The organism is Nocardioides maradonensis (assembly GCF_054777115.1).
Genome location: NZ_BAAHAZ010000008.1, coordinates 1 through 55,928, shown reverse-complemented (window position 1 = coordinate 55,928; position 55,928 = coordinate 1). Strand labels below are relative to the sequence as shown.

Annotated in this window: 48 protein-coding genes and 1 pseudogene (1 of these 49 running past the window's edge); 24 read left to right on the top strand and 25 right to left on the bottom strand. The window is 70.9% G+C overall.

What is annotated here, in order from left to right; genetic code table 11:
* The 5 genes in view from ACYVAQ_RS11035 to ACYVAQ_RS11015 are tightly spaced (at most 57 nt apart) and all read right to left on the bottom strand, a layout consistent with a single transcriptional unit that may run on beyond the window.
* Positions 1 to 818 carry the 5' portion of a transglutaminase family protein gene (locus ACYVAQ_RS11035; protein WP_460789305.1) on the bottom strand. 61 nt of this gene lie to the left of the window's left edge, so the window shows 818 of its 879 coding nt (coding positions 1–818); its start codon is at positions 816 to 818; its stop codon lies beyond the left edge, outside the window.
* Positions 815 to 3,310, bottom strand: a complete 2,496-nt coding sequence (locus ACYVAQ_RS11030; RefSeq protein WP_460789741.1) for a circularly permuted type 2 ATP-grasp protein — start codon at positions 3,308 to 3,310, stop codon at positions 815 to 817. Before ACYVAQ_RS11030 ends, ACYVAQ_RS11035 begins: the two co-directional genes overlap by 4 nt.
* A gap of 2 nt (positions 3,311 to 3,312) precedes the next feature.
* Positions 3,313 to 6,648, bottom strand: a complete 3,336-nt coding sequence (locus tag ACYVAQ_RS11025; RefSeq protein ID WP_460789302.1) for a transglutaminase family protein — start codon at positions 6,646 to 6,648, stop codon at positions 3,313 to 3,315.
* 57 nt (positions 6,649 to 6,705) lie between these two features.
* Complete coding sequence (locus tag ACYVAQ_RS11020) at positions 6,706 to 8,136, bottom strand: NAD(P)/FAD-dependent oxidoreductase (RefSeq protein ID WP_460789299.1); 1,431 nt, start codon at positions 8,134 to 8,136, stop codon at positions 6,706 to 6,708.
* Between the two features lie 45 nt (positions 8,137 to 8,181).
* Entirely contained in the window at positions 8,182 to 9,300 is a 1,119-nt protein-coding gene (locus tag ACYVAQ_RS11015; protein ID WP_460789297.1) for a steroid 3-ketoacyl-CoA thiolase, read from the bottom strand.
* Positions 9,301 to 9,481: 181 nt separating this feature from the next.
* On the opposite strand from ACYVAQ_RS11015, the gene ACYVAQ_RS11010 reads away from it, so the two are divergent.
* Positions 9,482 to 10,717, top strand: coding sequence for a cytochrome P450 (locus ACYVAQ_RS11010; RefSeq protein WP_460789294.1), 1,236 nt, complete (start codon positions 9,482 to 9,484; stop codon positions 10,715 to 10,717).
* A gap of 10 nt (positions 10,718 to 10,727) precedes the next feature.
* Positions 10,728 to 11,963 (top strand): cytochrome P450, encoded by a 1,236-nt coding sequence (locus tag ACYVAQ_RS11005; RefSeq protein WP_460789292.1) that lies wholly within the window; start codon positions 10,728 to 10,730, stop codon positions 11,961 to 11,963.
* A 155-nt stretch (positions 11,964 to 12,118) separates the two neighbouring features.
* On the opposite strand, the gene ACYVAQ_RS11000 is transcribed toward ACYVAQ_RS11005, so the two are convergent.
* The 3 genes and pseudogenes from ACYVAQ_RS11000 to ACYVAQ_RS10990 form a co-directional block, all read right to left on the bottom strand.
* The gene (locus tag ACYVAQ_RS11000) at positions 12,119 to 12,655 is read right to left on the bottom strand and encodes an MOSC domain-containing protein (RefSeq protein ID WP_460789288.1); all 537 of its coding nucleotides are present in this window, start codon (positions 12,653 to 12,655) and stop codon (positions 12,119 to 12,121) included.
* Between the two features lie 4 nt (positions 12,656 to 12,659).
* Positions 12,660 to 13,427, bottom strand: a complete 768-nt coding sequence (map, locus tag ACYVAQ_RS10995) for a type I methionyl aminopeptidase (protein ID WP_460789286.1) — start codon at positions 13,425 to 13,427, stop codon at positions 12,660 to 12,662.
* A gap of 220 nt (positions 13,428 to 13,647) precedes the next feature.
* Positions 13,648 to 13,887: pseudogene (locus ACYVAQ_RS10990) on the bottom strand (DedA family protein); the annotation flags it as partial.
* Between ACYVAQ_RS10990 and ACYVAQ_RS10985 the strand changes: the two are divergent.
* From ACYVAQ_RS10985 to ACYVAQ_RS10950, 8 genes are all read left to right on the top strand, one after another.
* Positions 13,775 to 14,056: a hypothetical protein gene (locus tag ACYVAQ_RS10985; RefSeq protein WP_460789284.1), complete on the top strand. Its 282-nt coding sequence runs from the start codon at positions 13,775 to 13,777 to the stop codon at positions 14,054 to 14,056. The pseudogene ACYVAQ_RS10990 and the gene ACYVAQ_RS10985 overlap by 113 nt on opposite strands.
* Before the next feature lie 185 nt (positions 14,057 to 14,241).
* A complete protein-coding gene (locus ACYVAQ_RS10980; RefSeq protein WP_460789282.1) occupies positions 14,242 to 14,433 on the top strand; it encodes a hypothetical protein in 192 nt (63 codons plus the stop codon).
* Positions 14,408 to 15,112, top strand: a complete 705-nt coding sequence (locus tag ACYVAQ_RS10975; RefSeq protein WP_460789280.1) for a molybdopterin-dependent oxidoreductase — start codon at positions 14,408 to 14,410, stop codon at positions 15,110 to 15,112. The genes ACYVAQ_RS10980 and ACYVAQ_RS10975 overlap by 26 nt, the downstream gene beginning before the upstream one ends.
* A gap of 13 nt (positions 15,113 to 15,125) precedes the next feature.
* Positions 15,126 to 15,743 carry a cytochrome b/b6 domain-containing protein gene (locus ACYVAQ_RS10970; RefSeq protein ID WP_460789278.1) on the top strand — a complete coding sequence of 206 codons (618 nt, stop codon included), beginning with the start codon at positions 15,126 to 15,128 and terminating at the stop codon, positions 15,741 to 15,743.
* A 151-nt stretch (positions 15,744 to 15,894) separates the two neighbouring features.
* Positions 15,895 to 17,469 (top strand): amino acid permease, encoded by a 1,575-nt coding sequence (locus tag ACYVAQ_RS10965; RefSeq protein WP_460789275.1) that lies wholly within the window; start codon positions 15,895 to 15,897, stop codon positions 17,467 to 17,469.
* 5 nt (positions 17,470 to 17,474) lie between these two features.
* Positions 17,475 to 18,323, top strand: coding sequence for a glutamate ABC transporter substrate-binding protein (locus tag ACYVAQ_RS10960; protein WP_460789274.1), 849 nt, complete (start codon positions 17,475 to 17,477; stop codon positions 18,321 to 18,323).
* A gap of 24 nt (positions 18,324 to 18,347) precedes the next feature.
* Positions 18,348 to 19,829: a putative nucleotidyltransferase substrate binding domain-containing protein gene (locus ACYVAQ_RS10955; protein ID WP_460789272.1), complete on the top strand. Its 1,482-nt coding sequence runs from the start codon at positions 18,348 to 18,350 to the stop codon at positions 19,827 to 19,829.
* Positions 19,826 to 20,638 (top strand): metallophosphoesterase, encoded by an 813-nt coding sequence (locus ACYVAQ_RS10950; protein ID WP_460789270.1) that lies wholly within the window; start codon positions 19,826 to 19,828, stop codon positions 20,636 to 20,638. The genes ACYVAQ_RS10955 and ACYVAQ_RS10950 overlap by 4 nt, the downstream gene beginning before the upstream one ends.
* 7 nt (positions 20,639 to 20,645) lie before the next feature.
* On the opposite strand, the gene ACYVAQ_RS10945 is transcribed toward ACYVAQ_RS10950, so the two are convergent.
* The 4 genes from ACYVAQ_RS10945 to ACYVAQ_RS10930 form a co-directional block, all read right to left on the bottom strand.
* On the bottom strand, positions 20,646 to 21,473 hold the full coding sequence (locus tag ACYVAQ_RS10945) for an enoyl-CoA hydratase (RefSeq protein ID WP_460789268.1): 828 nt from the start codon (positions 21,471 to 21,473) through the stop codon (positions 20,646 to 20,648).
* Positions 21,473 to 22,633 (bottom strand): thiolase domain-containing protein, encoded by a 1,161-nt coding sequence (locus ACYVAQ_RS10940; RefSeq protein ID WP_460789266.1) that lies wholly within the window; start codon positions 22,631 to 22,633, stop codon positions 21,473 to 21,475. Before ACYVAQ_RS10940 ends, ACYVAQ_RS10945 begins: the two co-directional genes overlap by 1 nt.
* A complete protein-coding gene (locus ACYVAQ_RS10935) occupies positions 22,630 to 23,685 on the bottom strand; it encodes a thiolase domain-containing protein (protein ID WP_460789264.1) in 1,056 nt (351 codons plus the stop codon). The genes ACYVAQ_RS10940 and ACYVAQ_RS10935 overlap by 4 nt, the downstream gene beginning before the upstream one ends.
* Positions 23,686 to 23,746: 61 nt before the next feature.
* Positions 23,747 to 24,703, bottom strand: a complete 957-nt coding sequence (locus ACYVAQ_RS10930; protein WP_460789262.1) for a Zn-ribbon domain-containing OB-fold protein — start codon at positions 24,701 to 24,703, stop codon at positions 23,747 to 23,749.
* A gap of 60 nt (positions 24,704 to 24,763) precedes the next feature.
* On the opposite strand from ACYVAQ_RS10930, the gene ACYVAQ_RS10925 reads away from it, so the two are divergent.
* Positions 24,764 to 25,807 carry an LLM class F420-dependent oxidoreductase gene (locus ACYVAQ_RS10925; protein ID WP_460789260.1) on the top strand — a complete coding sequence of 348 codons (1,044 nt, stop codon included), beginning with the start codon at positions 24,764 to 24,766 and terminating at the stop codon, positions 25,805 to 25,807.
* Positions 25,808 to 25,811: 4 nt separating this feature from the next.
* Here ACYVAQ_RS10925 and ACYVAQ_RS10920 read toward each other — a convergent pair whose 3' ends face one another.
* On the bottom strand, positions 25,812 to 26,543 hold the full coding sequence (locus ACYVAQ_RS10920) for a TetR/AcrR family transcriptional regulator (protein ID WP_460789259.1): 732 nt from the start codon (positions 26,541 to 26,543) through the stop codon (positions 25,812 to 25,814).
* A 106-nt stretch (positions 26,544 to 26,649) separates the two neighbouring features.
* Between ACYVAQ_RS10920 and ACYVAQ_RS10915 the strand changes: the two genes are divergently transcribed.
* On the top strand, positions 26,650 to 27,051 hold the full coding sequence (locus tag ACYVAQ_RS10915; RefSeq protein WP_460789257.1) for a hypothetical protein: 402 nt from the start codon (positions 26,650 to 26,652) through the stop codon (positions 27,049 to 27,051).
* Here the strand turns inward: ACYVAQ_RS10915 and ACYVAQ_RS10910 are convergent, their stop codons facing one another.
* The gene (locus ACYVAQ_RS10910; protein ID WP_460789255.1) at positions 27,052 to 28,578 is read right to left on the bottom strand and encodes an FAD-dependent oxidoreductase; all 1,527 of its coding nucleotides are present in this window, start codon (positions 28,576 to 28,578) and stop codon (positions 27,052 to 27,054) included.
* Positions 28,579 to 28,794: 216 nt separating this feature from the next.
* Here ACYVAQ_RS10910 and ACYVAQ_RS10905 point away from each other — a divergent pair, with 216 nt between their 5' ends.
* Genes ACYVAQ_RS10905 through fadD8 form a run of 4 tightly spaced genes read left to right on the top strand, consistent with a single transcriptional unit; the run spans position 28,795 to position 33,774 of the window.
* Entirely contained in the window at positions 28,795 to 29,778 is a 984-nt protein-coding gene (locus tag ACYVAQ_RS10905; RefSeq protein ID WP_460789253.1) for an AurF N-oxygenase family protein, read from the top strand.
* Between the two features lie 19 nt (positions 29,779 to 29,797).
* On the top strand, positions 29,798 to 30,613 hold the full coding sequence (locus ACYVAQ_RS10900) for an alpha/beta fold hydrolase (RefSeq protein WP_460789251.1): 816 nt from the start codon (positions 29,798 to 29,800) through the stop codon (positions 30,611 to 30,613).
* Positions 30,610 to 32,142 carry a flavin-containing monooxygenase gene (locus tag ACYVAQ_RS10895; RefSeq protein WP_460789249.1) on the top strand — a complete coding sequence of 511 codons (1,533 nt, stop codon included), beginning with the start codon at positions 30,610 to 30,612 and terminating at the stop codon, positions 32,140 to 32,142. The genes ACYVAQ_RS10900 and ACYVAQ_RS10895 overlap by 4 nt, the downstream gene beginning before the upstream one ends.
* Before the next feature lie 21 nt (positions 32,143 to 32,163).
* Positions 32,164 to 33,774, top strand: coding sequence for a fatty-acid--CoA ligase FadD8 (gene fadD8, locus ACYVAQ_RS10890; RefSeq protein ID WP_460789247.1), 1,611 nt, complete (start codon positions 32,164 to 32,166; stop codon positions 33,772 to 33,774).
* On the opposite strand, the gene ACYVAQ_RS10885 is transcribed toward fadD8, so the two are convergent.
* A complete protein-coding gene (locus ACYVAQ_RS10885) occupies positions 33,771 to 34,475 on the bottom strand; it encodes a type III secretion system chaperone family protein (protein ID WP_460789245.1) in 705 nt (234 codons plus the stop codon). The two genes, fadD8 and ACYVAQ_RS10885, sit on opposite strands and share 4 nt — an antisense overlap.
* Positions 34,476 to 34,519: 44 nt before the next feature.
* Positions 34,520 to 35,302: a crotonase/enoyl-CoA hydratase family protein gene (locus ACYVAQ_RS10880; protein ID WP_460789243.1), complete on the bottom strand. Its 783-nt coding sequence runs from the start codon at positions 35,300 to 35,302 to the stop codon at positions 34,520 to 34,522.
* 47 nt (positions 35,303 to 35,349) lie between these two features.
* Here ACYVAQ_RS10880 and ACYVAQ_RS10875 point away from each other — a divergent pair, with 47 nt between their 5' ends.
* On the top strand, positions 35,350 to 36,981 hold the full coding sequence (locus ACYVAQ_RS10875; RefSeq protein ID WP_460789240.1) for an acyl-CoA synthetase: 1,632 nt from the start codon (positions 35,350 to 35,352) through the stop codon (positions 36,979 to 36,981).
* The gene (locus ACYVAQ_RS10870; RefSeq protein WP_460789239.1) at positions 36,981 to 38,084 is read left to right on the top strand and encodes an NAD(P)H-dependent flavin oxidoreductase; all 1,104 of its coding nucleotides are present in this window, start codon (positions 36,981 to 36,983) and stop codon (positions 38,082 to 38,084) included. Before ACYVAQ_RS10875 ends, ACYVAQ_RS10870 begins: the two co-directional genes overlap by 1 nt.
* Positions 38,085 to 38,197: 113 nt before the next feature.
* Here the strand turns inward: ACYVAQ_RS10870 and ACYVAQ_RS10865 are convergent, their stop codons facing one another.
* The 3 genes from ACYVAQ_RS10865 to ACYVAQ_RS10855 are packed head-to-tail and all read right to left on the bottom strand — an operon-like array spanning position 38,198 to position 41,452.
* Positions 38,198 to 39,040 (bottom strand): transglutaminase family protein, encoded by an 843-nt coding sequence (locus ACYVAQ_RS10865; RefSeq protein WP_460789237.1) that lies wholly within the window; start codon positions 39,038 to 39,040, stop codon positions 38,198 to 38,200.
* Between the two features lie 10 nt (positions 39,041 to 39,050).
* A complete protein-coding gene (locus tag ACYVAQ_RS10860) occupies positions 39,051 to 39,971 on the bottom strand; it encodes an alpha-E domain-containing protein (protein WP_460789235.1) in 921 nt (306 codons plus the stop codon).
* A gap of 2 nt (positions 39,972 to 39,973) precedes the next feature.
* The gene (locus ACYVAQ_RS10855; protein WP_460789232.1) at positions 39,974 to 41,452 is read right to left on the bottom strand and encodes a circularly permuted type 2 ATP-grasp protein; all 1,479 of its coding nucleotides are present in this window, start codon (positions 41,450 to 41,452) and stop codon (positions 39,974 to 39,976) included.
* Between the two features lie 63 nt (positions 41,453 to 41,515).
* Here ACYVAQ_RS10855 and ACYVAQ_RS10850 point away from each other — a divergent pair, with 63 nt between their 5' ends.
* Positions 41,516 to 42,169: an SDR family oxidoreductase gene (locus tag ACYVAQ_RS10850; protein WP_460789230.1), complete on the top strand. Its 654-nt coding sequence runs from the start codon at positions 41,516 to 41,518 to the stop codon at positions 42,167 to 42,169.
* On the opposite strand, the gene ACYVAQ_RS10845 is transcribed toward ACYVAQ_RS10850, so the two are convergent.
* Genes ACYVAQ_RS10845 through ACYVAQ_RS10835 form a run of 3 tightly spaced genes read right to left on the bottom strand, consistent with a single transcriptional unit; the run spans position 42,170 to position 45,863 of the window.
* The gene (locus ACYVAQ_RS10845) at positions 42,170 to 43,633 is read right to left on the bottom strand and encodes an AMP-binding protein (protein WP_460789228.1); all 1,464 of its coding nucleotides are present in this window, start codon (positions 43,631 to 43,633) and stop codon (positions 42,170 to 42,172) included. It abuts the gene before it with no gap.
* Complete coding sequence (locus tag ACYVAQ_RS10840) at positions 43,630 to 44,637, bottom strand: acyl-CoA dehydrogenase family protein (protein WP_460789227.1); 1,008 nt, start codon at positions 44,635 to 44,637, stop codon at positions 43,630 to 43,632. The genes ACYVAQ_RS10845 and ACYVAQ_RS10840 overlap by 4 nt, the downstream gene beginning before the upstream one ends.
* A gap of 32 nt (positions 44,638 to 44,669) precedes the next feature.
* Positions 44,670 to 45,863 (bottom strand): acyl-CoA dehydrogenase family protein, encoded by a 1,194-nt coding sequence (locus ACYVAQ_RS10835; protein WP_460789225.1) that lies wholly within the window; start codon positions 45,861 to 45,863, stop codon positions 44,670 to 44,672.
* Between the two features lie 71 nt (positions 45,864 to 45,934).
* Between ACYVAQ_RS10835 and ACYVAQ_RS10830 the strand changes: the two genes are divergently transcribed.
* The 3 genes from ACYVAQ_RS10830 to ACYVAQ_RS10820 are packed head-to-tail and all read left to right on the top strand — an operon-like array spanning position 45,935 to position 48,496.
* Positions 45,935 to 47,074 carry a Rieske 2Fe-2S domain-containing protein gene (locus tag ACYVAQ_RS10830; RefSeq protein ID WP_460789223.1) on the top strand — a complete coding sequence of 380 codons (1,140 nt, stop codon included), beginning with the start codon at positions 45,935 to 45,937 and terminating at the stop codon, positions 47,072 to 47,074.
* The gene (locus tag ACYVAQ_RS10825) at positions 47,074 to 47,376 is read left to right on the top strand and encodes a hypothetical protein (RefSeq protein WP_460789221.1); all 303 of its coding nucleotides are present in this window, start codon (positions 47,074 to 47,076) and stop codon (positions 47,374 to 47,376) included. Before ACYVAQ_RS10830 ends, ACYVAQ_RS10825 begins: the two co-directional genes overlap by 1 nt.
* A 28-nt stretch (positions 47,377 to 47,404) precedes the next feature.
* A complete protein-coding gene (locus ACYVAQ_RS10820) occupies positions 47,405 to 48,496 on the top strand; it encodes a 2Fe-2S iron-sulfur cluster-binding protein (protein WP_460789220.1) in 1,092 nt (363 codons plus the stop codon).
* A 27-nt stretch (positions 48,497 to 48,523) separates the two neighbouring features.
* Here the strand turns inward: ACYVAQ_RS10820 and ACYVAQ_RS10815 are convergent, their stop codons facing one another.
* A complete protein-coding gene (locus ACYVAQ_RS10815; RefSeq protein WP_460789218.1) occupies positions 48,524 to 50,818 on the bottom strand; it encodes a M4 family metallopeptidase in 2,295 nt (764 codons plus the stop codon).
* Between the two features lie 244 nt (positions 50,819 to 51,062).
* On the opposite strand from ACYVAQ_RS10815, the gene ACYVAQ_RS10810 reads away from it, so the two are divergent.
* Positions 51,063 to 52,748: an MFS transporter gene (locus ACYVAQ_RS10810; RefSeq protein ID WP_460789216.1), complete on the top strand. Its 1,686-nt coding sequence runs from the start codon at positions 51,063 to 51,065 to the stop codon at positions 52,746 to 52,748.
* Here ACYVAQ_RS10810 and ACYVAQ_RS10805 read toward each other — a convergent pair whose 3' ends face one another.
* Positions 52,749 to 53,543 carry an ABC transporter permease gene (locus ACYVAQ_RS10805; RefSeq protein WP_460789214.1) on the bottom strand — a complete coding sequence of 265 codons (795 nt, stop codon included), beginning with the start codon at positions 53,541 to 53,543 and terminating at the stop codon, positions 52,749 to 52,751.
* Positions 53,543 to 54,448, bottom strand: coding sequence for an ATP-binding cassette domain-containing protein (locus tag ACYVAQ_RS10800; protein ID WP_460789212.1), 906 nt, complete (start codon positions 54,446 to 54,448; stop codon positions 53,543 to 53,545). Before ACYVAQ_RS10800 ends, ACYVAQ_RS10805 begins: the two co-directional genes overlap by 1 nt.
* A gap of 82 nt (positions 54,449 to 54,530) precedes the next feature.
* Here ACYVAQ_RS10800 and ACYVAQ_RS10795 point away from each other — a divergent pair, with 82 nt between their 5' ends.
* Positions 54,531 to 55,418 carry a catalase gene (locus ACYVAQ_RS10795; protein ID WP_460789210.1) on the top strand — a complete coding sequence of 296 codons (888 nt, stop codon included), beginning with the start codon at positions 54,531 to 54,533 and terminating at the stop codon, positions 55,416 to 55,418.
* The last annotated feature ends 510 nt before the right edge of the window (positions 55,419 to 55,928 follow it).

The window sequence follows — 55,928 nt, the reverse complement described above, 5'->3', positions numbered from 1 at the left end:
ATCACGCCCTTCACCGGCGGTACGTCGGCGTAGTCACGTCCCCACGCGACGGTGACGTAGCGGTCGTCGGCCCACTGGTCGTTGGTCGGGTCCACCGCCAGCCACTCGTCCCGACCGGGGAGGCGTACGGCGACCCAGGCGTGCGAGGCGTCGGCGCCGACGAGGCGCTCCTGACCCGGCGGTGGGACGGTGGCCAGGTAGCCGCTCACGTAGCGCGCGGCGAGCCCGTGCGAGCGCAGGCAGGCGAGGGCCAGGTGCGCGAAGTCCTGGCACACGCCGGCGCGTGCCTCGAGGACCTGGGCGACCGTGCTGGTCACCGTCGTCGCGGTCTTGTCGTAGGCGAAGTCCGCGTGGATGCGCGCGACCAGGTCGGTGACGGCCTCGCCGATCGGGCGGCCCGCCACCAGGGACGACGCGGCGTACTCCCGGGCCTCGGCGACGTGCTCGGCCTGGGAGGACGGCAGCGCGAAGTCGGTCGCGAGCCACGCGTCGGGCGGGGTGGTCACGCCCAGCACCCGCGCCTGCTCCCAGGGTCGGGCCAGCGCCTCGGCGTCGTACGTCGGCGTGGTGACCGTGACGTTGCTGGTGGCCGTGATCTGCAGCTCGGTGTGCTGCTCGCCGACCTGGAAGTAGGAGACCGTGTTGCCGTAGTAGTCCTCGTCGAGGGCCGTGTCGGAGGCGCGGGGCTGCAGGTCGACCCGGGTGTCGGCGACCTCCTGCCACGGCAGCGCCCGCGGCACGAGGTGGGCAAGCCCGAGGCTGTCCGTCACGGGCTTGTCGTAGGTGTAGGTGGTGCGGTGGGTGACGCGGTACCTCATCGCACCGCCCCCGCCTGCACCTCGGTCAGGGCGAGCGCGGTCAGCGGCTGCGGGGCCGGGCCGCTGGCGAAGTGGACCTCGGCGATCGAGGCGGCGATCTGGTCCAGCTGCGTCGTCGTCTCGGCGAGGAAGCGCTCCAGGTAGGGGCGGCTGGTGCCGCCGATGGCGACGAGAGCGGCGACGTCGACGTCGGCGAGGGTCCGGGCGAGCTCCTCGACCATCCGCTCCGGCCGGGTGGACCCCGTCGACGCGGGCAGCGCCCCGAGGTGGTCGGGCAGGCTCGCCACGCAGAAGCGCAGCGACCGGGGGTTCTCCGGATCGGTGAGCAGCAGCTCCAGGACGCCGCGGGAGCGGACGTAGCCGCGGTAGCGGCGCCGGTGGGTGACCTGGCTCTCCGCCGCCGCGAGCACGCCGTTGAGCACCTCCCGGTCGACGTCGATGCCGCGCCGCACGGTCGTGGTGCCGAGCAGCGTGCAGAGCTGGAGACCCCGCTCGATCGCCCGCCCCGCCTCGAGCAGGTGCCAGCCGGGGTCGCGGATCATGCTGGCGGACACCCCCTGCAACGAGAGGATCCCGGTGAGCATGCGACCGGCGGAGTCGGCGACCTGGTGGGTCGCCCGCGACTCGCGCAGCGCCGCCTGGGCCCGCTCGGCGGTGCCGAACACCCGCCAGGTGTCACCGGAGACCTGGTCGCGCACGCCCTCCAGGGCGTCCCGCAGGGCCAGCAGGGACTGCGCCGCGGACCCGGGTCGGTCCGTGTCGAGCAGCAGCGAGCGGAACTCGTCGTCCAGGTCGGGGTAGCGCCGTCCGGCGAGGACCCCGAGCGCGTCCATGAGGATGCGCACCCCGGAGGCACCCGCCGAGGTCGGCCGGGTGTTGAGCAGCTCGGTGCTGGTGTGCGCCGCGAGCACCAGCCGGATCAGGTCCTCGGCACGCTCGGCGTACCGGCCGAACCAGAACATGTCCTCCAGGGCACGCGGCACCAGGACGGTCGAGGCGCGGGTGGCCGTCATCGGGAGCACGTCGGAGAGGCCCTGGTCGGTGTCGGCCGGGTCGGCCTTGAGCACCCAGACGTCCTTGGTCGAGATGGTGCGGTGGTCGTCGTCCAGGACGTCGGCCATGCCACCCATCAGGGGCCGGTACGCCGAGCCGTACCGCAGCGTGATGGTGCGCAGCGTGATCGGGCGCGAGCTCGCCGACCGCGGGTCGTCCGGTGCCGCCTGCCAGACCGGTGCCTGGGAGAGCGGCAGCCGCTGCTGGCCGACGAAGCGGTGCGGCGCCTGCAGGATCCGCGCGCGCAGCTTCTCCGGGCTCAGCCGAGCCAGCCCGGCGACGCTGCCGTCGAGCGAGCGGACGGAGATGGTGCCGAGGTTCGCGAGCACGTGCGCCAGCCCGTCGGGGTCGCCGCACCACCAGGTGTCCGGGCTGCGCAGGCGCAGCTCCTCGCCGAGCAGCGCCTCGCACGCCGCCGGCAGGTAGGGGAGCAGGCCGGGGTTCTCCATCACGCCGGCGCCGAGCCCGTTGACGAGCCGCACGCGGCCCCGACGTACCGCCTCGACGAGACCGGCGACACCGAGCTGGCTGTCGGCACGGAGCTCCAGGGGGTCGCACCACGGCGCGTCGACGCGCCGCAGGATGACGTCGACCCGCAGCAGCCGGCCGCTCTGCGGCCAGCCCGGTGGCTTCATCCAGACCCAGCCGTCCCGGACGACCAGGTCGCTGCCCTGGAGCAGCGGGAAGCCGAGGCTGGAGGCGAGGAACGCCTGGTCGTACGCCGTCTCCGAGTGGGTGCCCGGGCTGAGGACGACCACGCGCGGGTCGGCCATGTCGCCCTGTGCCGACTGGAGCAGCGCGCTCCGCAGGGCGGCGAGGTACGGCGTCAGCCGGTGCACCTCCGCCTCCTGGTAGAGCTCGGGCAGGACCCGCGACAGCACCCGGCGGTTCTCCATGGCGTAGCCGAGGCCCGACGGTGCCTGGATCCGGTCGGCGAGGACGCGCCACTCGCCGGACGCGTCACGGCCGAGGTCGGTGCCCGCCAGGACGAGCCGGCGCGGGTCGATGGCGCTCGGCCGGGCCACGACCCTCGTGAACCCGGCGTGCGCGAGGATCACCGGCGCCGGGATGAGGCCCCGGCGCAGCACCTCCTGCGGTCCGTAGATGTCGGCGAGCAGCGCGTTGAGGAGCTCCGCCCGCTGAGCCAGCCCGACCTCGAGGGGTGCCCAGGTCGCGGCGTCCAGGACCAGCGGGACCGGGTCGAGGCGCCACGGCTCCGGCCCGCGGCCGGGCCGGTTGTAGGTTACCGCGTCGTCGGCGAGGAAGGACTCGATCTCGCCGTGCACGCGACGGAGGTCGTCGGGCGTCAGCTCCACCGCCGCGTGGGCGAGCGAGCGCCACGCCGGACGCAGGCCGCCCTCGGTGTCGACGACCTCGTCGTACCGGGGCGTGCCTCCCAGCGTCGGTTGCCCGACGGACGCCGCGTAGTCGCGGAGCACGGTCAACGGGCCTCCTGCCGCGCTCGCTCGACCCGGCCGGCCCGGGGTGCACGGCGCAGGTCGAGGGTGGACGGGTGGTCCGGGTCGCGGGCGTGGCGGCCGCGCTCCTCGATCGCCGCCACGTCGAGTCGGCCCGCGGTGTGCCCGAACGGCTCGAACCGGCTCGCGCGCCGCGCCTCCGCCTCCTGGGCGTTGACCGGCGGGACCTCGTAGCCGCGACCGCCCTGGTGCATGACGTGGTACGTCGCCCCGCCCAGGCTCACGCCGCTCTCGCGGTCGACCACGTCGAAGTGCAGCGGCGCGTGCACGGGGATGCTCGGGTGCAGGGCCGACCAGGGCTGCCAGGCGCGGTAGCGCACCCCGGCGTACGAGCCGGGTGCGTCGGCCGTGGCACGCGTCGGGGTCAGGGGCACGGGGACACCCTGACACGTCAGCAGCTGGCGCGCGGGGTCCAGGCCACGGACGGAGACCTGGATCCGCTCGAGGCTGGAGTCGACGTACCGCGCGGTGCCGCCGGAGGTCGCCTCCTCGCCGAGCACGTTCCAGGGCTCGATGGCCTGGCGCAGCTCCAGCGCGACCTCGCCCTGCGGGGTCCGGATCGTCGTGGCGCCGATCCGTGGGAAGCGGAACTCCGTGAACGGCGCGAGCCACTCCGGCTCGAAGGCGATGCCGTGCTGGCGGAGGTCCGCGACGACCTCCTCGATGTCGGCCGTGCAGCCCGCGGGCAGCAGGAAGTCGTCGTGCAGGGAGGTGCCCCAGCGGACCAGCGGGCGGGAGTTCGGGCTCTCCCAGAACATCGCGACGAGGCTGCGGACCAGCAGCGCCTGGACCAGGGCCATCTGCGGGTGCGGGGGCATCTCGAAGCCGCGCAGCTCCAGCAGGCCGAGGCGTCCGCGGGAGCCGTCGGGGCTGTAGAGCTTGTCGATGCAGAACTCCGCGCGGTGGGTGTTGCCGGTCAGGTCGGTGAGCAGGTGGCGCAGCGCGCGGTCGACCAGCCACGGTGCCGGGTGGCCGTCGGCCTCGTCGGTCAGGTGCCGCAGCTCGGCAAGCGCGATCTCCATCTCGTAGACCGCCTCGGGGCGGCCCTCGTCGAAGCGCGGCGCCTGGCTGGTCGGTCCGATGAAGCGGCCGGAGAACAGGTAGGACAGCGACGGGTGCCGCTGCCAGTAGGCCACGAGGCTGGCCAGCAGGTCCGGTCGTCGCAGCAGCGGCGAGTCCACCGGCTGGGTGCCGCCGAGCGTGAGGTGGTTGCCGCCGCCGGTGCCGGTGTGGAGGCCGTCCAGGTCGAACTTCTCGGTGGTGAGCCGGGTCAGCCGGGCGGCCTCGTAGAGGCGCAGGGTGAGGTCGCGCTGGTCGCCCCACGACGCGGTGGGCTGGACGTTCACCTCGATCACGCCCGGGTCCGGCGTCACGACGAGCTGGGTCAGGCGCGGGTCCGGCGGCGGGCCGTAGCCCTCGAGCACCAGGCGCACCGGCGTACCGCTCTCGGTGAGGTGGGTCGCCGCGGTCTCGATCGTGGTGAGCAGGGCGGCGTACGCCTCGAGGGTGTCGGTCGGCGGGAGGAAGACGTGGACGACGCCGTCGCGCGCCTCGATGGCCAGCGCGGTGGTGGCCGCACCCACCGGTGAGGTGACGGAGACCGTCGGGACCGACGCGACGAGTGGCGGCCCCGCCTCGAGGTACGACGGCTCACCGGGGTGCTCGGGATCCTCCCAGGCGATGCTGTCGAGGGGGAGCCGCAGGCCCACGGCACTGGTGCCGGGCGTGAGCACGAGGCGGCCCCGGCGGAAGCGCCAGGCGGGGCTGGTCCAGTCGCCGCTCGTCGTGACGGGGAGGACCCAGCCGGTCGGCTCGGTCGTCGCCGCGTCCAGCTCGGCCGTCTCGCGGAGGACCTCCTCGGCCGAGGTCGGCTCCTCCTCCGGCCGCGGGCCGAAGGGCTGGCGCAGCTCCGCGGCCACGGCCGCCAGCGGGTCCTCGTACGCCGGGAGCAGCTGCTCGGCCGGCAGGCCGAGGACCGCGGTGATCTGCTCGGCCAGGGCCGCGGAGGTCTCGCCCGCCCGCGGGTCGCGCTCGCCCTCGTCCCACGGGTCGGCGAACAGGCCAGGGTCGGTCCAGAGCGGTACGCCGTCGGTGCGCCACTGCAGCGCGATGTTCCAGCGGGGGAGCGGCTCTCCGGGGTACCACTTCCCCTGGCCGCGGTGGACCGCGCCACCGTCGGCGTACACGGCCCGGAGCCGTTCGGCGAGCTCGCCCGCGAGCCTGCGCTTGTGCGGCCCGTCGGCGTCGGTGGTCCACTCGGGGCTGGTCGCGTCGTCGAGCGCCACGAAGGTCGGCTCGCCGCCCATGGTGAGCCGGACGTCGCCCTCGACCAGGCGCCGGTCGACGGCCTCGCCGAGCGCGTCGATCCGCCTCCACTGCGCGTCGTCGTACGGCTTGGTGACTCGCGGGTCCTCGTGGGCCCGGGTGACCACGTTGACGAAGTCGAAGGTGACCTCGACCGGGTCGGTCGCGCCCTCGATCGGCGCGGCGCTGCTGGGGTGCGGAGTGGCGCTCAGCGGGATGTGGCCCTCGCCCGCGAAGAGCGCGCTGGTCGGGTCCATGCCGACCCAGCCCGCCCCGGGGACGTACACCTCGGTCCACGCGTGCAGGTCGGTGAAGTCGGCCGCGGGGCCGGAGGGGCCGTCGAGCGCCTCCTGGTCGGCCGTGAGCTGGACCAGGTAGCCCGACACGAACCGGGCGGCGAGCCCGTACTGGCGCAGCAGGCTGACCAGGAGCCAGGCCGAGTCGCGGCAGGAGCCCACCGCCAGCTCGAGCGTCTGGTCCGGTGTCTGCACGCCGACCTCCATCCGGACGCTGTAGGCCACCGCGCGGTGGACGGCCGCGTTCAGGTCGGCGAGGAAGGTGACCGTCGGTACGCCGTCCTCGGGCAGCTCGGGGAGCTGCGCGCGCCAGCGGGCCGCCGCCTCGCTGTCCTCCACCGGGCGCAGGTACGGCGCCAGGTCCGCCGCCAGCTCGGTCTCGTAGGCGAACGGGAAGCGCTCGGCGTACTCCTCGATGAAGAAGTCGAAGGGGTTGATCACGACCATGTCGGCGACCAGCCCCACGGTGATCTCGAGCTTGTCGACCTTGTCCGGGAAGACCAGCCGGGCCATCCAGTTGCCGAACGGGTCCTGCTGCCAGTTCAGGAAGTGCTTCGCCGGGGTGACCTCGAGCGAGTACGCGTCGATGGGCGTGCGGCAGTGCGGCGCCGGCCGCAGCCGGACCACGTGCGGCCCCACCGCCACCGGCTCAGCGAAGGTGTACGTCGTGCGGTGCTCGAGCGCGACCCTGATCGACATGGGGCAAGCGTGCACACGTCGTGTTGCATTGCGGTAACGGGGAGGCTGCGGGACCGGTCAGACCTCGAGGTTGGCGCCCCGCCGACGGTTGTCGGTGAGGCTGGCCTCCTCGGCGGCCTGCTGCTCGAGACGGGCGCGGATCTCGTTCCACTCGGTGGCGGAGGCAGCGACGGCGGCCGTGCCTCCCTCGAGCCGGGCGATGGCACGACGGGCGTAGATCTGCTGGACCGTGGCGGTGCGCTCGGAGCGGTCGTTGGTGATGAAGGTGACCAGCCAGTGCAGCAGCGCGGTGAACCGGTTCTTGAAGCCGGTCAGGTAGAGCAGGTGCACGGCCAGCCACATGAACCACGCGATCAGGCCGGTGAAGTGCAGCTTGCCGACGAGCGCGACGGCGTTGAACCGGGAGATGGTGGCCATCGAGCCCTTGTCGAAGTACGAGAACGCCTCCGGGGGCGCCTTCTCCTCGACCCGTCGCGAGATCGTCTTGGCCGCGTACTTGCCGCCCTGGATGGCGACCTGGGCGACACCCGGGAGGTTGTCGAGGGCCATCATGTCGCCGACGACGAACACCTCGGGGTGGCCCGGGAGGGTCAGGTCGGGGTTGACCTGGATCCGGCCGGCCCGGTCCAGGGGAGCGCCGGTCTGGTCGGAGAGCGTCGTGGTGAGCGACGACGCCTGGACGCCGGCGGCCCACACCTTGGTCGCCGCCTCGATCCGGACCGAGGAGCCGTCCTTGTACTGCAGCTCGATGCCGCGCTCGTCGACGTTCGTCACGATGCCGCCGAGCATGACCTCGACGCCGCGCTTCTCCAGGTTCTTCTGCGCGACCTGGCCCAGCTTCGCCCCGAACGGCGGGAGCACCTGCGGGGCGGCGTCGACCATGACCACGCGCGCCTTGCGCGGGTCGAAGCTGCGGAAGTCGTCGCGCAGGGTGTTGTGCGCGAGCTCGGCGATCTGGCCCGCCATCTCGACACCGGTCGGTCCGGCGCCGACGACGACGAAGGTGAGGTAGCGATCCAGCTCCTCCTTGGCCTGGGCGAGCTCGGCGAGCTCGAAGGCTCCGAAGATCCGGCCGCGCAGCTCGAGGGCGTCGTCGATGGTCTTCATGCCGGGCGCGAAGTCGGCGAACTGGTCGTTGCCGAAGTACGACTGCCCTGCGCCGGCGGCGATGATCAGCGAGTCGTAGGACAGCTGGTGCACGCGTCCCTGGATGTCGGAGGTGATCGTCCGCGCCCGGAGGTCGATGGCGTTGACCTCGCCGAGCACCACCCGCGCGTTCTTCTGGTGCGCGAGCACCTCCCGCGTCGGCGGCGCGATCTCGCCCTGCGCCAGGATGCCGGTGGCGACCTGGTAGAGCAGCGGCTGGAACAGGTGGTGAGTGGTCTTCGAGATCAGCGTGACGTCGACGTCAGCGCCCTTGAGCGCCTTCGTGGCGAACAGTCCGCCGAAGCCGGAGCCGATGACGACGACGTGGTGACGGGAGCCCATGTCCCGAGTCTTGCAGGTCCGGACCCCGTGTCGCAGGTAGGAGCTTCAGATCCGCTCGATCACCGTGGCGGTCGCCATCGCGCCGCCCGCGCACATCGAGATGAGCGCGGTGCCCTCGTCGCGCCGCTCGAGCTCGTGCAGCGCCGTCGTGATGAGGCGTACGCCGGTGGCCCCCACGGGGTGACCGAGCGCGATCGCGCCACCGTTCACGTTGACCTTGTCCATGTCGACGCCGTGCGCGCCGGCCCACGCGAGCACGACCGAGGCGAAGGCCTCGTTGACCTCGAAGATGTCGACGTCGCTGATCGCCATGCCGGTCCGGTCCAGCACGCGCTGGGTGGCGGCGATGGGGCCGTCCAGGTGGAAGTACGGGTCCGACCCGACGAGTGCGTGGAACGCGATCCGGGCGCGGGGCCGCAGGCCCAGGCCGCGGGCCTTGTCCTCGTCCATGATCAGCACCGCGGCGGCGCCGTCGGAGATCTGCGAGGACGTGCCGGCCGTGTGCAGGCCGCCCTCGAGGACGGGCTTGAGGCCGGCGAGCGACTCGATGGTGGTGTCGCGCAGGCCCTGGTCGGTGTCGACGTCGCGGTACGCCGCGATCTCGCGCTTGAACCGTCCCTCGTCGACCGCGACGCGGGCCTTCGCCTGCGAGGCGACGCCGAACGCGTCCAGGTCGGCGCGGGTGATGCCGTGGTGCTTCGCGATCCGGTCGGCGCCCTCGAACTGGTTCGGCATGTCGATCGTCCAGTTCTCGGGGCGCGGGTCGCCCATGCCGGCCGGCACGTTGGCGCCGAGCGGGATCCGCGACATCGACTCCACACCGCAGGCGATGCCGGTCTCGATCGACCCGGCCCGGACGAGGTCGTTCACCAGGTGCGCGGCCTGCTGACCCGAGCCGCACTGCGCGTCGAGCGTCGTACCGCCCGTGTGCTGGGCGAGACCTGCGTGCAGCCACGCGCGCCGCACGGTGTCGTTGGACTGCTCGCCGGCCTGGGAGACGATGCCGCCGATGACCTGCTCGACGAGGTCGGAGTCGACGCCGGCGCGGCGCAACACCTCCGACTGCACGAAGCCGAGCAGGTTCGCGGGGTGCACGTCGGCGAGCCAGCCGTTGCGCTTGCCGAGGGGAGTACGGACTGCTTCGACGATGACGGGGTTGCCCATGCGCACCAATCTAGCACCGAACTAGAACGTGTTCTCATTTGATCCGGGACGCAGTTATGAAAGTCTTTCGTATTTCTCCGAGACGCTGTAGCGTGCGAGTAGAACGTGTTGCAGACGATGTCGATCAGGGCCGTCTGCCCGAGCGAAAGCGACCGACGCAGTGACCCAAGCAGCGACGCCCGTGACCGGACTCGACCTCCCCGCGGGATGGGACCCGACCGATCCCGACATCAACGCTGTCGCCCTCCCGCACGAGGAGTTCAAGGCGATGCGTGCCCACGCGCCGATCCACTGGGTGGAGCAGGTCCCCGAGGCCCGTGCCGGCTTCCTGGACACCGGCTACTGGGCCTGCACCCGGCACGAGGAAGTGCGTCACGTCTCGAAGGACAACGAGAACTGGTCCACCGAGGAGAACGGCGTCATCATCCGGTTCGCGCCGGACATGACCCGTGACCAGGTCGAGGTGCAGCGCGCGATGTTGATCCACCGCGACCCGCCGAGCCACACCAAGATGCGCGGCATCGTGTCCCGCGGCTTCACCCCGCGCGTGATCGCGGCCCTCAAGGAGGTCCTCCAGGACCGTGCCCACGAGATCGTCCAGCGTGCCGTCGATACCGGCAGCGGCGACTTCGTCGAGCAGATCGCGGCCGAGCTGCCGCTGCAGGCGATCGCGGACTTCCTCGGCGTACCGCAGGAGGACCGGAAGAAGCTCTTCGAGTGGTCCAACCAGATGATGGGGTACGACGACCCGGAGATCGGCGCCGACCCGGCGATCGCCTCGATGGAGATCCTCGGCTACTTCGACCAGCTCGCGAACGAGCGGCGCGCGAACCCGCAGGACGACATCGTCACCAAGCTGATCAGCGTCGGTCAGGACGACGACCACGGCGCGCTCACCAACGACGAGTTCGGCTTCTTCGTCATCCTGCTGACCGTCGCGGGCAACGAGACGACGCGCAACGCGACGACGCACGGCATGCTCGCCTTCCTGGAGAACGCCGACCAGTGGGAGCTCTGGAAGCAGCAGCGCCCAGAGACCGCGATCGACGAGATCGTCCGCTGGGCGACCCCGGTGACCGTCTTCCAGCGCACCGCCAAGCAGGACACGGTCCTGGCGGGCCAGGAGATCAAGAAGGGCGACCGCGTGGGCCTGTTCTACGCCTCCGCCAACTTCGACGACACCGTCTTCGAGGACCCGTTCACCTTCGACATCCTGCGCGAGAACAACCCCCACGTCGCCTTCGGCGGCCACGGCGCGCACTACTGCCTCGGTGCCAACCTGGCGCGGCTGCAGATCAACCTGATCTTCAACGCGATCGCCGACCTGGCGCCCGACATCAGCCTCGCGGGCGAGCCGCGCCGGCTGCGCAGCGGGTGGCTCAACGCCATCAAGGAGATGCACGTCAACTACAAGTGAGGTAGCCGCGATGGCCGTCGTACTGCCCCCGGGCTTCGACTTCACCGATCCCGACGTGAATTGGGAGGCCGTTCCGCACGAGCACTTCCGTGCGCTGCGGCAGAGCGCTCCGGTGAGCTGGATCGAGCAGAAGCCCGGGTCGTACGACGGCTTCGCGCCCGAGTCGGGCAACGGCTACTGGGCGGTGACCCGGCATGCCGACGTCGCCGCGGTGTCGCGCAACAGCAAGGTGTTCTCCTCCGAGGAGAACGGCGCGATCATCCGTTTCCCCGAGGGCATGACGCGCGAGATGCTCGAGCTGCAGCGGGTGATGATCCTCAACCAGGACCCGCCCCAGCACGAGACGATGCGTCGGATCGTGTCGCGGGGCTTCACCCCGCGCGGGATCGAGCAGATGAGGACGACGATGCGCGAGCGAGCCGTCCGGATCGTCCAGGAAGCGGTGGCGTCCGGCTCCGGCAACTTCGTGGAGGACGTCGCCGCCGAGCTGCCGCTGCAGGCGATCGCCGACCTCATCGGCGTACCCCAGGAGGACCGGAAGAAGCTCTTCCACTGGTCCAACTCGATGCTGGCCAACGAGGACCCGGACTTCGCCGGTGACAACCAGGACGCGGCCGCCGAGGTCCTCATGTACGCCATGGCGATGGCGGCCGAGCGCAAGGCGGCTCCGCGTGACGACATCGTCACCAGGCTGCTCGACGCCGACAACGACGGCCGAGGTCTGACCGACGACGAGTTCGGCTACTTCGTGATCCTGCTGGCGGTGGCGGGCAACGAGACGACCCGCAACGCGATCACGCACGGCATGGACGCCTTCCTCGACAACCCCGAGCAGTGGGAGATCTGGAAGCGCGAGCGGCCGGACACGATGGTGGACGAGGTCGTCCGCTGGGCCACACCCGTCACGGTCTTCCAGCGCACGGCGATGGACGACGTCGAGGTCGGCGGCGTGCCCGTCGCCAAGGGTCAGCGGGTCGCGATGTTCTACGCATCGGCGAACTTCGATGAGTCGGTCTTCGACGATCCGTTCACCTTCGACATCCGTCGCGAGGACAACCCGCACGTCGGGTTCGGTGGCCACGGTGCGCACTACTGCCTGGGTGCCAACCTCGCGCGCCAGGAGATCTGGATGATCTTCAACGCGCTCGCCGACCACGCGCCGGACATCAGCCGGCTGGCCGGGCCGAAGCGGCTGCGGCACGGCTGGATCAACGGCATCAAGGAGCTCCGGGTCAGCTACTCCTGAGGCGCTGTAACACGCCATCCGGCGCTGTAACACGCCATCCGACGCTGTAACACGCTGCTTGCCGCTGTGGGTGGGCCGAGTTGCGGTGTAGTACGGCGAGATCTCGCCGTACTACAGCGACGGACAGCGTGTTACAGCCCGTCGGCGTCGCCCGATCAGACCCGTGTCAGCGCGAAGTGCGGCTCCGGCGGGAGGTCAACGCCGATGGCGGTGCCCGGGGCGACGACACCACCACGGCTGACGATGCCCATCACACCGGCGAGGCGCTCGACGCTGCCGTCGGCAGCACGCCGCACGAGGCGTTCGAGCAGGCCGGGGGAGAAGGCGTCGATCTGCACGCACGGGTTGCGCAGCCCGGTCACCGTGACGACGGCGTCGCCGAGGGTGAGGCGGGTGCCCACCGGGAGGCCGAGCAGGTCGACGCCGCGGGTGGTGATGTTCTCCCCGAGCTGCCCCGGAGCGACGTCGAAGCCGTCGTCCGCCAGGTCGTCGAGCAGCTCGCCGTGGATCAGGTGGACCTGGCGCAGGTTGGGCTGGGACGGGTCCCGGGCCACCCGGGAGCGGTGCTGGACGGTCACCCCGAGGTGCGCGTCGCCCTCGACCCCGAGGCCCTCGAGGAGCCGGATCTCGTCGTACGACGTCTTGCTGAACTCGTGCGAGGCGTGCCGGTGGACCGCCACGACCTCCGCCATCGCGTCAGTCCCGCGCGGTGAGGACGAGCGGGTCGCCGCTCGTGATCGCGACGGTGTGCTCGACGTGGGCGCCGCGCGAGCCGTCGGCCGACCGGATGGTCCAGCCGTCCGGGTCGAACACGATCTCGTCGGTGGAGTGCAGGAACCACGGCTCGATGGCGATCACCAGGCCGGGCTTGAGCTTCAGGCCACGGCCGGGGCGACCGTCGTTGGGCACGTGCGGCTCGCCGTGCATCGTGCGACCCACCCCGTGACCGCCGAACTGCAGGTTGACCTTCAGGCCGGCCTCGTGCGCGACGTTGCCGATCGCGAAGGAGATGTCGCCGAGCTTGTTGCCCGCGCGTGCCGCCGCGATGCCGGCGTCGAGCGCCTTCTGGGTGACGTCGATGAGCTGCTGGTCCTTCGGGTCCGGCGTGCCGACGATGACCGAGAGCGCGGAGTCGGCGACCCAGCCGTCGACGGAGGCGGCGAAGTCGACCGACAGCAGGTCGCCGTCCTGCAGCACGTAGTCGTGGGGGAGGCCGTGCAGCACGGCGTCGTTGACGCTGGTGCACAGCACCTTGCCGAACGGGCTCGCGCCGAAGGACGGGTGGTAGTCGATGTAGCAGGACTCCGCGCCGGCGTCCTTGATCATCGTGTGGGCGAGCTCGTCGAGCTCGAGCAGGTTGACCCCGACGGCGGCCTTGTCGGCGAGGGCGCTGATCACCGACGCGACGAAGCGCCCGGCGGGCTGCATCTGCTCGATCTGGGCGGGGGTACGAAGCTCGATCACGGGTCCAGCCTAGGTGGTCGACGCCCCGCTCGAGGATCCGCCACCGCCCGGGGTCGAGGCGCGCCTGCACCAGGACCATGACCACGACCACCGCGATGACCAGGTAGGTCGAGTAGTGGTCGATCCGGTCGATCACGTCGACGGCCGGCTTGCCGATGGCGTAGCCGAGTCCGACGACCGGTCCCACCCACAGCACGGTGCCCAGCAGGTCCAGGGCGAGGAAGGTCCGCAGCCGCATCCCGGACAGCCCTGCGCCGACGTACACGAGCAGCGACGGGATGGGGAGGTAGTACGCCGACGGGACCAGCGCCCAGCCCCATCGTGCCGCTGCCCGCTCGAGGCGGGCGATGCGTGCCTCGCGCCGCGTGACCTCGCGCGGCGAGGTGCCGCGGCCCAGGAAGAGGTGGAGGGCCCGGTCGCCCCACCGTCGCCCGGCCCACCAGAAGACCCAGTCGAACATCATGCTGCCCGGAACCCCGGCGAGGATCGCCGCCCACAGCGGCAGATCACCCAACCGGCTGTGCGCGCCGACCGTCACCTCGGCGGCGCTCGACCCGCCGAGGACCTCCAGCAGCAGCGGGTGCGACCCGATCAGCGCCGGCGTGAGCGGCCACAGCGCGAGCGTGTAGACCCCCATCACCACGAGCAGCGCCGAGAGAACGAGATCCGCGCGACCATGCGAGGACCGCGTCTCCGGAGGTCGCGAGACTGACGTCATCGGCGCAAGTCTGGCACCGGCGTACGCTGGTGAGGTGGGCCGGCTCTGAACCGAACCGCGCGTCACCTCGTGTCCTCGCCAGGAGGTGCTGACAGCATGCGGAGCCCCGCACTGGTCGTCGGAGGGGTCGTGGTCGCCTTCTTCGGCGCGATCTTCAGCCTGCAGGGCTTCGGGGTGCTCGGGGGCAGCCCGATGAGCAACACCACGTTCTGGTCGGTCGCCGGACCGGTCATCGTGGTGGCCGGTCTGCTCGGGGTGTGGCGTGGAACCCGGGGACCGTCCGCCTAGACGGCCGGAGGGCGCCCCGGTCGGACGACGCCTGGTCCTGGGTCTGCTCGGTCTCGGCGCCGCCGGCGTGGTCGTCGGCAGCACGGTCCAGGACCGGCTGTCGAGCTGGCTCGGCACGCTCGAGATGCACGACCCGACCGGCCTGACCTCGCTCATCCCGCTCGGCGACTCCTTCCGCTACTACTCGGTGACGGGCGGGGTCCCGACGGTCGCGGACGCGGCGTACCGGCTGGCCGTGTCCGGAGAGGTCGCGCGCGCGTCGTCGTACTCGCTGGCGCAGCTGCACGCGCTGCCGCAGACCTCCTTCGTCGAGGAGTTCCAGTGCGTGACCGGGTGGCGGGTCCCGGACGTGGCGTGGAGCGGCGTACCGCTGTCGGTGCTGATCGAGCGCGCCCGCCCGACCGCACAGGCGACGGCGGTGCGGTTCACCTCGTTCGACGGCACCTACACCGAGAGCCTCACCATGGCCGAGGCGATGCGGCCCGGAGTGATCGTCGCGCTGCGGATGCTCGGTGCTCCGGTGACCCATGACCACGGTGGCCCGGTCCGGATGTACTGCTCCGACATGTACGGCTACAAGAGCACGAAGTGGCTCTCCGGGATCGAGCTGACGACCACGGAGATCCCGGGCTACTGGGAGCCGCGCGGCTATCCCATCGACGGGACGATCGAGGGCTAGGAGGATCGCCGTGGTGGTTGCGGTACGTCGGTTCGGCGTGGCTGTCCGCGTCGTGCACTGGACCACCGCGCTGCTGATGCTGACGTGCATCGTCACCGCCGCGATCCTGTACAACGGCTCGCTGGGCATCGCGGTCGGTCATCGCCGACTGGTCGAGCAGATCCACGTGTACGGCGGCTTCGCCCTGCCGGCTCCGATGCTGGTGGGCATGGTCTCCCGGGCCTATCGCGGCGACATCGCGCGCCTCAACCGCTTCACGAGGTCCGACTGGCGGTGGCTGCGCTCGCGCTCCCGGCGCGACGGCACGATCCGCGTGGGCAAGTTCAACGCCGGACAGAAGCTCAACGCCGCGCTCGCGGCCGGTGCGATCCTGGTCCTCTTCGGGACCGGGCTGCTGATGTACTACCCGTCGCTGGTCCGCCTGACCTGGCGCACCGGCGCGACGTTCGTGCACGACTGGTCGGCGCTCGCGGTCGGCCTGCTGGTGCTGGGACACGTCGGCTACGCGCTGTCCGACAGCGAGGCGATGCGCGGGATGCGCACCGGCAGGGTCTCGGCCGCGTGGGCGGCCGAGGAACACGCCCTGTGGGCGGAGGAGCTGGATCAGACCCGGGCCCCGGACCAGCTGTAACCCGACCGACGCACGGGGGGCCTTGTCGTGCCCGTCCCGGCGGGTGAAGGATGCTGGGACGCACGGAAAGGGTGGCCCGCCAGGACCACTGACAACTGCAACCGGACCGGTCTCGGGTCCTCGTACCTCGTGACCGTCGGGAGGGACGGCCATGACCGCGACTCAGAGCGACACCCCGATCGGCGGCCCGGGATCCGGCGGCTCGCTGCACGCCGAGCAGGTCGGCTACAAGCAGAGCCTCGGGCGTCGGCACGTCCAGATGATCGCCATCGGCGGTGCCATCGGCACGGGCCTCTTCCTGGGATCGGCCTCCCGGCTGCACTCCACCGGACCCGCCCTGCTGATCAGCTACGCCTTCGTGGGGGTCATCGCGTACTTCCTGATGCGCTCCCTCGGCGAGCTGGTGCTGCACCGCCCGACGTCCGGCGCGTTCGTCTCCTACATGCGGGAGTTCTACGGGGAGGGCGCGGCGTACGTCACCGGCTGGATGTACTGGCTCAACTGGGCCCTCACCGGGATCGCCGAGCTGTCGGCCGTGGGCCTCTACATGCAGCACTGGTTCCCGACCTTGCACCAGTGGATCAGCGTGATGGTGGCGCTCGTCGTCGTCCTCGGCATCAACCTGCTGTCCGCGCGGGCGTTCGGCGAGTTCGAGTTCTGGGCGTCGCTGCTCAAGGTGGCCGCGATCGTCATCTTCCTGGCGGTCGGGCTGGTCGTCGTCATCGGCGGCCTGAAGGTCGGCGACCACACCGCGGGCTTCCAGAACCTGTGGAACAACCCGGGCGGGTTCTGGCCGACCGGCGACGGCTTCTACTGGTACGGCCCCATTCTGGTGATGTCCGGAGTGGTCTTCGCGTACGCCGCCATCGAGATGGTGGGTGTCGCCGCCGGCGAGATGGAGAACCCGGCGCGTGAGGTTCCCAAGGCGGTCAACGCCGTCATCTTCCGGATCGCGGTCTTCTACGTCGGCTCCATCCTGCTGCTCTGCTCGATGCTGCCGACCTCGACGTACGTCGCCGGCATCAGCCCCTTCGTGTCGGTCTTCGGGCGCATGCACATGAGCTGGATGGGCGACGTCATCCAGGCCGTCCTGATCGTCGCCGCCATGTCCAGCCTCAACTCCGGCCTCTACTCCACCGGCCGCGTGCTGCGCAGCCTCGGCATCGCGAAGCAGGCGCCACGCTTCACCCTGAAGATGAGCGCGTCGGGTGTGCCGTGGGCGGGGATCCTGATGACGTCGGTGGTGTTCGTGCTCGGCATCGTCCTCAACGCGGTCGCTCCGGGACAGGCGTTCGACGTCGCCCTCGAGGCGGCGTCGATCGGCGTCGTGTTCACGTGGGCGACGATCTTCCTGTGCCAGCTGCGGCTGCGACGGCTCTCGGACCTGGGCGTGGTGCCGCCGAGCTCCTTCCGCGCTCCCGGGTCGCCGTGGACGAGCTACATCGGTCTCGCCTTCCTCGCTCTCGTGATCGTGGGGATGGCCGTCTCCGGCTGGCAGTCGAGCCCGTACTTCTGGCAGAAGACCGACTTCATCGTGGTGATCATCGGGATCCCGGTGCTGGCCCTGCTCCTCGGGATCGGCTGGGTGGTGGTCCGGCCCGCCGTCGTCCGCAACACCGGTGGCCAGATGGGATCGGTGTGGACCGACACCGGCCCGAGGTACGCCGACGCCCACGGCGGTGCGAACGAGTTCGACACCGACATCACCGATCTGCCGGAGGTGTGAGAGCGATGCGGATCAAGCAGGCGGCGGTCGCCGTCGCGACAGCGCTCCTCGGATCGGCCCTGGTCGCGGGGTGCGGGACGCCCGCCGTCCCGTCCCCCACGGTGATCAGCAGCGCCACGGTGCCGGGCGGCAAGCTCACCATCGGCATCGACGAGGACCAGCCCGGCCTGGGATTCAAGGCTCCGAACGGCACGCTGAGCGGCTTCGACTACGAGACCGCCACGTACGTCGCCGGGGCGCTCGGCGTCCAGCCGTCCGGCATCACGTGGGTGGAGGCGACCCCGGACAACCGGGAGAAGCTGCTCGAGGACGGGTCGGTGCAGCTGGTCTTCTCGACGTACTCCATCACCGACGAGCGGAAGAAGGTCGTGGACTTCGCCGGGCCGTACTTCGAGGCCCACCAGTCGCTGCTGGTCCGGCTCGACGACGACACCATCACCGGGCCGACGACGCTGCACCGTAAGGTGCTCTGCTCGGTCATCGGGACGACCTCGGCGAAGTACATCGAGGACCACTACAAGGGCGACATCACCCTGCGGGAGTACCCCCGCTTCTCGGACTGCGTGGCCGCCCTCGCCGCCGGGGAGGTCGACGCGGTCAGCACCGACGACGTCATCCTCGCCGGCTACGCGGCCAGCCCGCAGTACAAGGGCAAGCTCAAGGTCGTGGGGGACGGCTTCACCGACGAGCTCTACGGGGTCGGGGTCAGGAAGGGCGACACGGCGATGGTCGACCGGGTGAACGCCGCCCTGACCCAGTACATCGACTCGGGCGCGTGGAAGAAGGCCCTGGAGAAGACGGTCGGGCCGTCGGGCTACACGATCCCGTCGGCGCCGACACCCGGCACCGAGTGACCAACCCAGGATGATCGACGCAGGATGATCGATGCCGAGGGACTGGAGTCGTTCCTCCGGTCCCACCCACCGTTCAGCTCGGCCTCGGACGAGGTCGTGTCCGCCGCCGCCCGGGCCGCGCGCGTACGTCGCTATGCGCGTGGGGCGCTGGTCCTCGACGCGTTCACCAAGGCCAACTACGCGGTCTGGGTGGTCGTCGAGGGCCGGATGGACGTGTGGAACGACGCCGAGCGCTTCACCGACGCCCCCGACGAGGTGCTCGGACCGGGTGGCCTGTTCGGCTTCTCCTCGATGCTCACCGGAGGCGCGATCGGTCCGCGAGCGGTCGCCGGGACCGACACCGTGGTGGCGCGCATCCCGCGCGAGCTCGTGGCGCCGGTGTTCACCTCGGCGGCCGGGGCGGAGTTCCTCGCGGCGCAGATCGCCCGCAAGGCGGTGGGGCGGCAGCGACGGCCGGTGGAGGTGCCGCTGCACGACCGGCTGCAGCAGGCGGAGTCGGTCGAGGAGCTGCGCACCCTCACCGCCCAGACGCCGTTGCTGCTGAGCGAGCTGCTCCACGAGGGGTTGGCGTCCAGCCGGGTCATCGCCGAGTACTCCGCGATCATCGACACGATCGTGCGCCGGGCGATCGGTCTGGTGCTCGCCGGACACCGGGACCTCTCGGTCGACGCGTTCACCTGGCTCTCGCTCGGCAGCAACGGCCGCCGCGAGGCCGTGCCCAGCTCCGACGTCGACGCCGCGGTCGCGTTCGACGACGCGGTGCCGGAGGCGCGGATCGACGGCTACCTGGCCGCCTTCGGCGAGATCGACGACCTCCTGGCGTCGCTGGGGCTGTCCGTCGACGCGCACGGAGCCACCCCCGCCCGCCGGGCGTTCGCCCGCACGAACCGGGAGTGGCGGGACGCTGCGCACCGCTGGCTGGCGAGTCCCGAGCGGGACCAGGGCGCGATCATGACCTCGCTGCTGGTCGACGCGCGGCCGATCCACGGTGACCCCGGCCTCCCGGAGGTGTCCCGGGTCTTCGGCGAGCTGAGGACCCATCCCGGGACGATGCGGCTCCTGCTCCACGAGTCGCTCGCGAAGCGCGCCCGGCGGCGGTCGGTCCGCGACCTGCTGAACGTGCGCCGCGAGGTCTTCGACGTCAAGGAGAACGCGCTGCTCCCCATCGTGAACCTGGCGCGCTGGGCGGCCCTGAGCGCGGGCTCCTCGGTGCTCTCGACCACCGAGCGGCTGGAGGTCGCCGGAGGTACGGCGATCCTGCCCGGGCCGCAGGCCGGTGCGCTCGACGAGGTGTTCCAGGTGCTGCAGCGCCTCCGGCTGCGCTACCAGCTGCGCGAGCTGTCGCAGGGGCGACCGCCGACCGACGTGATCCGGCTCGACTCGCTCTCGCCGATCAACCGCAGCATCATCGTCCGGGCCGCGCACGAGGTCGCCGTCGTCCAACGGCGGATGGACAACGTGTCGACGTACGCCGAGCCCGACTCGTGGACGGCGCCGGAGCGATGACGCGACGGATCGCCCTCATCGGCGACGTCGGCGGGCACCTCGACCCGTTGGCGGCCGAGCTGGGCCGGCTCGGCGTACCCGACGGCGGTGCGGGGGAGATCCCCGCGGACCTGGTCGTGGTGCAGGTCGGTGACCTGGTGCACCGCGGCCCGGACTCGTCGGGGGTCGTGGCGCTGGTGGACTCCCACCTGCGGCGTACGCCGGAGCGGTGGGTCCAGCTGGTCGGCAACCACGAGGCGTTCTACGTCTACGGGCCGCAGTTCCGGCTGTCCGAGCGGCTCGACCGCCGGGCCGCGGGCACCGTCAGCGGCTGGTGGCACGACGGCGTGCTGCGGGCGGCGGTGGCGTTCCGGTCCGGCGGCGAGACCTTCCTGGTCACCCATGCCGGGCTGACCCGGGAGTACTGGCGGCTGTTCCTGGGTGCGCCGGACGACGCCTCCGCGGCCGCCGGCGCGCTCAACGACATGCTCCGCCGTGGCGACGACCGGTTGATCCGCGCCGGCCAGGTCCACGGTGGGGTCGTCGACGCGGCGGCCGGTCCGCTGTGGGCGGCCGCGGACACCGAGCTGGAGGCGGGGTGGCGCGACCACCCCCTGCCGTTCAGCCAGGTCCACGGCCACAGCAGCTCGGTGCGCTGGCCCGAGGGCGAGGCTCCACCACGGAGCGGTCCCGGCGTCGTCGTCGACCGCACGCTCCGCCACACCACCACGGTGCTGAGCGGCGGCCGGATCATCGGCATCGACCCCGGCCACGACGCCGGAGCGGCCGAGGCGTGGGGAGCGCTCGAGCTCCCGCTCGACCCGCCCTGATCCCTGATCAGTCCCGGAAGACCGGAGTGCGCTTCTCCTGGCGGGCCGCGACGGCCTCCTCGAAGTTCTGCGTCATCAGCCGGATCAGCAGCTGACCGGTGCCCTCGGCGTGCATGTGCTGCTCGAGGCTGGACGCGTCGAGCGAGCCCCACAGCGTCTTCTTCGTGAGCTCCACGCCGGGCCGGCTCCACCGGGTGATCGAGGCGGCGGTCTCCAGGGCGGCGTCGACGGCGGTCCCGTCGGGCACGACCCGGGAGACGAGCCCGATCCGGTCCGCCTCGGCCGCGGTGACGTCGCGCCCGGTCAGCATGATCTCGGCCGCCCTGGAGTGCCCGATCGCGCGTGGCAGCAGGTAGGACAGGCCGAGCTCGGAGGCGGTGAGGCCGTTGTTGATCCCCGCCGCCCGGAAGTACGCCGACTCCGCGGCCACTCGCACGTCGCACGCCAGCGCCAGGCAGAGCCCGCCGCCGATGGCCGGTCCGTTGACCGCCGCGATGACCGGCTGGTGCAGCCGCCGCAGCGTGAGGATCAGCTCGTCGAGGATCTCCATCGCCCGAAGCGCGACGGACACGGCCGTGAGGCCGGTGACGCCGGGCATCCGGCCCCGTTCGCCGCTCTGGTCGGCACCGGAGCAGAACGCGCCTCCGGCGCCGGTGAGGACGACCGCCCGCACGTCGTTGTCGCCGCTGAGCGTGGCCAGCCGCTCCCGGAGCGGCACCATCACGTCGAAGGCCATGGAGTTCATCCGCTCCGGGCGGTCCAGCGTCACCACCGCGACCTCGCCGTCGACGCCATGGCGTTCCTCGCGGACGAACTCCGTGACCGGCTCCGACATCAGTTGCTCGGCTTCTCGGCGCCGAGCACCCACATCGAGAAGAACTGCGACCCGCCGCCGTAGGCGTGGCCGAGCGCCCGGCGTACGCCGTCGACCTGGTGCTCGCCCGCGAGACCGCGCACCTGCAGGGCCGCCTCGCCGAAGCGGAGCATGCCCGAGGCGCCGATCGGGTTCGAGGACAGCACGCCGCCGGACACGTTGATCGGCAGCTTCCCGCCGAGGTTCGTCTCGCCGGCCTCGGTCAGCTTCCAGCCCTCGCCCTCGGGCGTGAAGCCGAGGTTCTCGATCCACATCGGCTCGAACCACGCGAACGGCACGTAGATCTCGGCGACGTCGATCTCCTCGAGCGGGTCGGTGATCCCCACCTGCTTCCAGAGGTACGCCGATGCGTCGCGACCCGCCTGCGGGTTGACTTGGTCCCGCTCCGCCGCGGAGGTCGGCTCGGAACGCATGGCGGTGCCGTGGATCCAGGCCGGGTTGGGCGACGCGGCGGCGACGTCCTCGGAGGCGATGACGAGCGCGCAGGCGCCGTCGGAGGACGGGCAGGTCTCGTCGTAGTGGATCGGGTCCCACAGCATCTGCGAGGCGAGGACCTGCTCGACGGTCTTGGCCTCGTGCAGGTGCGCGTAGGGGTTCTTCAGCGCGTTGGTGCGGTCCTTGGCGGCGACGATGGCGCCGATGTGGTTCGGCGCGCCGGAGCGGCGGATGTAGGAGCGCACGTGCGGGGCGAAGTAGCCGCCGGCGCCGGCGTGGACCGGCATGACGAACGGGATCGGCACCGAGAGCGCCCACATCGCGTTGGACTCCGACTGCTTCTCGAAGGCGACGGTCAGCACCTTGCGGTGCACCCCGGACTGCACGAGCGACGCGGCGACGATCGCCGTGGAACCGCCGACGGAGCCGGCCGTGTGCACCCGGAGCAGCGGCTTGCCGACCGCGCCGAGCGCCTCGGCGAGGTAGAGCTCCGGCATCATCACGCCCTCGAACAGGTCGGGCGCCTTGCCGACGACGATCGCGTCGATCTCGTCCAGGGTCATGCCGGCGTCGGCGAGCGCGCGGTCCATGGCCTCGCGGCACATGCCCGCCATGGACACGTCCTCGCGCTTCGCGCGATGGTGGGTCTGGCCCACGCCGATCACGGCGGCAGGGGTCTTGCTCATCGGTGGGCCTCCATCACGCACACGAGGTTCTGCTGCAGCGCGGGACCGCTGGTCGCGGTCGCGAGCGCCCTGTCGGACGTGCCGTCCCAGATCCGCCGAGCGGCCTCACCGATCCGGATCGCGCCCCCGGTGAACAGCGGGTTGCCCGCGAGCGGGCCGCCCGACGGGTTGATCCGTACGTCGTCGGCCAGCCCCAGCGCCGAGCGCACGATGAGCTCCTGGTGGCTGAACGGCGCGTGCAGCTCCGCGGTGTCGACGCCGTCCACGCCGCCGGCCGCGGCGACGGCGCGCTCGGTCGAGGCGGAGCGGGTCAGGTCGCGGGTGCCGAGATGCAGGGCGTCGGTGACGTGGGCGAGACCACTGATCCAGGCGGGGCGGTCGCGCACCTCGCGCGCCCGGTCGCCGGCCGCCAGGACGATCGCCGCCGCGCCGTCGGTGACGGGGGAGGCGTCGTGCTTGCGCAGCGGGTCGGCGAACATCGGCCGGCGGAGCAGGTCCTCGACCGACGAGCCGCCCGAGCGCACGGCGTACTCGTTCTTCTCGGCGTCGGTCAGCGACCGGTTGACGACCTCGGCCATCGCCCGCTCGTCCCAGAGCCCGGCGTCGAGGCCGAGCCGCGCTTGCAGCGCGGCGATGGAGACGGTGTCCGGCCAGAGTGGCGTCAGGGTGTAGGGGTCGAGCTGGAGCGCGAGCGTCCGGCGGAGCACTCCCGCCGACGCCTTGCCGAAGCCGAACACGAGCGCGGTGTCGACCTCGCCGGTCTGGATCTTCAGCCACGCCTCGTAGAGCGCCCACGCCGCGTCCATCTCGACGTGCGACTCGTTGACCGGCGGGAGCACGCCGATCGCGTCGATGGCCGACACGAACGAGAACGAGCGCCCCGCGAGGTAGTCCGACGAGCCGGAGCACCAGAAGCCGATGTCCTTGCGGGTCCAGCCGGTCTGCTCGTAGCACTCCCGGAAGATCGGCACGAGCAGCTCGCCGCAGCTCGGCGACCCGTCGTAGTCCTGCATCTGTCGCTGGGCGAAGCCCACGACCGCAACGTCACGCATCTCTACTTCTTTCCGTTGATCGAGTGCCCGCCGTGAGGGACGAGCGGCGGGTGTATCGAGATCAGAGGTGGTGCTTGTAGCTGTCGAAGTCCGCGTCCGGCTCACCGGTCGGCGCGAAGTGGCTGATGTTCTCGATCGTGGTGCCCCACTCCTCGCGGGGCTTCCAGACCGCCTTCACCCGCAGGCCCATCCGGATCTCCTCGGCGGGGATGTCGAGGATCAGGTGCTGCAGGGCGATGTCCGCACCGTCGAGCAGGATGTACGCCGAGACGTACGGCGGCGTGATCCTCTGCCCGAGGAACGGCACGTTGACGATGCAGAACGTCGTGACGGTGCCCGTGTCGGAGAGCTCGATCTCCTCCTCGGTCGGGACCCCGTCGGTCGGGCACGCCGCCCGCGGCGGGACGTAGACCTTGCGGCAGACCGGGCAGCGCTGGCCCAGGATCCGACCCTCGGCCAGACCGCGGAAGAACGCGGACTCCTCCGGCGAGGCCGCGTAGGTGTAGTCGAGGCTGACCGGCGTGACGATGCCGGTGACGGGCGCGGCGTAGTTCGCGGGGGTCCGCGGGCCGTCGGGCGCCTCGTCGGCCGCGGGCTCGAAGACCAGGTCGGTGATCAGACCGTCTCGCTCCTCGCCCCAGCGCGCCCGGACCCGCATCCCGGTCTCGATCTGGTCGGGGGAGGTGACGTCGACGGCGTGCAGCCACGGCGTGTCGGCGCCGTCGACGGTGATCAGCGCGAACGCGAACGGCCGGTCGAACGGCTGGCCCTTGACCGGCTCGGTCACCCAGGTCCACGACGTGACGACGCCGGTGTCCGGGAGGTCGACGAAGTCACCCACGGCCTGGTGTGAGACCGGGTCGAACTCCGGCGGCGGTACGGCGATCCGGCCGTCGCTCAGCCTCGCCCCGACGATGCGCTGCTCGCGCAGACCGGTCAGGAAGCGGCCCAGGACCGGGCCGACGGATCGGGTGTAGTCGAATGACACCGTCACGGGTGCCGACAGGGTGCGGCTCATGACAGCAAGTAGAACACGTTCTACTATTCGGTTTCAACGACCAACCATCGGAGGTTTCGCATGAAGCTCGGACTGCAGCTCGGCTACTGGGGTGCTCAGCCGCCCACCGGGACCGCGGAGCTCGTCGCCGCCGCGGAGGACGCGGGCTGGGACGCGATCTTCACCGCCGAGGCCTGGGGGAGCGACGCGTTCACCCCGCTGGCGTGGTGGGGCCGGGAGACCTCGCGCGTGCGTCTGGGCACGTCCATCGTGCAGATGTCGGGCCGCACGCCGACCTCGATCGCCATGCACGCCCTGACGCTGGACCACCTCTCGGGCGGCCGGATGGTCCTGGGCATGGGCGTCAGCGGTCCGCAGGTGGTCGAGGGCTGGTACGGCGTACCGTTCGAGAAGCCGTTGGCCCGCACTCGCGAGGTCGTCTCGATCATCCGCCAGGTGCTGGCCCGTGAGGGCGCGGTCACCAACGACGGCCCGCACCACCCGTTGCCGTACGACGGCCCGGGCAGCGTCGGCCTGGGCAAGCCGCTGAAGTCGATCGTGCACCCGCTGCGTGCGGACCTGCCGATCTGGCTCGGTGCTGAGGGGCCGAAGAACGTGGCGCAGACCGCGGAGATCGCCGACGGCTGGATCCCGATCTTCTACACGCCCAAGAGCGCCGGGATGTACCAGCCGTGGCTGGACGAGGGCTTCGCGCGACCCGGCGCGCGGCGTACCCGCGACGACTTCGAGATCGCCGCCACCTGCCACCTCCAGATCACCACCAGCGAGGAGGAGCGCCGCGCGGTCATCGCCGGGATGAAGCCGGTCGTCGCGCTCTACATGGGCGGCATGGGCGCGAAGGACCAGAACTTCCACAAGAACGTCTTCGAGCGGATGGGGTACGCCGCCATCACCGACCAGGTGCAGGAGCTGTTCCTCGCCCAGAAGCGCGACGAGGCCACGGCCCTGATCCCCGACGAACTGGTCGAGGACATGCACATCATCGGCGACGCCGGCTATGTCAAGGAGCGCGTCGCCCAGTGGGAGTCGACCGGCGTCACCACGCTGCTGCTCAGCTGCCGCAACGCCGACGAGGTGCGCCAGGTCGCGGAGGTCCTGGCGTAGGACCTCAGGCCTCCTCGGGCTCCGCCGCCGCGTTCAGGTACGCGTCCGGCGGGCCGAAGAGGTCCCGCAGCTGGACGTCCTCGGCCAGCGGGATGCCGAGGTCGCCGGCGAAGCCCTGGATCTGGAACCAGATCGAACGGGAGAGCGTGAGGATGACGATATCCTGGCTGAGCGCGCCGGCCGGCGTACGGGTCCAGTGCTCGACCATGCCGCGCGCCTGGGAGATGACGCCGTACACCATCGGCTCGAGCAGCTTGGCGTCGATGACGACCTCGCTCGAGATGATCCCGGCCGCGAAGCTGATCACCGACATGACCCGGCTGGCGAGCTGGTCGATGCCCTGCGCGGCCTCGCTCGGCTTGCCGTCGCCCAGGTCGCGAGTCGCGGCCAGGTAGAGCTTGGGGTTGTCCGCCACCCAGTTCACGTACGCCGCCGTGGTGCGCGTGATGATCTCGGGGATCGTGCCCTCGAGGCTCAGGCCGGCGGTGATGGCGTCGTACATCTGCTCGACCAGGCGGCGCTGCACGGTGCGGTTGAGCTCCTCGCGCCCGTTGAAGTGCCGGTACACGACCGTCCGCACCAGTCCCGCACGCTCCGCGATCTCCTGCACCTTGGGCTCCGAGCCCTCCGGAGCGGCCTGGATCGCCTCGATCGCCGCGTCGACGATGAGCTCCTTGCGGTTCGCGTTGTGCTCGTCCCAGCGCGCAGCGCGGCGGGGCGGGAACACGTCGGTCACGCCCGAAGCCTATCGACAGATCTGCTGAGCGACAGTTGCGGGCGGGTTACGCACGACTACCTTCGAGCGCGTCGGCGGCCCCTCGGGAGGATGCACAATGGAGAGCGTGAACACGTGGATCGCGGTGTTCGTCGGCGTCGCCACCATGCTGGCGAGCATGGCCGCGATGTTCCGGCACGCGGTCAAGGCGCTCGACCACCGGATCGATCAGCGGCTCGACCAGCGGCTCATCCCGATGGAGCAGCGCCTGATCGCGCGCATGGACGCCGGCGACGAGCGCCTCAGTGAGCGCATCGACGCCCCCGGCGAGCGCCTCGACGCCGTGGGCGAGCGCCTCGGTGGGCGCGGCGACGCGCTGACCTCGCGGGTGGATGCGCTGGCGTCGCGGATGGACGCCTTCGACACCAAGCTGGACCACCTCGCCGAGGTCGTCGACCTCCGGCTCAAGCCGCTCGAGGAGGACATGGCGCTGATCAAGCGCCACATCCTCGGCCTGCCGGCCGCGTAGCTACCGCGCCGCTGCCGCCCCCAGTGCGTCGCGGTCGAGCAGCTTGACCCGGGGGCGCTCCGCGGCCGCTCCGGCCGCGCGCTCCGCGGCCGCGATCCGCTGCCAGCCGGCCCGGTCGAGGGCGTCCAGGGCGGGCGGGGGAGTCGTCGGTGCGGTCAGCAGCCCGGCCCGCGCGTCGTCGAGCAGCGCCGCCACGGTCTCGGCCGCATCGGTCTTGTTGGTGCCGATGAAGCCGCTCGGCCCGCGCTTGATCCACCCGGCGACGTACGTGCCGGGGGTCACCCGCCCGCGCTCGTTCGGGACGACGGCGCGCTCCTCGTCGAACGGCAGGTCCGGTACGGCGTGCGCGCGGTAGCCCACGGCGCGGATGACGAGGCCCGCCTCGATGACCTCGCCGCTGCCCTTGAGCCGGACGCCCGTCGCGCGGTCGGTGCCGAGGATCTCCTCGGTCTCGGCGAGGAACCGGAACACGATCCGCCGCCGTCCGCCGCCGAGCGGGCTGCGCCCGGCGAGCAGGCGCAGCTGGCGGGTCTTCGCGGTGGTCGTGGGGATCTCGCCCTCGACCACGATGTCGATGTCGTCCTCGCCGGAGAGGCCGATCATCTCGGGGAGCGTGAACGCGGCGTGCTCGGGGCCGCGCCGGCCCAGGACCACGACCTCCTCGATCCGGCTGTCGCGCAGGGCGGCGAGCGCGAGGTCGCTGATGTCGGTGTGCGCCAGGTGCTCGGGCGGCAGCGTGAGGATGCGGGCCACGTCGAGCGCGACGTTGCCGTTGCCGATGACCACGGCGCGCTCGGTCGCGAGGTCGTAGGTGTCGTGGGCGCGCTCGGGGTGGCCGTTGTACCAGGCGACCAGCTCGGTGGCCGACACGCTGCCGGGCAGGTCCTCGCCCTGCACGCCGAGACGACGGTCGGTGGCAGCCCCGACGGAGTACAGCACCGCGTCGTACGCCGCCGCGAGCTCGGCGTGGCTGATGTCGACCCCGACCTCGACGCCGAGCCGGTAGTCGAAGCCCTGCTCCTGCTCGATCTGCGCGAACAGGTCCTGGGCGCGCTTGGTGCGGATGTGGTCAGGCGCGACGCCGGCCCGCACCAGCCCGTGCGGGGTGAGGAGCCGGTCGTAGACGTGCACGGTCATCCCGGGCACCTTGAGCAGCTCGTCGGCGGCGTACAGGCCGGCGGGGCCGGCGCCCACGATCGCGACCCGCAACGGGCGGATGCCGTCGAAGGACGTCTTCGCGACGTGGGCCAGGGGAGTGCGGTCCGCGTGCGGCTCGGCCACGAAGTAGGCCTTGTTGAGCTCGACGAAGGGCAGCTGGTCGGGCGTGAGCCGGGAGACGTGGTCGATCGCGCCCACCGGGCACGCCGTGGTGCAGGCACCGCAGTCCACGCACGCGGCGGCGTCGATGTAGAGCATCTCGGCGGTGCCGAACCCGGGCTCGCCGGGAGCGGGGTGGATGCAGTTCACCGGGCACGCCAGGACGCAGGAGGCGTCGGCGCAGCAGGACTGGGTCACGACGTGAGGCATGCGCACACCGTACCCGCTACAGGGTGTAGCGCTTGCTCGGATTGCACTGTGAAATGCGCCTAACTTTCCGGCATTACGGGCGTTTGCTGGGGTACATGTCACTTGTGACACGCTGTAGCGCTAGCTCTTGTGCAAGCAGGCATACCGTGAGTATGGTCCGTGTTACGAGGAAGTTTCCTCCGGCCGAACGGCCGCGGATTAGGAGGTCCGAAAATCATGTCGACCGCATCGCTGTCCCAGGACACCGTCGAGTACCACGAGCTGCTCCGCACGCTCTCCGAGGGCTCGGTCAACCAGCACTTCGACGCCTTCGTCGACATCGCGTGGGACGAGCCCCGCTTCGCTGTGGTGCAGGACGACGACCGGTGGATCCTGCCGAAGGAGTTCCCCATCGGTCGGCACGAGTGGTACACCAGCCTCCCGCGTGAGCGCCAGATCGAGATCGGCATGGCCTACCAGGCCCAGCTCGCCAAGGTCGGCCTCCAGTTCGAGAGCGTCCTGATCCGCGGCGTCATGGAGTACGTCTTCACCCTGGACAACCAGGACCCGGAGTACCGGTACCTCATGCACGAGGTCACCGAGGAGACCCACCACACCCAGATGTTCCAGGAGCTGGTGAACCGGATCGGCGCTGACGTCAAGGGTGCGCGCAAGCTCCTTCGGGCCATCCAGCCGATCGTCCCGGTCTTCGGCCGGCTGCTGCCCGAGCTGTTCTTCACCGGCGTCCTCGCCGGCGAGGAGCCGATCGACCACGTCCAGAAGGCCGTGCTGCGCGGTGCCGACTCGGCCGACATGCACCCGCTGATGGTGCGCGTCATGCAGATCCATGTCGCCGAGGAGGCGCGGCACATCTCCTTCGCGCACGAGTACCTCCGGCGTACCGTCCCCACGCTGAGCAAGGTGCGCCGTGGCGCGCTGTCGATCCTGTTCCCGCTGGTCATGCGGATCCTGGGCGACGCGATCATGAAGCCGACGCCGGAGTTCTGTGCGGCGTACGACATCCCGAAGCACGTCGTCGACGACCTGTACTGGGACGGCGAGGACGGCACCAAGATGCTGCGCGACATCTTCGCGGACGTCCGCACGCTGGCCGAGGAGTCGGGTCTGATGAACCCGGTCTCGCGGAAGGTGTGGAAGGCGCTCCGGATCGACGGCCGGCCGGCCCGCTACCGCAGCGAGCCCGCCCCGGCTGCGGCCTGAGCGGCGGAGGGAAAGCGACATGCTGAAGTACGAGGTCGCCGGCTCCGGCGCGCCCCTGGTCCTGGTCCACGGCATCAGCCACCGCCGTCAGGCGTGGTACCCCGTGCTCGACCAGCTCGCCGAGCACCGCACGGTCATCCTGTTCGACCTGCCCGGGCACGGCCAGTCGCACGACCTGGTCACCAACGGCCGCCCGGTCACCGAGGTCCTCCACGACGAGCTGGTCGGGTTCTTCGACCAGCTCGGCCTGGACCGCCCGCACATCGGCGGCAACTCGCTCGGCGGACGGATCGCCCTCGAGGCCGCGGCTGACGACCTGGTCGCCAGTGCGACCGCGCTCTCCCCGGCAGGCTTCTGGAAGGGCCCGGTCGACTTCGCCTACACCCGCGCCCTGTTCGCGACGGTCGTCACCGTCGCCCGGGTCGCGCAGCCCCTCGCGCCGACCCTGGCGCACAACAAGTACGGTCGCGCCGCGATGCTCGGCTGGTTGCACGAGCACCCGACCCGGGTCGATCCGGAGCTCATGATTGGAGACGCGCGCGCCATGGTGCGCGCCCGGCCCGCGCTGCGCACGATGATCCGCCAGGCTACCGTCTTCGACCGCCCGATCCCGTCGCACATCCCGGTGACGATCGCGTGGGCAGAGCACGACCGCGTGCTGCCGCCGTACCAGGCGAAGCGGGCCGCGGCCGCCTACCCGGAGCTGGAGCACCTGATGATGGAGGACGTCGGGCACGTGCCCATGCCCGAGGACCCCGACATGGTCGTCAAGGTGCTGCTCGAGGGCAGTGGCGGCGTGCAGAGCCTCCTCGACGGTCAGGCGGGTGTCGCATGAGCGCCTCCTCGGTCAAGCCCACCGTCGAGGTCGACGTCCTCGTCGTGGGTGCCGGCCTGTCCGGCATCGGAGTCGCGTCGCACCTCTCCCGTGACAACGCCGGTACGTCGCTGCTGGTGCTCGAGCGCCGCCAGGCCATCGGCGGGACCTGGGACCTGTTCCGCTACCCGGGTGTCCGGTCCGACTCCGACATGTACACCTTCGGCTACGACTTCAAGCCGTGGCACGGCACGAAGGTGCTGGCCGACGGTGCGTCGATCCGTGGGTACGTCGAGGAGACGGCCCGCGAGAACGGCCTGATGGACAAGATCAGGTTCGGCCGCAAGGTCGTCCGCGCCGACTGGTCCTCGGACACCGGCCGGTGGGCCGTCACCGCCGTGACGGACGAGGGGATCACCGAGACCTACTCCGCGCGCTTCCTCGCCGGCTGCACCGGCTACTACGACTACGACAACGGCCACCGTCCCACGTTCCCGGGCGAGGAGACCTTCACCGGCCAGTTCGTGCACCCGCAGTTCTGGCCCGAGGACCTCGACTACGCGGGCAAGCGCGTGGTCGTCATCGGCAGCGGCGCGACCGCGATCACGCTGGTCCCGGCGATGGCGTCCGGCCCGAACGCGGCCGAGCACGTCACGATGCTGCAGCGATCGCCGACGTACATCCTGTCGCTGCCGTCGCACGACCCGGTGGCGCTGGGCCTGGAGAAGGCCAAGGTCCCCGCGGACGTCCGCTACAAGATCGGCCGGGCGCGCAACGTCGCGCTCCAGCGCGGCATGTACAAGCTGTCCAAGAGCAAGCCGGCCGTGGCCCGGCGCCTCGTGCTCCAGCAGATCAAGGCGCAGCTCGGCCGCAAGGTCGACATGAAGCACTTCACGCCGCGGTACAACCCGTGGGACCAGCGGCTGTGCGTGGTGCCGAACGGGGACCTGTTCCGGGTGCTGAAGTCGCACAAGGCCGACATCGTCACCGACCGGATCGCGTCGTTCACGCCCACCGGCATCAAGCTCGAGGGCGGCGACGAGATCCAGGCCGACATCGTCGTGACGGCGACCGGCCTGGTGATCCAGCTCTTCGGCGGCGCGGAGATGTACGTGGATGGCGAGAAGGTCGAGACGCACGACCACCTGCTCTACAAGGGCACCATGTTCACCGGCGTGCCGAACGCGATGTTCGTCATCGGCTACACGAACGCCTCGTGGACGCTCAAGGCCGACCTGCTCGCCCGCTTCTTCTCCAAGCTCGTGGCGCGGATGCAGAAGAACCCCGGTGAGTACGCCGTGGTCCAGGCCGGCGCCGACGACGCGGACGACCACTCGATCATGGGGGAGTCGCTGACCTCGGGCTACATCGAGCGCGGCGACGTGATCATGCCGCGGCAAGGCAAGCGGATCCCGTTCCGCCAGCTCGACAGCTACTACGCCGACGTCAAGCTGCACAAGGGCGAGGTCGACGCCGACGGTGCGCTGGAGTTCCGGAAGATCGGCGAGCCGGTGTCCCAGGGAACCGGCGCGCCGGTTGTCGCAAAATAGAACACGTTCTACTGTGGGGGCATGACTGACCTGCTCCGCGTCGGATCGCACAACGGCCACCTGATGGTGGCGGCGCTCAGGAGGCACCGGGACCGCCCGGTGATCCACCTGGGCGACGTCACCCTCACCGGCGGCGAGGTCGCCGCCCGGATCAGCCAGTACGTCCAGGCCTTCGAGTCCCTGGACGCCGGGCGCGGTGCGGCCGGGGCGCTGCTGGCCCTGAACCGGCCCGAGGTGCTGTTCATCCTCGGAGCGGGCCAGACCCAGGGCTTCCAGCGCACCTCGCTGCATCCGCTGGGGTCGGCCGACGACCATGCCTACGTCATCAACGACGCGGGGATCTCGTTCCTCGTCGTGGACCCGTACTTCGCCGAGCGCGCCGTCGAGCTGCTCGACAAGTGCCCGGGGCTCAAGCAGGTCCTGACGATCGGTCCGGTGCCGGAGGTGCTGTCGGCGACCGGAGCGATCTGCCGCGATCTCACCGAGGTGGCGGCGACCTTCGCGCCGGCGCGGCTCGAGGCGGCGACCCTGGAGCCCGACCACATCACCTCGATCACCTACACGGGCGGCACGACCGGCAAGCCCAAGGGCGTGGTCGGGACCGTGCGCGCGTTCTCGACGATGGCGCAGATCCAGATGGCGGAGTGGGAGTGGCCGGCCGAGCCGCGCTTCCTGATGTGCACGCCGCTGTCGCACGCGGGCGCGGCCTTCTTCGTCCCGGTGGTGATCAAGGGCGGCACGCTCTTCGTGTCGGCCCGCTTCGACCCCGCCGAGGTGCTGCGCACCATCGAGGAGAAGCGGATCAACTCGCTGATGGTCGTGCCGACGATGCTCTACGCGCTGATGGACCACCCCGACTCGCACACCCGCGACCTGTCGTCGCTGGAGACCGTCTACTACGGGGCATCCGCGATCAACCCCGTGCGGCTCAAGGAGGCGATCGAGCGGTTCGGCCCGATCTTCGCCCAGTACTACGGGCAGTCCGAGGCGCCGATGGTCATCTCCTACTTCCCGAAGGGCGAGCACGTCGACGCGTCCGGTACGCCGATCGAGGGTCGCCTCACGTCGTGCGGCCGCCCGTCGGCGTACCTCCGGACGGCGCTGCTGGGTCCGGACGGCGAACCGGTGGCACCGGGCGAGCCGGGGGAGATCTGCGTAGCGGGGCCGCTGCTCGCCGCGGGCTACTGGAACCTGCCCGAGGCGACCGCGGAGACCTTCCGCGACGACGGCTGGATGCACACCGGCGACGTGGCCCGGGAGGACGAGGACGGCTTCTGGTACATCGTCGACCGCACCAAGGACATGATCGTCACGGGCGGCTTCAACGTGTTCCCGCGCGAGGTCGAGGACGTCGTCGCCGAGCACCCCGCGATCGCCCAGGTCGGCGTCATCGGCACCCCGCACGAGAAGTTCGGCGAGGCGGTGACGGCGGTGGTCGTGCTCCGCGAGGGCGCCACGCTCACCGACGACGTGGTCGCGGAGATCAAGGCGATGGTCAAGGAGCGCAAGGGATCGGTACAGGTGCCGAAGGACGTCATCGCCGTCGACGCGCTGCCCTTGACCGGGCTGGGCAAGCCGGACAAGAAGGCGCTTCGGGCGCGCTTCTGGACCGGGGACCGCTCGGTCGGCTAGCGAGGAGGCTCGCCGGCGAGCCGCTGCCAGACGTACGGCGGTACGCCGGCGAGGACCGCCGACGCGTAGTCCAGCCGCTCCTGGATGTCGGTGGGCGTGTGTCGCCCTCGCCGCACGACGAGCATCGAGTCGCCCTCGAACCGCCAGGCGATGTCGGGGTGCCGACGCAACGTGTCCCGGACCATCGGCTGCAGGACGTCGCGGGCCAGCTCGGGCGACTCCGAGCGCACCGCGAAGTCGCGGTCGAACTCGGCGTCGCCGAGCGCGATGTCGGAGCCGAACAGCTTGCCCCAGAGGCGCTGCAGCGTGGTCGACCGCCCGACCGCCAGCTCCGGGACCGGGACGCCGAGGTGCACGGCGAGGACGGCGAAGCGGTGGGTGTCGGTGGTGCTCTGGCCCTCGCCGTTGGTGGACGTCGTGTCGTAGAGGTACTCGAACGCGGTGAAGCTCCGGCCATGGGCGCGACCGCTCACCACGTTGTGGGCGCGGCGACGCGAGCCGCGCGCGAACGGCTGCCGGCGGAAGCGGGTGACCAGCGCGGCGTCCTCGGTGCGGAAGGCCCACTCGCGCTGGGCCGCCCACGCCCGCAGTGCCTCGACCCGCTCCGCCTCGCGCCGCCGGGTCCGTCGAGCGGAGAGCACCAGCAGGCCGACCAGCACGGAGGCGCCGACGACGATCGCGCCGATGACGTGGGGTGACATGTCCCGAGCCTCGCCGTTGTCGGCGAGCCTGAAACACCGGGCTGCTAGCGCCCCTGGAACACGGCGGGACGCTTCTCCAGGAACGCCCGCGGACCTTCCTTGGCGTCGGCCGACGAGAACACCGCGGCACCGACGCGGGCGTCGTCCTTCCAGCAGTCGTCCTCGTGCTTGCCCTCGGAGTCGCGCATCGTCCTGAGGATGGCCTGGACGGCGAGGGGGCCGTTGGCGGCGACCATGTCGGCGAGCTCGTGGGCCTTGGCCAGGGCCTGGCCGTCGGGGACCACGTGGCCGATGAGGCCCAGCTCCTTAGCCTCCGGGGCACCGAGGGTGCGGCCGGTCAGGAGCAGCTCGGCGGCAACCGTGTAGGGGATCTGGCGGGGGAGCCGGACCGCCGACCCGCCCATCGGGTAGAGCGACCAGCGCGCCTCGGCGACGCCGAACCTCGCCGACTCGCCGGCCACCCGGATGTCCGTGCCCTGCAGGATCTCGGTGCCACCCGCGATCGCGGGTCCCTCGACCGCCGCGATCAGCGGCTTGGTGAGGCGGAAGCCCTTCAGGAGCCCCTTGATCACCGTCGGGTCGTACGCGCCCGACTCGAAGCTCTCCGACGGCGGCTTCTCGTCGGCCGCCTTCAGGTCCATGCCCGCGCAGAAGTAGCCGCCGGCACCGGTCAGGATGCACACCCGGATCTCCGGGTCGGCGTTCACCCGGTCCCAGGCGGACTCCATGATCCGCAGCATCTCCGAGGACAGGGCGTTGCGGCGCTCCGGACGGTTCATGGTGACGACCAGCTTGTGGCCGTCCTGCTCGACGAGGCAATCGCTCATGCTGGTCACGCTAGCGAAAAACTGGAACGTGTTCTAGTCTCGGACGTGTGGCCCTGAACATCGCCGATCTCTTCGAGCACGCCGTCGACGCCGTTCCCGAGAAGCCCGCCGTGCAGGTGGGCGACCGCGTCATCACCTTCGCCGAGCTCGAGTCCGAGTCCAACAGGCTCGCCCACTTCCTCGCCTCCCGCGGCATCGGGAAGGGCGACCACGTCGGGCTCTACGCCAAGAACAGCATCGAGCACGTCATCGCGTTGCTGGCGATCCTGAAGGTGCGTGCGGTCGCCATCAACGTCAACTACCGGTACGTCGCCGGGGAGCTCGAGTACCTCTTCGACAACGCCGACCTGGTCGGCCTGGTGCACGACCGGGTCTACGCGCCGCTGGTCGCCGAGGTCGCCCCGAGGATCGAGGGCCTGGACACGATCGTCGCCGTGCCGAACCCGCTCGACGAGGGCGACACCTCCGACGTCAGCCCCTACGGCGGGGTGCTGCTCGAGGACGCGATCGCCGGGCAGTCCGACGTACGCGACTTCGGCGAGCGCAGCGCCGACGACATCCACATCATCTACACCGGCGGCACGACCGGCTTCCCGAAGGGCGTCATGTGGCGCCACGAGGACTTCTGGCGGGTGCTCGGCGGCGGCATCGACTTCATGACCGGCGACCTGCTCGACGAGTACGACCAGTCCAAGAAGGCGCTGCAGGACAGCCTGGTCACTCTGCCCCTGAGCCCGCTGATGCACGGCGGCGCCCAGGCCAGCCTGCTGATGCACCTCTTCGCCGGCCAGGTCACCATCCTCGAGCCGAAGTTCGACCCGGTCCGGACCTGGGAGCTGGTCGACCAGCACGGCGTCCAGATGCTGTTCATGACCGGTGACGCCATGGCGGTGCCGCTCATCGACGCCTACGAGAAGGGCGGGTTCGACGGGCAGACGCTGTTCGCCATCGCGAGCAGCGCGGCGATCTTCTCCAAGTCGGTGAAGGAGCGCTGGATGAAGGCGTTCCCCAACGCCGTGTTCACCGACTCGATCGGCTCCTCCGAGACCGGCTTCCAGGGCACCGGCCTGCAGGACGCGAGCGCGCTGTCGACGGATGGTCCGGTGATCTCGATCCCGCGGACCACCGTGATCATCGACGACGACGACAAGCTGCTCGACCCGGTCAAGGACGTGGGCCGGGTCGGGCGCACCGCCCGCTCCGGCAACGTGCCGATCGGCTACTACAAGGACCCGGAGAAGTCGGCCAAGACGTTCATCGAGATCGACGGCGTCCGCTACGCGATCCCCGGCGACAACGCCCGGATCGAGGAGGGCAACCGGCTCACGCTGCTCGGCCGCGGTTCCAACTGCGTCAACACCGGCGGCGAGAAGGTCTACCCGGAGGAGGTGGAGCAGGCGATCAAGGCCCACCCCGGTGTGTACGACGTGCTCGTGGTCGGCCTGCCCGACGAGAAGTACGGCCAGACCGTGGCGGCCGTCGTGCAGCCGCGCGAGGGCGCGACCGTCGAGCTCGCCGAGCTGCGCGAGTTCCTGCGCGCCCACCTCTCCGGCTACAAGCTGCCGCGCTCGCTGACGATCGTCGACGAGATCCCGCGCAACGCCACCGGCAAGGCGCAGTACCCGCGGGCCAAGGAGCTCGCGATGGAGAACCGCGTGACCCTGGGAGGGAACAACTGATGCGCACCGAGCTGTGCGATGCCTTCGGCATCGAGTACCCCATCTTCGCCTTCGCCCCGTCCGAGCACGTCGCCGCCGCGGTCTCCCGCGCGGGCGGTCTCGGCGTGCTGGGCTGCGTCCGGTTCAACGACCCGGACGAGCTCGACGCGACGCTGACCTGGATGGACGAGAACACCGACGGCAAGCCGTACGGCGTCGACGTGGTGATGCCGATGAAGGTGCCCACCGAGGGAACCTCGACCGACCTGTCGGCGTACATCCCGGAGGACGCGAAGAAGTGGGTCGACGAGACCCTGCTCAAGCTCGGCGTCCCCCCGCTCCCGGAGGGCGAGGGCCGTGAGGGCGTGCTCGGCTGGCTGCACTCGATGGCGCGCTCGCACGTCGACGTCGCGCTGCAGCACCGGCCGGTGCTCATCGCCAACGCGCTCGGCACGCCGCCGAACGACGTCATCGAGGAGTGCCACGCAGCCGGTCTCAAGGTCGCCGCGCTCGCGGGCGCACCGAAGCACGCCCAGGGCCACGTCGCCAACGGCGTCGACATCATCATCGCCCAGGGCTACGAGGCCGGCGGGCACACCGGCGAGATCGCCTCGATGGTGCTGACCCCGGACATCGTCGACGCGGTCGGCCCCGACGTACCGGTGCTCGGTGCCGGCGGCATCGGCTCGGGCCGCCAGATCGCGGCGTCGCTCGCGTTGGGCGCGGCCGGTGTGTGGACCGGGTCGATCTGGCTCGGCACCGAGGAGTACCGCAACCTGGCCTCCAACAAGGGCTGGGAGACCGCCTTCCTGCGCGCCACCTCGTCCGACACGGTCCGCACCCGGATCTACACCGGCAAGCCGGCCCGCCTGCTGAGGACGAGGTGGACCGAGGCGTGGAACGAGGAGGGTGCTCCCGCGCCGCTCCCGATGCCGCTGCAGAACCTGCTCGTGGCCGACGCGCACAACCGGATCAACGCCTCCGGCGACCCCGACGTCATCTCCATGCCGGTCGGCCAGATCGTCGGCCGGATGAACGAGGTGCGGCCGGTCGCCGAGGTCGTCGCGGACCTGGTGGCGGAGTTCCAGGCGACGGTCAAGAAGCTGGACGGCATGAGTTCCTGATGGGCCGAGCGCGTCTTCGTCGCCCCGGCCTCATCGTCGCGGTTCCGTAGGCGCGTGCGGTCCGAGGCGGCCGCCGCGACTCCCGACGCGCTGCCGACCGGCAGGGCTGAGCTTCAGGCCAGCCGCGTCATCTGCACGTTGACGAACATCCGGGACGTCGCGGCGCCGGTGTAGATGCCGCTGAGTGGGCGGACGTCGGCGTAGTCGCGCCCGGTCGCGACGATGACGTGGCGCTCGCCGGGCTGCTCGTCGTTGGTCGGGTCGTACGCCGTCCAGCTGCCGTCCCACCACTCCACCCACGCGTGGGACTCGCCGTGCACGGCCTCGCCGACGACCGGGTCCGCGGTCGGGAGCAGGTAGCCCGACACGTAGCGCGCGGGCAGGCCGACGCTGCGCAGCGCACCGACCACCAGGTGCACGATGTCCTGGCAGACGCCGCTGCCCTGGGACCACGCGGTGGCCGCCTCGTCGTGGACGTCGGTGGAGCCGGGGACGTACTCGACGGCCTTGCGGACCAGGCCGCAGACGGCGTGTGCCACGTCCGACGGGCCGTCCCCGCTCGATGCGAGCGCGCGGGTCTGCTCGACGAGGTCGGCCGGCGGCCGCACCCGGTCGGTGACGGTGAGGTACTCGGTGAGGTCCTCCGCCGTCGGGCCGTCCAGCAGCTCGGCCCACGTCAGCGGCGTACCGGTCGCGGCCCGCGGCCCCTCCGTCTCCACCATGCACGTGGCGGTGACGGTCAGGCTGCGGTGCGGAGCGAGGACCTCGAAGCCGGTGACCACCGTGCCCCAGTAGTCGCGGTAGGACTGCGTCCAGGGGTGCGGTGTCACCTCCAGCCGGGTGTGGCTGACGGTCTGGTGCGCGGAGGCCTGCGGGGTCATCCGGGCCTCGTTGTACGACGCGCTCACCTCGCCGTCGTACTCGAAGCCCGTGACGTGGACGATCCTCAGCTGCATCGGCTGCTCCTCATCTCGTGCCGTGCCACTCGAGCGCCTCGGAGCCGGAGAAGAAGCGCCGCGTGATCGCGTCGGTGGCCTGCGCGCAGGCCAGCTGGAAGTCGTCCATCGCCAGCGGCAGGTCGTCGACGAGGTCGCTGATGCTGCGGTACTCCAGGTCGGACCGCGCCCGGCCCAGGACCCTCCGTGCGTCGTTGTCCGCGCTGTCGCGGTGGCCGCCGGCCTCCAGGTTCGTGAGGCAGCGCTCGGCGCGGTCGATCGAGTAGGACACCGACCCGGGGAACAGCCGGTCCAGCAGCAGGAAGCAGACGACCTCGCGGTCGGTCTCCAGGCCGCGCCGCGAACGGAGGAACGCCTCGTGGGCACCGGACGCGCGCAGCGTCGTCGTCCAGACGTGGCCGGGGGAGAGCGCGGCGCTCGCGAGCAGCCGTGCGGTCATGTCGGCCCGCTCGATCGACTTGCCGAGCATGAAGAACTGCCACCCCTCGTCGCGCGTCATGGTCGCGTCGGCGGTGCCGCTGATCAGGGCCGCCTGGTCGCGCACCCAGCGCAGGCCGCGCGAGGTCTGCAGGGCACGGAAGGCGCCCGAGCCGATCGCGCGGTGCGTCGTGTTGATCGTGACCCACAGCGGCTCGGAAAGCGTCTCGCGGGCACGACGTGCGCTCTCCCGCGCGGCGTGGAGGCTGGCGGCGATCGACTCGGGGGAGTCGGGGTCGTAGGCCAGCAGGTCGACCAGCTGCGCCACCGTCAGGTCGCCGGGCGGCGCCTCCACGCCCATGATCGACAGCACCGCCCGGCAGGCCGCGGGTACGCCGAGGCCCGGGTCCTCGAGCATGAGCTGGGTCTGCACGTCCAGGATGCGTGCGGTGTCGTCCGCGCGCTCGACGTACCGCCCGATCCAGAAGAGCGACTCGGCGATCCGGCTCAGCATGCTCAGGCCTCCTGCATCTGCGTCTGCATCTGCGTCTGCTCGGCCGCGGGCCCCGCGAGGACCCAGGTGTCCTTCGACCCGCCGCCGCGGGAGGAGTTCACGATCAGCTCGCCCTCGGGCAGCGCGACGCGGGTGAGGCCTCCGGGCAGCACCCAGACCCGCTCGCCGTCGTTGACCGCGAAGGGACGCAGGTCGACGTGGCGTGGCCGCATCGCACCGTCGGCGTACGTCGGGACCGTGGACAGCCCGACGACGGGTTGGGCGATCCAGTCGCGGGGCGCGGCGAGGATCTTCGTGCGGAGCTCGTCGAGCTCGCCGCGCGAGGCGGCGGGCCCGATGACGATGCCCTTGCCGCCCGAGCCGTCGACCGGCTTGAGGACGAGCTCGTCGAGCCGGTCGAGCACCTCCTCGCGGGCCGCCGCGTCGCCCATCCGCCAGGTGTCGACGTTGGGCAGCGCCGGCTCCTCGCCCAGGTAGTAGCGGATCAGGTCGGGCACGTAGGTGTAGATGAGCTTGTCGTCGGCGATGCCGTTGCCGATCGCGTTGGCCAGGGTGACGTTGCCGGCGCGCGCGGCGTTGACCAGACCCGGGCAGCCGAGCATCGAGTCGGCCCGGAACTGGACCGGGTCGAGGAACTCGTCGTCGACGCGCCGGTAGATGACGTGCACCGGCTCCAGGCCCCGCGTGCTGCGCATCAGCACCCGGCCGCGCCGGCACTGGAGGTCGCGCCCCTCGACGAGCTCGACGCCCATGGTGCGCGCGAGGAGCGCGTGCTCGAAGTAGGCGCTGTTGTAGACGCCGGGGGTCAGGACGACGACGGTCGGGTCGCTGACGCCGGCGGGCGCGGCGGCGCGGAGCGCGGCGAGGAGCCGCTGGGGGTAGCCCGCGACCGGACGGATGCGGTGGTCGGCCATGGCCTCGGGGAGCACCGAGCCGATGGCGCGCCGGTTGGTCATCACGTAGGAGACCCCGGAGGGCACGCGCACGTTGTCCTCGAGCACCCGGAAGCCGCCCTGCTCGTCCCGGATCAGGTCGATGCCCGCGACGTGGCAGCGCACGCCGTTCGCGGGGTCGATGCCCGCTGCCTCGCGGTGGAAGGCACCGGAGGAGATCACCGTGCTCCGCGGGACCACGCCGTCGGCGAATACCTGGCCGGCCCCGTACGCGTCGGCGAGGAAGGCCTCCAGTGCCTTGACGCGCTGCTGCACGCCCAGGTCGATGGTCGTCCACGCGGACGGGCCGATGATGCGGGGCACGATGTCGATCGGGAACGCCCGCTCCTCGCCGCCGATGTCGAACGTGACGCCCTGGTCGAGGTACGACGCCGCGAGCGTGTCGATCCGCGACCGCAGCTCGGCTCCGTCGAGGGCGTCGAGCCGGGAGCGGAGGGTGCGGTACTCGGGCCGCACGGTCGTGCCGTCGTACATCTCGTCGTACGCCGTGGCGCCGTCGCCGGGCACCCAGTCCACTGCCGCCTCCATGCCCGCACCATAGGTACGCCATGTGACGGCACCGTTTCGCCGGTGTGTCACTAGGTTGGGTGCATGACGAGGATAGTGCTGATCGCAGGAGCGGGACCCGGCGTGAGCGGATCGCTCGCGCGCCTGTACGCCGCCGAGGGGGCCCGGCTGGGTCTGCTCGGTGCCGACGAGGGCGTCCTGGCCACGCTCGCCGAGCAGGTCGAGCAGGCCGGCGGGTCGGCGACCACGGTGCTGGCCGACCTCACCGACGAGGCCGGTACCCGCGACGTGGTCACCGAGCTCGGCCGCACCTTCGGCTCGGTCGACGTGGCGCACTTCAACCCGTCGGCGTACACGGAGAAGACCCCGCTCGAGCTGACCGTCGACGAGCTGCTCGCCGACGTCCGTCTCGGAGTCGGGGCGCTCCTGCCGTTCGTCCAGGCCGCGCGGCCGTTCATGTCGGCCGGCGCGCGGATCACCGTCACCGGCAGCATGGCCGCCGACAAGCCGTGGTTCGGCGCGTGCTCGCTCGGCGTGCAGAAGGCGGGCATCCAGAACCTGGTCCGCAGCCTCGACGCCCTGCTCAAGGACGATGGCATCCGGGCCGTGTCCGTGACCGTGCGCGGGCTGCTGAAGAAGGAGGGCCCGTTCGCGCCCGACAACGTCGCCGCCGCGCTGCGCGCCGCCATCGACCAGCCGGAGGATGCCTGGCAGGCCGAGATCCCCTACACGGGCTGATCAGCGCGACCAGGTCGTCCCGAGGTCCGGGTCGAGGTCACGCAGCTCGCGCTTGAGCACCTTGTTGGTGGCCGTGCGCGGGAGGTCGTCCAGGACTCGTACGACGCTCGGCCAGGCTTTCGGCGACAGGTCGGTCTGCTCGGCGAGGAACGTCCAGAGGTCGTCCGCGGTGAGCGGCCCCCGCAGGACGAGCGCGCACGCGACCTTGTCGCCGACGCGGTCCGGGAGCGCGTGGACCGCCGCCTCGCCGACCGCCGGGTGGCGGAGCAGGATCCGCTCGATCGGAGCGGTCGCCATGTTCTCCCCGTCGACCCGCAGCCAGTCACCGGAGCGTCCGGCGAAGTAGATCCACCCGTCGGCGTCGCGGTAGGCGAGGTCGCCCGACCAGTACATCCCGCCGCGCATCCGCTCGGCCTCGGCGTCGGCGTCGTTGTAGTAGCCGGCGAAGGCGCCGGCGCCGGTGGTGTTGACGAGCTCGCCGATCACGCCGTCCGCCGTCTCCTCGCCGGTCTCCGGGTCGAGCACCTTCACCCCGTCCAGCGGCCACCCGAGGGCGCCCTCCGGCATGTCGGGCCGGCGCTGGACGATGACCGCGTTCTCGGTCGATGAGTAGGAGTCGACCACGGTGCAGCCGAAGCGGCGGCCGAACTCCGCGATGTCCTTCTCGTTCGCCTCGTTGCCGAACACCACGCGCAGCGGGTTGTCCGCGTCGTCGGGTCGCTCCGGCGTGGAGAGGATGTAGGCGAGCGGCTTGCCCACGTAGTTCGCGTACGTCGCCCCGAAGTCCCGTACGTCGGGCAGGAACCCGCGCGCCGAGAACGGCGCCACCGCGAAGGCGGCCCCGGTGGTCAGCGCCGGCGCCCACCCCGCCATCACCGCGTTGGAGTGGAACATCGGCATCGACAGGTAGTGCACGTCGTCGGCGGTCAGCCCGAGGCGCGCCACCAGGTGGGTGCCGGGCCCGGTGACCTTCTCGTGGGTCACCCGCACGGCCTTCGGCGTACCGCTGGTGCCGCTGGTGAAGATCAGCATGAAGAGCGAGTCCGCCGCGACCTCTCCCCGCGAGTTCGGGCTCGTGGTCAGCCCAATCCCTGGTTTCGGTCGACCAGAGATGGCAACTCGGCTGAGGGCGAGGTCGGGGGAGTCGACGACGAGCTGGCAGTCGGCCTTGGCGATGTCGGCGTCCAGAGCGGCACCGCGCCGGGTCGGGTTGAGGCCGACCAGCACGTGACCGCCGAGCCCGGCCGCGGCGAGGTGCAGGGCGAAAGCCGGCCCGTTCGGCAGGAGGACGCCGACGTGGGGCGGCAGCGACGGGTCGAGACGCGCCTCGAGGTCGTCGGCGAGCCGGGCGGCGGCGGCGACGTACTCACGCCAGGAGAGGGTGCGGACCCTGCCCTCCTCCCGCCAGCGCAGGGCCGGGCGGTCGTCGTCCGCGCGGGCCAGGAGGAGGTCGCGAACCGTCATGCCGCGAACGTGCGGCCGATCTTGAGCGCCTGCTCGGTGGCGCCGCCGAAGAGGAACTCGAAGCGCTTCGGTGAGGTGAAGTAGCGGTGCGCCTCGCCGTCGAGGTCGATGCCGACGCCGCCGTGCACGTGCGTGGTGGTGTGCGCGAGGCGGTGACCCGCGTCGGCGGCCCAGAGCTTCGCCACGGCCACCTCGGTCGAGGCCGGGAGGCCCTCGGACAGCCGCCAGATCGCCTGCCACAGCGTCAGCCGCTGGGCCAGCACGTCGATGAAGCCGTCGGCCAGCCGCTGCGAGACGGCCTGGAAGGTGCCGATCGGACGGCCGAACTGCTCGCGCGTCTTGGCGTACTCCGCGGTCAGCCGGAGCGCGCCCTCGGTCACGCCGAGCTGCTCGGCGGCAGACAGCGCGACGAGCAGGTCCGCGAGGTCCGCGGCGTCCGCCACCCGCTGGCCCGGAGCATCGTCGAAGGTGATCAGCGCGGCGACGTCGCCGTCGCTGGTGTGCTGCGCGTCCCGTCGTACGCCGGGACCGGCCGGGGCGACCAGGTAGACGCCGGCGCCCGAGGCGTCGGTGGCGGTGACCAGCAGGGCGTCGGCGGCCAGACCGGCGCGCACGATCGTCTTCGTCCCGGTGATCGCGCCGGACGCCGAGGCCGTGACAGTCGGTGCCTCGGGCAGGTGGGCGCGCTCCTCGGCCACCGCGGCAGCGTAGAGGCTCGCGTCGGCGCGGAGGCCGGCGCGGGTCAGCAGCGTGACGCAGGCGGCGTGCGTGGCCAGCGGCACCGGCGCGACGTACCGGCCGACCTCGACGAGGACGCGCGCGAGGGTGACCAGGTCCAGGTCGGCCCAGTCGAAGGCGTCGCCCAGCGTCGCCCAGAGGTCCCGGTCGAACCGGTCGCCGGCGGCCTCGACGGCCTTGAGCCGCTCGTTGGTGGTCTTGTCCTCGAGGATGGAGGCGACCAGCTCGGCGGCCTCGTCCTGCTCGGGGGTGAACAGAAAATCCATGTCAGTAGTCCATGTCCTCTGGGTCGTGTCGATCAGGCTCGCTTGGCGGCGGGCAGGCCGAGGCCGACGTAACCGATGATGTCGCGCTGGATCTCGTTCGTGCCGCCGCCGAAGGTCATCACCAGCGACGAGCGGTGGAAGCGCTCGAGGCGCCCTGCGAGCGCGGCGCCGGGGGAGTCGGCGGTGATGCCGGCGTGCGGGCCGACGACCTCCATCAGCGAGCGGTAGACCTCGGTGGCCAGCTCGGAGCCGTAGATCTTCGTGGCCGACGCCTCGGCCGGCGACAGCGCGACACCGTGGTCGGCGTCGGCGGCGAGCTTCCAGTTGATGAGCGACAGCGCCTCGACCCGCGCGTGCGCGCGTCCGAGCGCGATCTGCACCCACTCGCTGTCGATGACCCGCGTGCCGTCGGGGTTGCGGGTCTCGCGCGCCCAGTCCTTGACCAGCCCGAGCGAGTGGACCAGCGGTGCGGCGGACGTGAGGGCGACGCGCTCGTGGTTGAGCTGGTTGGTCATCAGGGCCCAGCCGCCGCCGCGCTCGGAGACGAGGTTCGAGGCGGGCACCCGCACGTCGGAGTAGTACGTCGCCGACGTACCGACCCCGGCGACGGTGTGGACCGGGGTGTAGGAGACGCCCGGCGCGTCGGCCGGGACGAGGATCATCGACAGGCCCTTGTGCCGCGGCGCCTCCTCGGTACGGCACGCGAGCCAGATCCAGTCGGCGTACTGGATGAGCGAGGTCCACATCTTCTGGCCGTTGATGACCCACTCGCCGGCTGCCTCATCGAGGGCGGCCTTCGTCTGCAGCGACGCGAGGTCGGTGCCGGAGCCGGGCTCGGAGTAGCCGATGGAGAAGTGCAGCTCGCCGGCGAGGATCTTCGGGAGGAAGTACTCCTTCTGCTCCTCCGTGCCGAACCGCATGATCGTGGGTCCGACGGTGTTGAGCGTCAGGTACGGGATCGGTACGCCGGCGACGGCCGCCGCGTCGGTGAAGATCAGCTGCTCCACCATCGAGCGGGCCTGGCCGCCGAACTCCTTGGGCCAGCCGATGCCCAGCCAGCCATCGGAGCCGATCTGCCGGATCACGCTCTTGTACACGCCGGCCTCGCCGAACTCGCCGGTCGCGGACGCCAGCCCGGCCCGGATCTCGGGGGTCACGAGCTGGGCGAAGTACTCCCGCAGCTCCTCCTGCAAGGCACGCTGCTGGGGTTCGAGATCGATGTGCATCGGGTCTCCTGTGACCTGGATCGTGGGGCTGGTTGTTGTCACTCTAACCGCAAAACTGTAACGTGTTCTACATGAGTGACACCCGGATGTTGGACCAGGGGACGACGCCGATCCGCTTCGCGCGTGGCTGGCACTGCCTGGGTCTCGCCAGCGCCTTCGCGGACGGCAAGCCGCACGCGATCCACGGCTTCGGCACCAAGCTGGTCGTCTGGGCGGACAGCAACGGCGAGCTGAACGTGCTCGACGGCTACTGCCGGCACATGGGCGGCGACCTCACCCAGGGCGAGGTCAAGGGCGACACCATCGCGTGCCCGTTCCACGACTGGCGCTGGGGCGGCGACGGCAGGTGCAAGGAGATCCCGTACGCCCGACGGGTGCCCCTGCGCGCCCGCACCCACCGCTACGAGACGGCCGTCGTCAACGGTCAGCTGATGATCTGGAACGACCCCGAGGGCTCCGCGGCTGACCGCGACATCCTGCCGCCGGAGCTGCCGGACGTGCTGACGGACGCGTACACGCCGTGGTCGTGGCACACCAAGCAGATCAACGGGTCGCACTGCCGCGAGCTGATCGACAATGTCGCGGACATGGCGCACTTCTACTACGTGCACTTCGCGTTCCCGACGAGCTTCCGGAACATCTTCGAGGGCCACACCGCGACCCAGTTCATGGGCTCCAAGGGCCGGCCCGACAAGACCGAGGGCGGCTACAGCGGGGAGGACTCCACGCTGGAGTCGATCGCGACGTACTACGGGCCGTCGTACATGATCAACTGGCTCAAGGTCGACTACAAGGGCTTCGTCACCGAGGTCATCCTGATCAACTGCCACATCCCGACCGGACCGGACTCCTTCCTGCTGCAGTACGGGATCACGGTCAAGAAGCCCGAGGGGCTCGACGAGAAGACCTGTGCCTACATCGCCGAGCGCTACACCGAGTCCTTCGGTGACGGCTTCCTGCAGGACGTGGCGATCTGGGAGAACAAGGTCGCGGTCCAGAACCCGCTGCTGTGCGAGGAGGACGGTCCGGTCTACCAGCTGCGTCGCTGGTACGAGCAGTTCTACGTCGACGTCGCCGACGTCACCCCGGAGATGACCGACCGCTTCGAGTTCGAGGTCGACACCACCCGCGCCAACGAGTACTGGCACGCCGAGGTGGCCGAGAACCTCGCCCGGCGCGCGGCGGAGGCGGCCGTCCCGGCCGAGTCCTGATGGCGTCCTTCGAGCCGCGCGACCCCGCGACCGTCGAGGAGCAGCGGCGCTACACCCGCGACGGACTGGCGGAGGTCGGGTGCGAGGCCTGCGCGGCGCGGGTGCTGGTGAAGAAGCACAGCGAACAGCACACCTCCATCCAATGGACTTTACAATCACTGGCTACATGTAAAGTGTTCGCCGAGCGGGACGCGTCGCGCGGTCGACGAGACGTGCACCAGTCCTGCCCGAACCTGATGGCTAGCATCGACGCCGCTGTGCGTGACGGCGAGCTGAGCGTCGGCGCTCCTGATGAGTGCTGACGGCTACGAGAGGAACTGGTAGATCGAGGTGGACATCGAGTCCTTCGTGCTGGACGTCGTCGGAGTGGTCGAGGAGACCGCCGACGCGAAGTCCATCAGCTTCGCCGTGCCCGCGGGTGCGGACGAGAAGTTCGCCTACAAGCCGGGCCAGTTCCTGACGGTCGCCGTGCCGTCGGACCGCACCGGGATCGTGGCGCGCTGCTACTCCCTGTCCAGCAGCCCGCACGACGGCGGACCGCTCACCGTCACGGTGAAGCGCACCGCCGACGGCTATGCGTCGAACTGGATCTGCGACAACCTCGCGGTCGGTGACACGCTGCGGGTGCTGCCGCCGTCCGGCATCTTCACGCCCGCGTCGCTGGACGCCGACCTGCTGCTCTTCGGCGGCGGGTCGGGCGTCACCCCGATCATGTCGATCATCCGCACCGCGCTCGCCGAGGGCACCGGGAAGATCGTGGTCTTCTATGCCAACCGTGACGAGAGGTCGGTGATCTTCGCCGACGAGATGCGCGAGCTGGCGGCGGCACACCCGGACCGGCTCCAGATCACGCACTGGCTCGAGTCGGTGCAGGGCATCCCGACGCTCGACCAGATCCGCGCGTTCGTCGCGCCGTACCTGACGTACGACGTCTTCGCCTGCGGCCCCGCGCCGTTCATGAAAGCCGTCATGGACGTCACCAAGGAGGCCGGGCTGCCGCGCAGCCAGCGCCACCAGGAGAAGTTCGTCTCCCTCGGTGGCAACCCGTTCGGCGACATCGAGGAGGTCCGCCTCGCGGAGTCGGAGATCGACGACGCCGACAGCATCGAGGGCGAGGGTCCCGAGGTGCCCGACGGCCCGGTCGGACCGGTGAAGCTCGAGGTTGAGCTGGACGGCGAGGAGTTCGCGTACGACGACTGGGACCCGCGCACCAAGCTGCTCGACTTCCTGGAGAGCAAGGGCGTCAAGGCGCCGTTCTCCTGCCGTGAGGGCGAGTGCTCGGCGTGCGCGGTGCGGCTCCTGTCCGGCGACCTGCGGATGGACCACAACGACGTCCTCGACAAGGACGACCTCGAGGAGGGCATCCGCCTCGGCTGCCAGTCGCGCCCGCTGACCGACACCGTGAAGGTCAGCTACAACTGACCTCCACGGCGCCGTCGACGTCTCGGATCAGCTGGTCGTGAGGGCGGTGTCGTCCACCACGAAGCTGGTCTGCAGCGAGGAGTCCTCGCTCATCGAGAACTTCAGCGTGACCGACGAGCCGACGTAGGACGACAGGTCGATCGTCTTCTGCACCCAGGTGCTGTTCGCGTCCAGGTTCGAGTACGACGCCAGGGTCGTCGTCGTGCCGCCGCTGGTCACCTGCACCTTGGCCGTGTCGTACTTGGTCGTCGACGTGGTCTCGGAGGTGTCGATCCGGATCCAGTAGGTGAGCGTGGCGTGCGCCGCGCCGGCCGGGATCGAGACGGTCTGCGACTCGTTCTCGGAGGCCGTCGTGCCGTTGCCACCGAGCCACATCTTCCAGGTGCCGCTGTGCGCGGGGCGCCCGGTGTTGTTGGTGATCGGGCCGCTGGTGCCGGTCCAGCTGACCGCGCCGGACTCGAAGCCCGGGTTGAGCAGCAGCTGGCTGCCGCCCCCGCCGCCCGAGCCGCTCACGGTCCACGTGAACGACGTCGATCCGGTGGCGCCGGTGGTGTCCTTGGCGGTGACGGTCACCGTGGAGGTGGCGGCCGTGGTCGGCGTACCGGAGATCAGGCCGGTGCTCGCGTTGATCGACTCGCCGGCCGGCAGGCCGGTCGCGGACCAGTTCAGGGTCTGCCCGGCCTGCGAGTCGGTGGCGGTCATCTGCAGGCTCTTGGCCGTGCCGACGGTGCCGGTCTGGTTGCCCGGGTTCGACACCGTGACGGTGTTGCCGCTCGTGGTGCAGGTCGGGTCGCCGGTCTGAGCCGGGACGCTGACCGCGTTCCACGCGGCCTTCACCGTGTTGAACTCGGTGCAGCTGCCGGGGAACAGGTTCTTCGCCGCGGTGAGGGTCCAGGTCCGGTACTTCAGGTACGACGAGGACGAGGTCTTCATCTGCATGGCGCCGTACATGATCTGCTCGGCCTTCTTGATGCCGAGACCGGTCACCGTGCTGCTGTTGCAGGTCGGGCTGGCCGGCTGGCCGTCGGTCGGGTTGGTGCCCTCGGCGAGCAGGTAGAACCAGTGGTTGCCGGGACCGGCCGCCGCGTGGACCTCCTCGGTCGGGACCTTGGAGGAGTAGCAGTTGTCGTCGCCGGCCTTGGACGGGTCGTACATGTAGCGGATCGGGCCGCTGCCGACGAGGTTGACCTCCTCGCCGACGGTGTAGTCGGGGGTGTCGTAGCCGCTCGGCTCGTTGGCGTACCACTCGGTCGCAGCGCCGAAGGTGTCCGCGACGAACTCCTGGGTGCCGTTGCCGGAGATGCCGCCCGGTGTGTGGTCGTCGACGCCGTGGCCCTGCTCGTGGCCCAGCACGTCGAGGGTCGGGATCCAGTCGCCGGCCTGGTTGTGGCCGATCTGCACCTGGGTGCCGTCGTAGTAGGCGTTCACGTCGTTGAGGCCGATCCGGATCGGCCAGCCGTGGCCCGCGCCGTCGAGGCCGTTGCGGCCATCCCACGCCGAGAGCATCGCGTTCTCGGTCTTCTCGACGAACAGCGCGTCGACGCAGCCGGTCTCCTTGTTGGAGGCCACGCCGTTGCCCCAGACGTCGTCGCTGCCCGTGAAGGTGGTGTTGTTCGCCGCGTCCTGGCAGGTGATCCCGTTGCTCGGGTCGGTCGTCGAGAAGGTGCTGCCGGACTGCGTGGTCGGGATGGTGAGCGGGTTGGGCCCGTCGTACGCGCCGGTGCCGGTGCCGTCCATGACGTGCTCGACGGTGTGGATGACCTTGCCGGTGTGGGCGTCGACGTACACGGTGAGCCGGGAGGCCTCGCCCTTGCGGACCCCGCGCACGGTGGTCGCCCAGGCCAGGTGAGAGGCGCGCTGCTGGACGACGACGAGCTGGGTGCCCGGCTCGGCGTGGGCCTGTCGGACCTGCTTGCCGGCAGTACGACGTGCCGCAGCCCTGCCGATCGTCGGTGTGATCGAGCCGAGGCTGGTCCTGCGGTTCTGGGCGACGTTGACGCCGACGACCTGGCCGCCGGCGTCGGTGACGACGGTGAAGTCACCGCCCACGACCGGCAGGCCGCGGTAGGTGCGCGTGTAGGGCACGACCTGCATCCCTGCGGCGTTGGTGATGACGCGGTGGGCGATCAGCCGCTCCTGCGCGGTGGCGCGCACGACGCCCGGACGGCTCTGGACCAGCCGTCGTGCGGTCGCGGCGGCCTTGGTCGGGTCGGGCTTGACCGCCGGGTGGCCGGACGGTGCCGCGTTCGCGAACACCGGCGTCCAGGCCAGGGCTGTCGTGACCAGGGCCGAGGTGACGGCACCGGTGAGGACTCTTCTCATGGGGTTTCCTCAGTGATTCGTGACTCCGGTCGGGAGTCGGGCGAATGTGTCGCGGCCCGGCGCCGTGGAGGAAGAACTTCCCGCGCCGTGGCCGTTTCGCACACTTTCGCCCCGCAGGATTCGGCGTCAACGAGCAAGATCTTCAGGTTCCTGCAGTGCAGATAGTGGGGGGACCTGGCGGCAGCCCGTCCTGGTCGTGGACTGCGGTCGAGTTGGTTAGCGACAGCAACTAAATTTCGTTCACGTGAGCAAGCGGACCGATGTCGGCAGCCCCCGCTACCGGTGGGTCGCGTTGTCGAACACCACGCTCGGGATCCTGATCAGCACCATCAACTCCTCGATCGTGCTGATCTCGCTGCCCGCGATCTTCAAGGGCATCCACGTCGATCCGCTCGGCGCGGGCAACGTCAGCTACCTGCTGTGGATGATCATGGGCTTCCTGGTCGTCTCGGCCGTGCTGGTCGTCATGCTCGGCCGGCTGGGGGACATGTACGGCCGGGTGAAGATCTACAACCTCGGGTTCGTCGTCTTCACCGTTGCGTCGATCCTGCTCTCGCTCGACCCGTTCACCGGCGGCGCGGGTGCGATGTGGCTGATCGTGGGCCGCGTCGTCCAGGGCGTCGGCGGGTCGATGCTGTTCGCCAACTCGACCGCGATCCTCACCGACGCGTTCCCCGCCGAGCAGCGCGGCATGGCGCTCGGCATCAACAACGTGGCCGCCGTGGCCGGGTCCTTCCTCGGCCTGGTGATCGGAGGCGTGCTGTCCGAGATCGACTGGCGCCTGGTGTTCTGGGTGTCGGTGCCGATCGGCGTGCTGGGCACGGTGTGGTCCTACCTGTCCCTCCACGAGACCGGCGTACGCCGACGGGGCAGCCTCGACCTCCCCGGCAACCTGTCGTTCGCGGTCGGTCTGACGGCGATCCTCGTGGCCATCACCTACGGCATCCAGCCCTACGGCTCGCACACGATGGGGTGGACGAACCCGTGGGTGCTGGGCGGCCTGATCGGCGGCGTGCTCGTGCTGGCGCTCTTCTGCTGGATCGAGACCCAGGTGGCGGACCCGATGTTCGCGATGAGCCTGTTCCGGGTCCGGCCGTTCTGGGCGGGCAACCTGGCCGGCCTGCTCTCGTCGGTGGCCCGTGGCGGCATGCAGTTCATGCTGATCATCTGGCTGCAAGGCATCTGGCTGCCCCTGCACGGCTACTCCTACGCGTCGACGCCGCTGTGGGCCGGCATCTACATGCTGCCGCTGACGGCCGGCTTCCTCATCGCCGGACCCGTGTCCGGCGTGCTGTCCGACCGGTTCGGGGCGCGCCTCTTCGCCACCGGCGGCATGGTGCTCGTCGCCCTCACCTTCGTGGGCTTCCTGCTGATCCCGGTCGACTTCCCCTACTGGCTGTTCGCCCTGATCCTGCTGGTCAACGGCCTCGCCTCCGGCCTGTTCGCGGCACCGAACGTGTCCGCGATCATGAACTCGGTGCCCGCCCACCAGCGCGGGGCGGCCTCCGGGATGCGCGGCACGTTCTTCAACGCGGGCTCGTCGCTGTCGATCGGCGTCTTCTTCTCGCTCATGATCGCGGGGCTCGCGGCCAAGCTGCCGACCACGCTGACCGGGGGGCTCGAGGCTCACGGGGTGGCGGCACCGGCAGCGTCGGCGGCCGGGCAGATGCCGCCGGTCGCGTCGCTCTTCGCGTCGTTCCTGGGGTTCAACCCGATCGACACGATCCTGGGTCAGATCAGGGCGGCGGGCGTCCCGCTCGGCTCACCCGACCTGGGCACCCTCACCGGCAAGGAGTTCTTCCCGGAGCTCATGTCGTCACCGTTCCACCACGGCCTGGTCGTGGTGTTCGCGTCGGCCGCGGTGATGTGCCTGCTCGCCGCGGCCGCCTCGTGGCTGGCCGGCGGCAAGTACGTCCACGCCGACGACTGACTACACGTCCCGGCGCAGCAGGACGGCGAGGCCGAGCGCGAGCGCGCCGACGGCGTACGCCGCCAGCACCGCCAGCCCTGCGCCCGTCGACAGCGCACCGGTCAGGATCCCGGCCAGCTGGGAGATCAGCGACTCCGCGATCGAGAGCGGCAGGTACTTCATGATGTGGTCCTGCCACGACGACGGCAGCGCCTGGGCGATGAGGGGGAGGACCAGGACGATGCCGAACAGGGCCGCGATCGCGCCGCCGGTGCTGCGGATCGCGAAGCCGAGGCCGAGGCCCATCAGCCCGACGACGGTCAGGTAGAAGGCGCCGCCGAGCACGGCGCGCAGGGCTCCGGGGTGTCCGATCGACACACCGAGGTGCCAGGTGGACAGCACGGCCTGGCCGGCGAAGAACGCGATGAAGCAGAGCGCCAGCGCCACGACGAAGGTGACGACGGCGAACACCAGGGTCTTGGCGAGCAGCACCGGGAAGCGCTTCGGGACCGCCGTCATGGTCGCCCGGATCGATCCGGTGGCGTACTCGCCCGTCACGAACAGCACGCCCACCACGCCGAACGCGAGCTGCGCGGGCATCAGGCCGTGTAGCGAGAACGCGACCGGGTCGAAGCCCAGCTCGAAGCCGTGCTGGTGCAGGTCCCTTCCGCGCAGCCAGGCGATGAGGACACCGAGTCCGTCGGCGACCAGCAGTGCCACGGCGTACGTGATCCAGGTGGAGCGCAGCGACCGGAACTTGATCCACTCGGCCCGCACCACGCGCGGGAACGTCACCCGCGGCTCGACGGCGGCCATCACGCCACCCCGACGTAGTCGACGGCGTCGCGGGTGAGCGACATGAACGCCTCCTCGAGGGTGGCCGAGTGCGGAGTGAGCACACCGAGCGCGATCCCCGCCTCGAGCGCGACCTGGCCGATCGCTGTGCTCGGCATGCCGGCCACGTCGAGACCGCCGTCCTCGTGCCGCGTGACGGTGACGGTGTCGGAGCGGAGCAGCGAGGCGAGCCGCTCGTCGTCGGTGCTCTCGACGTGCACGCGGTCCTGCGCCGCCCGGCGGGTGAGGTCGGCCACCGACGAGTCGGCGATCAGCCGGCCCTTGCCGACGACGATCAGGTGGTCGGCGGTGAGGGCCATCTCGCTCATCAGGTGCGAGGAGACGAAGACCGTCCGCCCCTCGGTCGCAAGCCGCTTGAGCAGGGTGCGGACCCAGAGCACGCCCTCGGGATCGAGCCCGTTGACGGGCTCGTCGAGGAGGAGGGTCGCCGGGTCCCCGAGCAGCGCTGAGGCGATCCCGAGGCGTTGGCCCATGCCGAGCGAGAAGCCGCCGGCCCGCTTGTGCGCGACGCTGTCCAGGCCCACGATGCCGAGCACCTCGTCCACGCGGGCCCGGGGGATGCCGTTCGTGGCGGCCAGGGCGCGCAGGTGGTTGCGCGCGCTCCGGCCGCTGTGCACGGCCTTCGCCTCGAGGAGCGCACCGACCTCGCGCAGAGGAGCGGCGTGGTCGCGGTAGCGCCTCCCGTTGACGGTCGCCCGGCCGCCGGTGGGGGCGTCGAGGTCGAGGAGGAGGCGCATCGTCGTGGACTTGCCCGCGCCGTTGGGGCCGAGGAAGCCGGTGACGACGCCGGGCCGGATGGTGAACGAGAGGTCGTCGACGGCCCGCTTCTCGCCGTACGTCTTGGTCAGCCCGATCGCCTCGATCACAGCACACCTCCGTCCGGCCGTCGCTCGGCGGCCCGCCCCGAATCTATGCCGCGGCCCCAACCGTCCGCGCTATGTTGCGCGGGTGAGCGACCCGACGCCGGCTTCCGCCATCGACCGCATCCGCGCCGCGTTCCGGACCGGAGCGGACAAGCACCGAACCCTGCACGCCAAGGGTTCGTTCTACGTGGGCACCTTCACCGCCACGCCGCGGGCCGCTGAGCTGTCGCGAGCCCTGCACCTGTCCGGCCAGACGGTCCCCGTGCTCGTCCGCTGGTCGAACGGCGGCGGCAACCCCGCGGTTCCGGACAAGGCGCCGGACGTGCGGGGGATGGCGGTCAAGCTGCAGCTGCCCGACGGCACGGCGACGGACATCCTGGGACAGACCGCGCCGCGCTTCGTCGTCCGCACCCCGGAGGACTTCATCGAGTTCGTGGAGGCGGCGCAGTCGCCGGTGCGGCTCCCGCTCTTCCTGCTCAAGCACCGCGACGCGTTCGGGCCGCTGGTGGCGAACGCGAGGGCCAAGGCGATCGCCGCACCGAGGTCGTACGCCGATCCGACGTACTACCCGGTTCACGCCTACCGCTGGGTCGCCGCCGACGGGTCGGGCGTGTGGGTGCGCTACGTGCTGCGCCCGACCTCGCCCGCGTTCGGCGGCTCGTTCGGCGGTCCCGACCGCCTGCGCGAGGAGATGGAGGCCCGCCTCGCCGACGGTCCGGTGACCTTCACCCTCGAGGCCTCGGTCGCGGCCGAGGGCGACGACCCGCACGACCCCATGTCGGTGTGGAGGACGTCCGAGACCTTCGACGCCGGCACCTTCACCATCACCTCGGTCGCGCCCGACCCGGAGGCCGACGGGGGAGTGACGGTCTTCGACCCGACGCGCGTGGTCGACGGCATCGAGCTCTCCGACGACCCGATCCTGCGCTACCGGCCGCTGGCCTACTCGGAGTCGGTCAACCGGCGGGTCTGAGGGGCTTCGGTGCTCTGCGGGGCTGGTCTGGGGCGGCCGCACCTTAGCCGCCCGGCACCCCGCATCAAGGATGCTCGCTGCGCTCGCCCCGCTCCGCGGCGCTTCGCGTCCTTGACCCGGGGTCCCGACCGGGCGGCAGGACGGCGCGGAGTCGGCACGGGCTCCGCCCGCGCCGCCGCTGCGCGGCCGCCCCCTCGTCGTTGGTTGAGTAGCTGCGAGCGCCAGCGAGCGGCGTATCGAAACCAACCCACACTCGCCGCTCGAAATGTGACGAGTTATCCACCAAACTCACAGGCTTGTCCACTAGACTCGCCTATTTGTTCGACTAGAATAGGTGCATGATGTCGGGCGATCACCACCACATCCTCACCGCCATCAGCGGTGCCGTGGACGCCCGACTGCAAGCCGACGTCGACGAGCTCCTCTGCGTCCTCGCCTGGGCCGACCTCCACACCTCCGAGCCTGAGTCCCGGCCGGGCGGTGACCGGCTGGTGCAGGTCGGCGCAGAAG

Excerpts from the sequence above, each read along its gene's own strand:
- ACYVAQ_RS10855 (WP_460789232.1), bottom strand. The coding sequence starts at position 41,452 with ATGGAGGCGGCAGTGGACTGGGTGCCCGGCGACGGCGCCACGGCGTAC.
- ACYVAQ_RS10955 (WP_460789272.1), top strand. The coding sequence starts at position 18,348 with ATGATCGATGCCGAGGGACTGGAGTCGTTCCTCCGGTCCCACCCACCG.
- ACYVAQ_RS10985 (WP_460789284.1), top strand. The coding sequence starts at position 13,775 with ATGCGTGCCTCGCGCCGCGTGACCTCGCGCGGCGAGGTGCCGCGGCCC.
- ACYVAQ_RS10905 (WP_460789253.1), top strand. The coding sequence starts at position 28,795 with ATGTCGACCGCATCGCTGTCCCAGGACACCGTCGAGTACCACGAGCTG.
- ACYVAQ_RS10965 (WP_460789275.1), top strand. The coding sequence starts at position 15,895 with ATGACCGCGACTCAGAGCGACACCCCGATCGGCGGCCCGGGATCCGGC.
- ACYVAQ_RS10950 (WP_460789270.1), top strand. The coding sequence starts at position 19,826 with ATGACGCGACGGATCGCCCTCATCGGCGACGTCGGCGGGCACCTCGAC.
- ACYVAQ_RS10865 (WP_460789237.1), bottom strand. The coding sequence starts at position 39,040 with ATGCAGCTGAGGATCGTCCACGTCACGGGCTTCGAGTACGACGGCGAG.
- ACYVAQ_RS10960 (WP_460789274.1), top strand. The coding sequence starts at position 17,475 with ATGCGGATCAAGCAGGCGGCGGTCGCCGTCGCGACAGCGCTCCTCGGA.
- ACYVAQ_RS11020 (WP_460789299.1), bottom strand. The coding sequence starts at position 8,136 with ATGGGCTCCCGTCACCACGTCGTCGTCATCGGCTCCGGCTTCGGCGGA.
- ACYVAQ_RS10835 (WP_460789225.1), bottom strand. The coding sequence starts at position 45,863 with ATGCACATCGATCTCGAACCCCAGCAGCGTGCCTTGCAGGAGGAGCTG.
- ACYVAQ_RS10885 (WP_460789245.1), bottom strand. The coding sequence starts at position 34,475 with ATGTCACCCCACGTCATCGGCGCGATCGTCGTCGGCGCCTCCGTGCTG.
- ACYVAQ_RS10945 (WP_460789268.1), bottom strand. The coding sequence starts at position 21,473 with ATGTCGGAGCCGGTCACGGAGTTCGTCCGCGAGGAACGCCATGGCGTC.
- ACYVAQ_RS10805 (WP_460789214.1), bottom strand. The coding sequence starts at position 53,543 with ATGGCCGCCGTCGAGCCGCGGGTGACGTTCCCGCGCGTGGTGCGGGCC.
- ACYVAQ_RS11025 (WP_460789302.1), bottom strand. The coding sequence starts at position 6,648 with ATGTCGATCAGGGTCGCGCTCGAGCACCGCACGACGTACACCTTCGCT.
- ACYVAQ_RS10940 (WP_460789266.1), bottom strand. The coding sequence starts at position 22,633 with ATGAGCAAGACCCCTGCCGCCGTGATCGGCGTGGGCCAGACCCACCAT.
- ACYVAQ_RS10860 (WP_460789235.1), bottom strand. The coding sequence starts at position 39,971 with ATGCTGAGCCGGATCGCCGAGTCGCTCTTCTGGATCGGGCGGTACGTC.
- ACYVAQ_RS10830 (WP_460789223.1), top strand. The coding sequence starts at position 45,935 with ATGAGTGACACCCGGATGTTGGACCAGGGGACGACGCCGATCCGCTTC.
- ACYVAQ_RS10895 (WP_460789249.1), top strand. The coding sequence starts at position 30,610 with ATGAGCGCCTCCTCGGTCAAGCCCACCGTCGAGGTCGACGTCCTCGTC.
- ACYVAQ_RS11005 (WP_460789292.1), top strand. The coding sequence starts at position 10,728 with ATGGCCGTCGTACTGCCCCCGGGCTTCGACTTCACCGATCCCGACGTG.
- ACYVAQ_RS10880 (WP_460789243.1), bottom strand. The coding sequence starts at position 35,302 with ATGAGCGATTGCCTCGTCGAGCAGGACGGCCACAAGCTGGTCGTCACC.
- ACYVAQ_RS10925 (WP_460789260.1), top strand. The coding sequence starts at position 24,764 with ATGAAGCTCGGACTGCAGCTCGGCTACTGGGGTGCTCAGCCGCCCACC.
- ACYVAQ_RS10900 (WP_460789251.1), top strand. The coding sequence starts at position 29,798 with ATGCTGAAGTACGAGGTCGCCGGCTCCGGCGCGCCCCTGGTCCTGGTC.
- ACYVAQ_RS11000 (WP_460789288.1), bottom strand. The coding sequence starts at position 12,655 with ATGGCGGAGGTCGTGGCGGTCCACCGGCACGCCTCGCACGAGTTCAGC.
- ACYVAQ_RS10845 (WP_460789228.1), bottom strand. The coding sequence starts at position 43,633 with ATGACGGTTCGCGACCTCCTCCTGGCCCGCGCGGACGACGACCGCCCG.
- ACYVAQ_RS10850 (WP_460789230.1), top strand. The coding sequence starts at position 41,516 with ATGACGAGGATAGTGCTGATCGCAGGAGCGGGACCCGGCGTGAGCGGA.
- ACYVAQ_RS10910 (WP_460789255.1), bottom strand. The coding sequence starts at position 28,578 with ATGCCTCACGTCGTGACCCAGTCCTGCTGCGCCGACGCCTCCTGCGTC.
- ACYVAQ_RS10935 (WP_460789264.1), bottom strand. The coding sequence starts at position 23,685 with ATGCGTGACGTTGCGGTCGTGGGCTTCGCCCAGCGACAGATGCAGGAC.
- ACYVAQ_RS10870 (WP_460789239.1), top strand. The coding sequence starts at position 36,981 with ATGCGCACCGAGCTGTGCGATGCCTTCGGCATCGAGTACCCCATCTTC.
- ACYVAQ_RS11015 (WP_460789297.1), bottom strand. The coding sequence starts at position 9,300 with ATGGGCAACCCCGTCATCGTCGAAGCAGTCCGTACTCCCCTCGGCAAG.
- ACYVAQ_RS10840 (WP_460789227.1), bottom strand. The coding sequence starts at position 44,637 with ATGGATTTTCTGTTCACCCCCGAGCAGGACGAGGCCGCCGAGCTGGTC.
- fadD8 (WP_460789247.1), top strand. The coding sequence starts at position 32,164 with ATGACTGACCTGCTCCGCGTCGGATCGCACAACGGCCACCTGATGGTG.
- ACYVAQ_RS10815 (WP_460789218.1), bottom strand. The coding sequence starts at position 50,818 with ATGAGAAGAGTCCTCACCGGTGCCGTCACCTCGGCCCTGGTCACGACA.
- ACYVAQ_RS10930 (WP_460789262.1), bottom strand. The coding sequence starts at position 24,703 with ATGAGCCGCACCCTGTCGGCACCCGTGACGGTGTCATTCGACTACACC.
- ACYVAQ_RS10825 (WP_460789221.1), top strand. The coding sequence starts at position 47,074 with ATGGCGTCCTTCGAGCCGCGCGACCCCGCGACCGTCGAGGAGCAGCGG.
- ACYVAQ_RS10980 (WP_460789282.1), top strand. The coding sequence starts at position 14,242 with ATGCGGAGCCCCGCACTGGTCGTCGGAGGGGTCGTGGTCGCCTTCTTC.